The following is a 57671-nucleotide window of genomic DNA, read 5'->3' as shown; positions in this document are numbered from 1 at the left end:
TGGTGTGAATGTCGGAGTGGCAGATACCGGCTGCCTCAATCTTGATGACGACATCGTCCTCGCGGGGGTCACGACGCTCGATTTCGGTGATCTTGAAGGGCTGGTCAGGGCCAAATTTTTGCAGGGCTTTGACGGTGATAGGCATAGAGTCTCCTGAATGAGGTGGTGCTGTCACCTTTCACTCTACGCCTGCCCGCTTCTTGCGCTACCTACTGCGCGGCCGGTTCGCTCTCAGAGTGAGCGCTGGCGGACTCAGCCAGTTCGCGCCGGTCAGCGCGCATGCGCAGCCAGTAGGCTAGGGGGCCAACGATAGGGATAAAAAGAGTGAAGAGCAGCCACTTGAGCTTCTGGATTTCACTGAGGTGGGGCTGGCGGTGCACGGTGAGCACGCAGAAAATGGCCAGGCCCATGGCAAGAAAGAGTAGGGGGTAGAAGAACCAGCCGAAGAGGCTGAGCTGGGTTCCGGTTTCTTCAGCGGCGCGGACGCCCGCCGCAAGTAGGCCTGTAAGGGATAGGACGGGGGCGGAAAAGACATCGAGGGGCATAGTGTCCATGGTAGCGGTCAGAGCAGAGAGAAAGGGACCAGATTACTCCCATAGTCCTTGTACACAACGCATACAATTCAGAGTAATCTGGTCCCTTTATGAGGGCAGACTAGGTGTTCACCGTTCTAGGGCGTGGAGCCTGCGGTGTAAACCTCTAGGCCTTGCGGCGGCGGTTAGCTACCAGGGCAGCGCCACCGGCAAACAGGGTCAGGGCGCCCGCGCCAGCAATCATAGAGGCGGTGAAACCGGTGTTAGCGAGTGAGCTGCCGGTCGAAGAGGAAGAGCTACTTGACTCCTGGCGTGAAGAGCCGGCATTGCTGATGTCGCTGCTGTCGGAGCTGGGAGCCACGGTGGGCTCAGCGGTCGGCTCAGCAGAGGGAGCGGCGGTGGGCTGCTCGGAGGGAGCTACAGTCGGTTCCTCAGAAGGTGCCGCAGTGGGCTCCTCGGAGGGTGCGGGGGTGGGTTCAGCAATCTCACCGGTGAAGTTCGCAGAGAGGCGGACGGTGGTGCCAGCAACGCCGGTCGCATCGGTCAGCACAATCTCGTGAGTGCCGTTGGTGACGCCCTTACCTGCCAGGTCCAGGGAAACTGCCGCGGTGCCGTCCTCAGCAACAGCGACGGTACCAACCTCAACGCCGCCCACGGTAACCTTCAGCTCGGTCAGAGCGGGCACACCGTAGCTGCGGACGTTCAGGTCAGACAGGGAGAATGTCAGGGTGCCGTTGACGTCGTAGCTCTCAGCCAGATCTGCCACGCGCACAGCCTGCTTGGCGAAGTTGGGGTCAACGGTGCCAGCGTTCTTGAAGTAAGAAACGAAAGCGTCTGAATCTACTAGGGCGGTGTCCTTGGCGTTGGCGCCCTGGGAGAGGGTGCCGAAGTTATCGCCGCCGCCCAGCAGGAAGCTGGGGATAGCGACGGTGTAGGTGTCGGCGTCCTCAACCTTTGTGCCGTTGACGTACACATCGAGCACGTTGGAGCCGCGGGTTGCGTAGCCCTCAGCGTCGGGGGAGCCGGTGTAGGTGTAGGTGATGTTCGATGAGAAGCCCAGCTGCAGGTAGGGGCGGGTTGCCATCTCGCCTGCTGAGTTCTGCTGCCACTGCTCTTCGAGCACGGTCTTGAGCTGGGCGCCGGTGAGTTCGGTGGTCCAGAGGTTGTTGGCGAAGGGGGTCACGTTGACGATGTCCATGACGCGCACGTTCTTGTTGACAGCCAGACCCAGTGAGGTGCGCAGGCCGCCGGGCAGCTCATCGCGCAGGCCGCCGGGGTTGACGATACCGATGTCGGCGGGGGTGCGGCCGGTGGAGTTAGCGGCAGCCAGGTACATGTCGGCAACCAGGTGGCCCATGGTGGACTCGTAGTTGCGCATGTCAAAGCCGCCCTGGGTCTCCTTGGTGGAGTCAAAACCGGTGGTGATGGGGGCGCTGACCTGGCCCGCCACAACAGAACCCTGCTCGGTGGCGTAGGCGTTAGCGTCGGTGATGATGGTGTTGACGTTTGCCAGCACGGGGTCGGCTGCAATTTCTTCAGCGGTGGGGGCGCTCATGCGCTTGACCAGCTCGGAGGAGTAGGCGGTGACGTTCTTGTCGGCGTCCAGGGTCAGCACAACCTTGCCCAGGTTATCGCCGTAGTTGCCGGTCTGAATAACGGGGCGGGTCTTGCCAGCCTGGCCGGGAACCGCGCCGTCAATAACGTATTCGGCGTGGGTGTGGCCGGTGAAAATAGCGTCTACAGCGGCGCTGGTCTGGTTGATGATAGCGTCTGACTCGGGGGCTGAGGTGTCTACGCCCTCGTGGTACTCAGCGATGATGACGTCGGCCTCGCCGTTGCTCGCATCGCCGTCGGAGAGCTGCGCGGCGTACTTGTTCACGGCCTCAATGGGGTCGCTGAACTGCACGGACGCCAGCGCTGACGGGTCGGTCAGCTGCGGGGTCTCGGTGGTGACAGCACCAATGACGGCCACGGTAGTGCCGTTAACCTCGGTGGTGTAGTAGGGTTCCAGGGCGGGGGTGCCGTCAGCCTTCAGGACGTTGGCGCCCAGGTAGGTGAAAGAGGACGCGGGGATGATGCGGTTAACCAGGTCATCCATGCCGGCATCGAACTCATGGTTACCCACAGCGCTGGCAGAAAGGCCCAGGGCGTTCAGGTAGTCCAGGGTGGGCTGGTCCTTCTGAACGCTGGAAACGTAGAGTGAGGCGCCCACGTTATCGCCAGCAGACAGCAGCAGGGAGCCATCGGTGGCAGCCGCGCGCTCGGTCTGGATGGTGTTGGCCAGGCCCATAGCGATGCTGGTGGAAATACGACCGTGGAAGTCGTTAATGTTCAGCAGGGTCAGGGTGGTGGTATCGGCTGCACCTGCACCCGGAACGGGGGCAACAACCAGGGCAACAACGGTTGCGCCACTTGCAGCCAGGCCAGCAAGACGGCGGGAGAGAGAAGAAGACATGCTAATCTTTCGCTCGGTGAATGATGATGTGTGTCATTCAACAGAATAGCCCGCTCCGTGCCGTCTTACCGGTGTTTACAGTGACATTTCGGTAAACAAAGAGCTCTACCGGGTGAGCTCGTGAGCCAGAGCCCGCTCCAATTCCGGCTCAAAGAAAACGTAGCCACTAGCCAAGAGCTTATCGGCACTGGCCCGCTGGCTCGCCAGCGCTAATTCCTTCACTCCCTCCTGCCCCAGCACCAGAGCAGGCACAGCAGGCGGAATAGGGAGCAGGACGGGGCGGCGCAGCACCCTACCCACCGTCTTTGCCAGGGCCTTCGCCGTTACCGGCGTGGGAGCCACCGCGTTCACCGGCCCTTCTAACTTTTCAGTGAGAACAGCGTGCATGTAGATACCGGCAATATCGTCCAGGCTGATCCAGCTCTGCATCTGCTTACCTGAACCAATCCAACCACCGGTCCCGCTCAAGAAGGCCGGAAGCTGCAGGCGCAACATGCCACCCAGGGCAGACTGCACCAGGCCGGTACGCACGTTCACTACTCGAAGTCCAGCCTCGCGGGCAGGCTCACAGGCAGCCTCCCATGCCTGGCACACCTCCGCCAAGAAGCCACGCCCGGCGCTATCTTCTTCAGTGAGCACCTCATTACCCCGGTCAGCACCGTAGAACCCCACCGCCGAAGCGCAGACGAAAACCCGCGGGGCAGCGTCCGCACCCCTCTGTTGCACAAGCTCAGCTAGAGTTGTTGCCAGCAGGGTTGTGGACTCAACACGGGAATCAAGAATCTTCTGCTTATTCTCTTCGGTAAACCGCTGGTTGATGCTGGCCCCGCCCAGGTGGATGACGGCGTCCGCACCCTCAAAAGCGGCAGCATCGATCTTGCCGGCAGAAGGGTCCCAGCGGAACTCGTGCTCCGCCTCGGGAGCGCGACGCACCAGCGTGCGCACCGTATGCCCACCACCGGTCAGCAGGGCAACCACCTGACGGCCAACCATGCCCGATGCGCCCGCAACCACTACCGTCAGAGGGTCACTTTCATAGCGCTGCTGGAAATCAAGATCAGCGCGGATACGGCGCTTGCGGGCAGCAAAAACCTTCTCAAGCTGTTTCTGAGCAGCCACCTGAGCCAGTCGCTCGGCGCTAGCCGCCACCTTTTCTACGGGTGTAGGGGTTGTGGGGAGCACCCTAAAAGTAATATTGTCACGCACCACCGTATCGCCCGGGGTGGGCAGGAAATCGTGGGTGTGCTCCCAGGCCGAAAGGGGGCCGCGGGCCAGCTCATCGGTAAAGGAATCGGCGGACGCCCGAGTGTGGCGAGCTGCCCACGGCAGGGTCAGCAGGCCCGAGGTCAGCGGCAGGGCCACCCGGGTATGAGTGGTACTTCCCGGTTCCTGAGGACTGCCCTCCTCAACCACCGACCCAGCCCAGTGAGGGGTCGCCCGGGTCAGGGCACCCGGGCGCATAAACCAGGTGCGCACAGTTTCTTCGGCGTAGGGGTAGGCGGCGGTGTAGGTAAAGTCAGCCATGGGAGCCCTCCTGGGATCAAAGGAATTTTAAGCAACCTTACCTTTTGGGAGGGGTAATGCGCAGCAGGCACGCGCGATTGATAGAAAAGAAAGCCGACCTAGAGACCTATTCATTAAGGTGGGTGGAGCAGGCTCACAGCGAAGCTGCTGGCTCGGCGGCTGGCGTGAATCGCCTTGTGAGCGAAGCGAACCAGGCGAGAGGGTCGGCAGCGAGCGTGAGCCTGCGGAACCCCTTAGATAGCCAGAGCGGTTAGTTTCGCCTCCACAGCCTCAATCAGCTCAGCCAGCGTGGTGATGTAATACTTCTCAGCCAGGGTCACCGCATTCTCACCCGGCAGGCCATCCGTAGCGAAAGACCCTAGGCCAAAACTAGCCCCGGCACCAAAGCTGCTGGGTGCAGGGGTCTGGCTGCCGGCGTCCTGGCCAAACACACCCGCCCCAAAAGCGGACGACGGCGTGCTCGCCGCCTCGCGAGTCAGCGTGTAGCCGTAGGCCGTGGAATCGGCATAGCTGATGTTGAGCACGTACTCCACCTGCACGCCGTCCTCGGTGCGCTCCACCGACAGGTCGGCATCGTCAAGGAACTCGCCGTCTAGCTCCAGGCCGCCGTTATATTCCAGAGCCCAACCAAACTTGCGGGCCAACGCAAAAGCGGTCTCTTTAATCTGGGTGTGCTGCGGGTCAATAGCCACTGGCTCTCCTTGCCGAGGCGGGTGTTTCGTATCTACTGTACTTCGGAGTCAAAGAATTCGTATCTACTGTACTTCGGAGTCAAAGAAAGGGATAAAGAGAAGTGGAGACGAGCCCTTCCCAGGGGGCCCGCCTCCACTTCGGTTTACTGCCCACACCCCTGCGGGCAGCTATCAGAGACGATAAATTTGAAACACACTCATACTCTGAATCGCAGGTCTGTCAGCCCAAACTCTTCCAGACCTACTACACCAAGTATGACATTCCAACCTCTGCAAAACCTGAGATTCTGTAGGTATAAAAGGGGATAAAAACCGGGCAGGTGTAGAACCTTGCCCCTGTTTGGGGTCTGGCAAGGTGAAACAAAACCACCCCTCAATAGTGCAAATTTTATCTATCTGTAAAAAATTACTAGACCTTCATGGCGTGTTGACCTCCATGTCACACGTTTGACCGCTGATAGAGAGGGCATGGTGGCACGGGTGGCTTACTTTACCTCGTCGAGGTCAGCAGATTCAGGTACCTTCACCCGGGTATCCATGTTCAGGGTATCGCCCCGGAAGAAGGGTTTGAACTCGTCACGGCCCATCAGCAGTGCCATCAGGCCAAAGCCAATCACAAACGAGGCAACCGCCGTAACGAACACACCGCTGGTGCCCAGCATCTGGGTGTAGCCATACTCAGGGTCAGCCATGTTGTAGAGCGAAATAACGAGAATACCCGTCATCATCAGACCACCGGTTGCCGGAATAACCAGCCGGAACACCACGTTGCGGGCGCTAGTGAAAATATCACCTCGGTAGTACTTGATACAGGCAAACGACGTCACCGCGTAGTACAGGGCCACAGCCACACTGGCGGCCTCAATTGTATCGGCCAGCATGTTCTCGCTGATGTAGGTCATGCCCGCGTAGAAAAGAGCCGAACATACACCCATATAAATAGTGGAAGTCTTAGGGGTCTTGAACTTGGGGTGCACATCGCCGAACTTAGCCGGGATTGACCGGTAGATAGCCATCGCAAAAATGCCGCGGGACGAAGGCAGAATCGTGGTCTGGCAGGTCGCCAGGGCAGATACAGCCACCGCCAGAATGATGACCCACCCCCAGGAGCCCAGGGCGGCGTCCTTAAAGGGGGCGAAAACGTCGTCCGAATTATCGGGGTTAGCCAGGCCGATCCCACCCGACCCAGCGCCCGCGTACATCAGGGCCACCACGGTCACAAACACATAGGTGACCACCAAAATAGAGCTGGAAAGGACGGCCGCGCGCCCCGGGGTGCGGTGCGGATCCTTGGTTTCCTCAGCGATCGCCAGGCAGGTGTCCCAGCCCCAGTAGATGAAAATAGCAATCAGCACGGCCTGAATCATGCCGTCAAAACTAGCCTCAAAGGGGTTAAACCAGTTAGCTTCAAACGCAAAGCCCGCCACCGCGCCTGACGCCAGGGAGTTAAAAACACCTAGCGCCAACAGCACAATCGCCACATACTGAATACCAACCAGCAGCCACTGGGTTAGTGAACCAGCCTCAATATTGCGGTAGGAAATCCAGGTGGTTAGGGCAATTACCAGAACGCCGGTTGCCACAATGACGTGCTTGTTGTGGGCCAGATCGTCCTGCCCCAGCAGCAGCCAAAAATAGATCGCCGCAATCTGGGTCTGATTAGCCATAGCAATCACGCCCGCCACGATAACGCCCCAGCCAGAAATCCAGCCGGTCTTCGGCCCAAAAGCCTTAGCACCCCAGGTGAAGACCGTACCCGAATCCGGCACCGCCTCGTTTAGCTCCTTATAGGAGAGCGCCGTCAGGAGCATCGGGATAAAGCCCAAAATTAGGGCTATCGGGGCTTGATAGCCCACAGCTATCACGATGAAGCCGATAGAGGCAGCCAGTGAGTACATGGGGGCGGTTGACGCAACCCCGATGACGGTTGAAGAAGCTAGCCCCAGGCGCCCTGCGGCGAGGCCTTTATGGCGGAAGTCGTTGGTCATTGTCGCTAAAGATCATCCTCTGCGGTGGGGCGGGCGTAAGTAGCCTGCCCCGGTGGCGGTTAAGAACAGCTTTCAGTATAGGGGTTTAAAACCAGGACGCCGCCGCTCACCATCCCTGCCAAGGGGCAGGGTGGCGGGCGGCAGCGTCCTAACGGAATAGCTACCCGAAGGGTGAACTACTTGCCGCGGGCGGCGCGCTTTTCAGCCTGCTCGCGGTCGAAGTTCTCCCAGTATTCGCGCTGGGTGAGCTCATCGGTGCCGTCCCAGGCGTCCAGGTTCTTAATCTCAGGTAGATCAGAGGCCTGGAAAATCGGTTCGAGACCGGCCTTACGCTGGGCCTCGTAGTTGCGGAGCACCTTCATGACCTTAGGCATCAGCAGGCAGACCGCGGTCAGGTTGACGATGACCATGCCGCCGTTGAGTAAGTCGGCGAGGTTCCACAGCAGATCCAGTGAAGCGATGGCACCGAAGAACACGAACAGAATCACGATGACGCGGAAGATGTTCATGGGCAGGTGCTTCTCGGTGACGAAGCGGACATTGGACTCGCCGTAGTAGTAGTTACCGATGATGGATGAGAAGGCGAAGAGGGCAATCGCCACGGTCAGGAAGTGAACCGCCCAGGGACCCAGGTGGGTTGAGAGTGCAGTCTGGGTGAGGGTGCTCGACATGTCTCTGTTGCCGTAGGGGATGTCGCCGGCTACCAGCACGATAAAGGCGGTGACGGAGCAGACCAGCATGGTGTCGAAGTAGACGCCCAGAGCCTGCACGAAGCCCTGCTTGGCGGGGTGGGAGACGGACGCGGTCGCACCGGCGTTAGGTGCGGTACCCATGCCGGCCTCATTGGAGAGCAGGCCGCGGCGCATGCCCTGGGTAATCACACCGATGAGGGTGCCGGTCACGAACTCTTCCAGACCGAAAGCACCGGCGAAGATAGCCCCCAGTACAGCGGGAACCTCACCCAGGTTCATTGCAACAATGATCAGACCCAGAATCAGGTAGAGAACTGCCATGAAGGGAACCAGGATCTCGGTGACCGAGGAAATGGTGCGGATGCCGCCGAAGATAATAAAGCCCGCAATGACCGCGATGATAATACCGAGGGTGACGCGGAAGCCCATGCCGTTGGTACCGCTGATGTCAACGCCGAAGGAGCCAGCTGCCGCACCCACGATGGAGTTGGTCTGCACAGCCACGAACACGAAGGCGTAGGTGATCACGATGAAGGCAACGAAGATGAGACCCAACCAGCGAGCGTTGAGGCCGCGGGCCATGTAGTAGGCAGGACCGCCGATGTAGGAGTCCTCACCTTTGCGCTTGTAGAGCTGACCCAGCAGGGACTCTGCAAAGGCGGATGCTGCACCGATGGAGGCGATGACCCACATCCAGAAGACAGCGCCGGGACCACCCAGGATGATAGCCATAGCAACGCCGACGATATTACCCACACCCACGCGGGAGGCGGCCGAAACTGTAAAGGCGCGGAAGGCTGAGATGCTCTTCTTGCCGTTGTACTCGGTACCTGCCGGATCCTTGAGGGTGCGGAACATTTCGCCAATCAGGCGGAACTGAACGCCTCGTGTTGCGATGGTGATGCCCAGACCTACGGCTACCAGAGCGTACATGAGGAAGTAGGCCCAGAGCGTGTCTGAGATGCCGGTGATAACCTCGGTTGCTCCAGCGGTGGATTCGTTAATCCAGTTCACTGCGTTGAGCAGAGTATCCATGTGTACTCCAAATCGTTAAAAGGGCGGACCTGCCCGGGGTATGGGTGGGCGCGGTTGCACCTTGGTGGGGCGCCTTAGCTGCGGCACGGTGGGCAGTAAGGGCGGAGAATCACCGGCGCTAGGGCGGTGAACACTAGGGGTAATTCTCACAGCTCGGTTGCGTTTGTGCAAAACATGTCTACTGTGATGTTGCCGTTTCGTGCACCGCTTTAAACGGATAGGTACCATCTGGCTCGGAAAAACCCAGCTGGTTGGTGGGTTTTTCTGAGTTAGATGGCACCTACCCTGCGAGATGGGGCGGACGGACGCTAGGCGCCGGGGCGGGGTGCGTCCGTGTTGTCGGTGAAGACGTCGGGGATGCCGTCCTCGTTCTCGTCCACGCTTTCCTTCAGCGCAATCTGCTTGTAGTGCTTGTTGCGGATCGACAGGATTATTGCGCCTAAGACCGCTGCGATAACCGAGCCGATCATAATACCGATTTTGGCGTCCTCGGTGTGCAGGGAGCCTGACTCGAAGGAGAGCTCGGCGACCAGCATGGAAACGGTGAAGCCGATACCGCCGGTGACGGCTAGGCCGATCACGTCAATCCACTTGATATCGGAGTCTAGGTTCACGCCGCGGAAGCGGGTAATGAGCCAGGTGGTGCCGGTAATGCCAACGGTTTTACCCAGCACCAGGCCGACCATAATACCGATAGCAACGGAATCTGCCAGGGCGGTTTTGAGGCCGTCCCAGCCGCCAACGGCTACACCGGCGGAGAAGAAGGCGAAGACGGGGACGCAGAAGCCGGTGGAGAGCGGACGAAGGCGGTGCTCCAGGGTCTCAGCCAGGGAGGCGTGGGCGTCGGCCTGCTTAGCCTGGACGGTCATGCGCACGGGCACGCAGAAGCCCAGGATGACGCCCGCGATGGTGGCGTGAATACCAGATTCCAGGAAGAGGGCCCAGGTGATAAGGCCCAGGGGCAGCAGGATTACCCAGGCCGCCCACTTGTGGTCGTGGAACAGTTTTTCGTGTTTGTGGGTCAGCCAGAAATATAGCCCGATGGGAATAATAGAAACAATCAGGTACCAGGCGTGGAAATTGCTGGTGTAAAAGAGGGCGATAATGACGATGGCAATCAGGTCATCGACCACAGCCAGGGTCAGCAGGAAGGTGCGCAGGGCCGCGGGCAGGAAGGTGCCCACACCGGCCAGGACGGCCACCGCGAAAGCGATATCGGTAGCGGCGGGAATAGCCCAGCCGTGCACAGCGGTCTCATTGCCGTGGTTGATGGCGAAATAGATAATAGCCGGGGTCATGGCACCGCCGAAGGCCGCCGCGATGGGGACGACGGCTTTACCCGGGTCACGCAGGTCGCCCACCACGAACTCTTTTTTGAGTTCTAGGCCGGTGAGGAAGAAGAAGACCGTGAGCAGGCCGTCAGCGGCCCACAGGTGCACGTTCATCATCAGATGGCTGAAGCCGGGAATGTTCAAGCCCAGCTCGGTATCGCGCACACTCTCGTAGAAATGTGCGGCTTGGGAGTTAGCCAGAATAACGGCGAGCACGGTGGCGGCGAGCAGAATAAAACCACCCACCGATTCCTTGCGCATAATCTCTGAGACGCGGCTGGTCTCGGCGTACGATCCGCGGGAAAAGAGCGGGTCCTTGTGAGGCGTCTGGGTCATGCCTCTCCTTAGGTCGGGTGTGTCTTCGCTTGCTTCAGGTTCCATTATGCTCCTTTAGCCCAGCTAATGCCGGAATCTGAGATGCAGAACTGCACACTGGCGTCCGCCCCGTTTGAAAAGCCTCCGCGCACCTGTCCCGCACACAAGGGGACCGCACAACCCAAAAGGGACCGCAAATTATGCGGTCCCTTTGAGGAAATAAGGTCCCCTTGAGGTAGCGGGGGCGGATGCTAGGCGCCGGGGCGGATGCTAGGCGCCGGGGCGGGGTGCGTCCGTATTGTCGGTGAAGACGTCGGGGATGCCGTCCTGGTTTTCGTCCACAGTCTCCTTGAGCGCAACCTGCTTGTAGTGCTTGTTGCGGATCGACAGGATGATGGCACCGAGCAGGGCGGCGGTGACCGAGGCGGTCAGAATCGCGACCTTAGCGGCGTCGTTGTAGTCGGAGCCCAGGCCGAAGGACAGCTCGGCAATCAGCAGGGAGACAGTGAAGCCGATGCCGGCCAGGGTGGCCACGCCGATGACGTCAATCCAGGCGATATCGGGGTCGAGGTTGGCACGACGCAGGCGGGTAATGAGCCAGGTGGAGACAGTAATACCAATCATCTTGCCGAAAATCAGGGCCAGAATGATGCCGTAAGCAATCGGCTCGGTGACCGCGTCAACGAAGCCCTGGAAGCCGCCGATAGCGACGCCCGCTGAGAAGAAGGCGAAGACGGGCACACAGAAACCTGCGGAGAAGGGGCGCACGCGGTGCTCCATGACCTCGGCCAGGCCGTGGTGGGCGTCCGCTGCTTCGGTGCGCTTGTTCTTGCGCACGGGAATCATGAAGGCCAGGATAACGCCAGCAATTGTGGCGTGAATACCCGAGTTCAGGAAGAGCACCCAGACCACAAACCCGATGGGCAGCAGGATAAACCAGGACGCAGCCGGGGAGAGGTGGAAGAGCTTCTCACCCTTGCGGGCAACCAGGGCGTAGAGGGCAATGGGAATGATGGAGAGGGCCAGGAAGCCGATCTTCAGGTCTGAGGTGTAGAAGAGGGCGATGATGGTGATGGCGATCAGGTCATCGACCACAGCCAGGGTCAGCAGGAAGGTACGCAGGGCTGAAGGTAGGTGGGAGCCGATAACAGCGAGGACGGCCACCGCGAAGGCGATATCGGTTGCTGCAGGAATAGCCCAGCCCCCCAGCGCCTCAGAACTGCTGTTGAGGTTGACCAGCACGTAGATAATGGCGGGCAGGGCAACACCGCCGGCTGCAGCCACGATAGGAACGAGGGCCTTGCCGGGATTGCGCAGGTCGCCCTCGACAAATTCCTTTTTGAGTTCCAGACCGACCAGGAAGAAGAAGACCGCTAGCAGGCCGTCGGCTGCCCAGTGACCGATGGAGAGTTTAAGGTGCAGGCCCCAGAAGTCTGCGCCCAGGTAGGTGTCGCGCAGGCCGAAGTAGTGCTCGGCGGCGGCTGAGTTAGCAAAAACGAGGGCGAGGACGGTGGCAACCAGCAGGATGATGCCGCCGGTGGATTCCTTGGAGAGAATCTCTGAAATGCGCTGGGATTCCTTGTAGGATCCGCGCGATAGGACGGTGTTTTCTGATGACATAAACGCTCTTTGAGGTCGATGAGTAACGATAAACCGCCTACTCACCACACGCTTCTGAAGGGGGGATTGGTGCGGACGCCTGTAGCGCCGCGGGAGCCTACCTTCAGGTGGGGCTGCGGTGAGTTGGGCGGGCCGACCAGTCTTCCCGGCACACCTTAGTAATCCAGCTTATCAAATGGATGGAGTGGAGAGGAACTAAATGACGTGAATAGGTTTTGGGAGCGAGCCATGCTAACAAACAGGGCCGGTGGAGGGTGCTCCATCAACTCTCAGGGGTAAAATTAGCGCTAAATAATCTATATTTTTCGTAAATCGCCTCAACACGGCTGCACCAGAAGCAGAAACCCTTTCGAAAGAAACTTAGACTAGGTATAGACAACCCCCACTTTTGCCTACAGTACCGACCAGAGGAACCATGAGCGAAGAAACCCCTGTAGCTGCTAACCAGAGCACCCGATGGCTGAACGAAGAAGAGCGCGAAGGCTGGCTCTTTATCTCCTCTATCATGTTTAACCTGCCCGGTCAGCTTGAAAGCCAGCTGCAGAAGGACTCGGGCCTTAGCTTTGTTGAGTACATGGTGCTGGCTATGCTCTCAGAATCTCCCCAGCACAAGCTCACCATGACAGATCTGGCCCGGCAGACCAACACCCTGTTGCCCCGTCTTTCACGGGTGGTCACCCGACTTGAAAAAGACAACTTTGTTGAGCGTAGCATCTGGGAAAAAGACCGCCGCGTCTCTATCTGCCACCTGCTCCCTGGCGGTCTGGCTAAGGTGCAGGAGGCTGCCCCCGGTCATGTCGAAGCTGTGCGACGTATTATTTTTGATCAGCTCAACGCTCGCCAGGTGAAGTCCTTAGCTAAAATCGGTGAATCAGTACTGGGGGATAAGCCCAGTACGGTCATCAACGTCTCGAATGTAGCCTCTCTCGACTAGGTGTTTTCCCCGTGCTTTCCGCGACCTTTTCTACTCGTTTGATGACCTCAGTTGCTGCCTCTGCGCTGGTGTTGGCTACTTTCTCTGGCTGCGGTGACTCAGGCTCACAGACAGCGGCGGAGCATAACAGCTCTGCCAGCAGCGCATCACCCTCTATCAACCCCGAAGAAGCAGCGCTGAAGACCGCAACGACCCTAGCTGCTTCGTATGATTACGCTGAGGCGCTTGCTGCATTAGAGGGTTTCTCGGGTGAGAGCATTGACCGTGCCCGCTCTGAAATTAGCGCCGCTCGTGATGCCGCTGTCCTATGGGAAGATAACTCAAAAATTGCGCATGTTTTTGTGCATTCGCTGATTGTCGATACGTCTTTGGCGTATGACGGAGACTATGAGTCGACAGGCTATGACGACTATATGGTGAGCATCGAAGAGTTCGAGGCTATTCTGGAGCAGCTGTATGCCAACGACTACGTGCTGATTAACCCCGAATACATCTCTCAGTCTGTCAACGGCGAGATGACCTACCAGGATATCTACCTACCTGCCGGTAAAAAGCCCCTGGTTCTCTCCCAGGACGACCCCAACTACTACGAATATATGGAGGGCGACGGTTTTGCTACTAACCTCACCCTGAATGAGGATGGGCAGGTAAAGGCTACCTACGTTCACCCGGACGGGCGTGAGGAGGTTGGCGACTTTGATATGGTTCCTATCGTTGACCGGTTTGTAGAGGAACACCCCGATTTCTCATACCGGGGTTCTAAGGGAGTTCTGGCAGTAACCGGGTATAACGGAGTCTTTGGTTACCGCACTTCAGAGATCGCCTACCCAGATTCCACCACCAGGGAAGCCGATATTCAGAAGGCTACCGATGTTTCGGAAGCTCTCAAGGCAGATGGGTGGCGTATCGCCTCCCACTCATGGGGGCACCCGGGCTACGGCGATATTAACCCTGCGGCTCTAGCTGAGGACGCCCGCAAGTGGGATACAGAGGTTCGCCCGATTGTAGGGGACACGAACCTGCTGATTTACCCCTTCGGGTCAGATATCGCGGGGGTAGAACAGTACGCAGGGCCCAAGTGGGAGACTCTTTCAGGTTACGGATTCGATACCTACTTTAACGTTGATGCCTCGACCGTAGGGTGGGGTCAGCTTTACCCCGAATATCACCGCCAGGCCCGTATCAACCTTGACGGTATCCGCTTCAAGTATGCTTTGGACGGCAAGGAAGATATTTTGAATGAGATTCTGTCTGTTGAGGAAGTGGTGGACTACAACCGTCCTAGCCTGCAGGGTTAGTGTGAGAGGTTCTATGCACAGTACTTATCCACAGCTATAAGTCTGGATTATCTAGTAAGAGATGCCCCGGTCAGCCTGTTTAGGCGACCGGGGCATCTTTTATCCCCACCTGTGGATAACTCTGTGAACAATATCCACTTAAAACGTGGAAAACTCTGTACCCTGTGGGTAAAAGTCCAGTATCCACCGAGTTAAAGTGCCCCAAAACCCTGTTTTCCACAGCACTTATCCACACCCGTGGATAAGTGACACCGATGTTATTTTCGAACAACACCGGTGTATTTTCGAACTTTTCACCCGCCAATCACCCCGTTTTACCCCCAGGTCTCTCGAACATTTTCGAAACTCCCACCCGTGTAATTCGAATATCCCCAGTTTTATCCCCACCTGTGGATAACTTTCCCCACTCTTAAGTGGAAAACTGTGGAGAACCTGCCCCGGGCGTCCGCCTGCCCCGTTTCAGGCCATTTTGCCCACGGCTAAACAAGGGGACTTATCAAGTAACCTCTCGTGACCTCGCGCGCCCCAGTGTGTAGAGTTAAACCCAGAAAGACCCAGAGAAGGGCCTTCGACGAAAGGAATGACCATGTCAGAAAAGTACGTTCTCCCCGAACTCGACTACGACTACGCAGCCCTCGAGCCCCACATCTCAGCCCGCATCATGGAGCTGCACCACTCCAAGCACCACGCCACCTACGTTGGCGGCGCTAACACCGCCCTGGAGAAGATGGAAGAAGCCCGCGAAAAGGGCGACTTCGCCAACATCGGCAAGCTCTCCAAGGACCTAGCCTTCAACCTGGGCGGCCACACCAACCACTCCATCTTCTGGAAGAACCTCTCCCCCGAGGGCGGCGACAAGCCCGTCGGTGAACTGGCAGCAGCTATCGACAACGACTTCGGCTCCTTCGACGACTTCCGCGCCCACTTCGAAAACGTAGCCCTCACCATCCAGGGCTCCGGCTGGGCCATCCTGGCCTGGGACACCGTCGGTAAGCGCCTCGTCATCGAGCAGCTCTACGACCAGCAGGGCAACATCTCCGTCGCCCTGATCCCCGTCCTGCAGCTCGACATGTGGGAGCACGCCTTCTACCTCGACTACCAGAACGTCAAGGGCGACTACGTCAAGGCCTTCTGGAACATCGTTAACTGGGAAGACGTCGCAGCCCGCTTCGACCGCGCAGTCTCCCAGACCAAGGGCCTCGTCATTCCCGAAGCCTAAACCCCTCACGCCCCGCGTGTAGAGATAAAGCCGGGTGCCGGCGTCCTTCTCAGCAGAGCGGACGCCGGCACCCGGCTTTTAAGGGCACAACCTGGGGCTGTAATACTGGCAGGTCAACCACTGGGGCACCTAGTATGGTGAGCAACACAAAGGAGTAAATCTATGCGCCCTGCCCGCATTTTTGCACCCGCCACTCTCACGGTCGGTGTGTTCACCCTCACCGCTTGCGGCCTCTTTGGCAATGCTGCTGAGCCTGCCAGCACCGCCACCCCCCAGCGCGACAGATGAAACTTCGGTAGCCCGCGTCCTTCGCGTGATCGACGCCGACACCCTCAGTATGGAGCGCGATGGAACCACCATCACCGTGGACCTACTTGGCCTCGTCACCCCGCAGGCTAAACACGAAAACGAAGACATGCGCTGCCTGGCCCCCGAAGCCGCTGACTACCTGGCCAAGCTTCTTCCCATCGGCTCGCCCGTCACCCTCACCTACGACGAGGCCCTCGGGGCGGGTGAAACCAGCCAGCCCGACCCGTCCGTAAGCCCCACCATCACCGTCAAAGCCGCAGTCACCCTCCCCGACGGGCGCATGCTCAACACCGAAATGGCCCGGGCAGGGTTCGGCGTGGCTATTCCCGAAGGCGGCTCCACCCTTTACGACACCATCAGTGCAGCCCAAGACCAGGCCGACCAGCAGCAGGCAGGTATCTACAGCCGAACCATTGACTGCACCCTCCCTGCCCGTCTCAATTCAACCCTCACCAGTATAAATAACGCTCAGGGAATAGATCTCAAGGAGCCCCTAGAAGCCGCCGACTCTCTCACCCGCCGCCTAGAAGAATACGAAACTGCCAGCGACCTGCCCCTGCTCTCAACCGTCGCCCAAACCCAGTCCGTCAAAACCCTGCGCGACGCCCTCGTCCGCGCCCGCGACAGCAAACGCATCGTCTACAACCTGGCAGAAGAAGCCGAACGAGAAAGACTAGAACGCGAAAAAGCAGAAAAGGACGCCAAGGGCGAGCCCCCGGCTGAAGCTAGCCAGCCGCCAGCTCCCGAACCCACCTCAGCCAACCCGGACAACACCCACCCGGGCGATACACCTCACCCCGAAGACCCGGAAAGCCCTACTTCAACCCCCTAAATTCACCCACCAGACCAAACACAAGGACGCCGCCCCTCGCCCTCCTGCCTACAGGCACGGAGGTGAGGGACGGCGTCCGCTACGTTCAACCGTTGTCTAGGAACCCGGGCGTACCGGAGTAGCCTCGGCCTCAGCCTTCTTCTGCTGGTTCACGCTGGTACCATTCGACGGGTAGAAATCGTCGCCTAGGAGTGATCGGAGCTCACTCAGCTGTGCCTTTACGGCATCTAAGGTCACAATCGACCCTACCCATTGGGCAGGTGCTTTAGTCTGCTCTTCTAAGTCCTTGTATACAGCAGAGGCATCACGGTAGATAGCTTGGCGTTCGTTTTCACGTTGCTTTTGCTCTAGCGGTGCTTCAGCTGATGTGTCTACTTCCCAGTTCTTAGCGTCCTCTACAACTGTCTTTTGTGCCTGGATTTGTGCGGGAATCGTGCACTCGATATCCCTGGAGTATAGGCCGATACCTTCGTTGGCGGCGTCCTGCTGGGCCTGAGAAATCTCGCCGTAGAACTTGTCTGCGTTAGTGGTAAACGTGGTAGTAACCATGCCGGCCCGCGCCATATCCCGGTTGATAAAAGCATCACCCGTATACACCGCAGCCTCAACATAGCCGGTTGCCCCGCGCTGGGACTCATCAAAATTCAGAGTCACCTGGCTACCCTCGGGCAGCTTCTCCGAAAGAAGAGCCTTGGACTCATCGATGAGACAAGTGCTTGATAAAGCAACGCCATTGCTCGAAGGAGCCGCGGTGTTGATTAACCGAACTTCTTTCTCAACTCCATCGATATTGGCGGTAAATGTGTTAGCGGACTCCACGGAAACTACAGTGGCGGTCATGCCATCGGTGTATGTAATGGTGGGGTTCGCTTCAGGGGTTGCTTCTGTGGATGAGCCGCATGCAGATAAAGCGAGCACAGTGACTGCTACTAAGGGCGCTAGGCGCTTCATAAATTTTATTTCCCCTGTTCGGCATGATAGGCGGCCTCGCGGTACATGCCCAGAGGGCCCTGGTCCGCAAAGGCGCGCGAGTGGTTGTAGCGGTAAAGGCGCGGCGGGCGGTGGCGGGTGCCCTCAACACGCTTACCTGTATCAATAATAGACTTGGACGCCGCAATCTGGCGGCGGAAGTTCGCCGGGTCAAGCGCCCGACCCAAAATCGCCTCGTAGACCTCACGCAGCTGGGCGAGCGTAAACTCCTCACCCAAGAAGGAGTGGGCGATACGGGAGTATTCCACCTTATTCTGCAGGCGGTAGAGGGCGTATTCAACGATCTCGTTGTGGTCAAAGGCCAGGATAGGGAGCTCGTCAATCGGGAACCAGCGGATGTTCTCGTGCACGCGGGTGCGGTTCACCTCGGTTTGGGGAATCGACGCCCAGTAAATCACCGACACCACCCGCTCATGCTTATCTTCCTCAGCAGGAACAGGCAGAGAGCCACCCTCACGCATAATCTTGTAATCCGGGGTGCGGTGCACATCGCCAAAAGCATAGAGCTGCTCAAGATACCCCGGCACCAGGCCGGTCGCCCGCTGAAGGGTATAACCAGCCGCCTCTTCAAGCGACATGTCGGGCTGAAGAGGGCCACCCGGCAGAGCCCACTGGCCCTTATAGGGCTCACGCAAGCGACGCACCAGAGGCAGCCACAGCGAATGGTGAGACTCGCCCTCCTTGCGGCGCAGAGCCAAAATCACGGTAGAAACAGCAAGCGAAACCGACGTATGGTCAGCATCAAGATGCTCATCGTGGTGGGCCTGGGCGGCATTCGGCAAAGTCATATGGCTCCCCGGTCGTAGGCAGTAAAACTCAGGACGCCCCACGGCGACCTCTACACCCATTCTAGTCAATCGGTCAAGAGATAACCCCAGCCCAACACCCCGGGCACAAGCCCGAGAACAAAAACAAGGACGCCGGTGGGCAACTACCTGCCCACCGGCGTCCGGGTGCGGAGCAAGCTACGAAATTTTCAGCTCTCCCATTTCATCCCAGTCATTGCCGTCGATCGTGCGAGAAATAATCTTGGGAGTTTCGGTCAGCCAGGGCTTCATGGCTTCTAGCCCCTTGGCGAAGTGGTCCGACTCTACGTGAGCTGCCGCGGCGTCGTCCTCAAAAGCCTCAACGAGAACAACCTCGTTGGGGTCTTCCACGCTCAGTGACCACTCAAACCACTTGTTGCCCGGCTCAGCGCGGGTGGCCTCGGTAAACTCGCGGGTAGCGGCCAAAAAGCCCTCGCGGTCGCCGTCCTTAACCTGGTACTTCACAACAATGAAAATCATGTTTTCTCCCAATGTGTACTTACTTCTCAACTTCATCCTAGGCAGAGCAGGCGTACCTTGTCAGCAATTAAGTTATGAGCGATGTCTACGAGCGGAAGAGAAATTTTCTTTGCTGAATGATAATTTTTCATTCCTTAATGTAAAAAATAGTTTACACTTAACGGAGGTTGACACGTTGGAGTTCACATATGACAACAGAAGCCACAACCAATATGGTTCGGAAATTTAGGCGATGGCAAGAAATCTCGCAGGCGGACCTTGCGACCCGCGTCGGTGTTTCAAGGCAAACAATCGCAAATATTGAGAAGGGTAACTACTCCCCATCGGTGCATCTTGCTTTAGCAATTTGCCGGGTTTTGGGGAGGACAGTAGAAGAGGTCTTTGACCCTGAAATGGAGGATTCATGAGTTTTAACGAAAAAATTTTGAACGACTACGACGAATCAGTGGATGACGAGTACGAACGTGAGGTGTTGTACAGGGCAACTGCGATTTCTTACGCCTGGACTATGAACCTGATGTTTGTGGCGTCTGCTGTTCTAGCTTGGGTATTGCCTGGGATGTATTCGATGTGGGCAGTAATGCCTATGGGGGTACTAATTTTCGCTATGGCGGTGAGGGATTCATGGTTGCGTAAACGTGTGCCATCCCCCCGTCCGACACAGCACTCCTTATGGAAGCTTCTGACGGTCATCGTATCGGCCATGGTCGTGGGTGGTATTTGCTGGAATACCTTAGACGTCGTGGACCATGATTTTTCTCGCGGGCTACTGGTTGGAGGCGTTATTGGAATAGTGGTGTTTTTGGTCCTAGCAAGTAAAATTTCTGCTCATCAACGCCATAGAGATCGCGAACGTCTCGACGCTCAGCTAGGTGAAGATTAAACAGGCTCCTGCTTGGGGCTAGTGCTTACCATTTATGCAGAGGGCAGACTCCCCGTCAAAAAATGCCCCCGGAAAAGTGCACGTGCCCGTCACCTTTTAACGGGAAGTTGCACTTTTCAGGGGGAAGCGGCCGTGAAGTACCCGACTGACCGCCCAGCAGAGCAGGAACCCGGCAATCATGGTCAGCACGATGACGCCGCCGGTGGGCAGGTTAAAGGCCCAGGACAGGTAGAGGCCCACGGTGGACGTCACCGCCCCGAAGGCCGGTGCAAAGACCATCATGCGCCCCAGGGTAGAGCAGAGCAGCCGGGCGCTCGCCGCCGGAACCACCAGCAGGGCCAACACCAGCACATTGCCCAGGGTCTGAAGGGAAATCACAACAGACACGGTGACCACCACGTAGAGCAAAATATCCAGGGCCAGCACCGGCAGGCCCGCAGCCTTGGCACTCTCCTTATCAAGCGATACGGCCACAATTTCCTTATGGAAGAGCCCCAGTACAAGGGCCAGCACCGCTGCAATTACTGCCGCCTGGGCCACGTCCGCGTTTGAAATGCCCACGATGGAACCGAACAAAAAGTCCTGCACTGACCCCGAATACCCCGGGGCCAGGGAGATGATGGTGATACCCAGGGCGAAGGACCCGGCAAAGAAAATACCGATAACCGAGTCCTCCTTGAGCTTCTGGTTCTGGCTGAAAATTGCCACCAAAATCGCGGTAATCACGCCTGCCACTAGGCCGCCCACAATAAGGGAGCCGCCTAACACGAAGGCGATGGCCAGGCCGGGGAAGACCGAGTGGGCCACGGCGTCACCGATAAAAACCATGCCGCGCATGACCACATGGCAGCCCACCAGCCCGGTAATTAGGGAGGCCAGGACGACCGCTGCCAGCGCTCGCGCCAGGAATGCCAGGTTGGGGTTGAAAAGGTCTTGAATAAATTCGTAGGGAGTAATCATGTGTTTGTATCGGTGGGGAATCTAGAGATGAATCGTACGAGGCGCTCAGGACGCCCCCGAAAGCCGACTGGCTGGGGCTGGCATGAATTGCGTGTGAGCGCTAGCGAACCCGCAAGAAGGTTAGTCGGCGCGGGGGCGTCCTGAGTGCCTAACTTATATGCTTGGCATCCCTCTCACACCCTTCGTGCTGGCCGTGCAGGAAGGCGTAGAGTTCTTCGATGCTGTGCTGCTGGGCGGGGGCGTCCACAGCGAGGGTGCCGCGCACGCCGATAATGCGAGAGCACCAGGTGCGGGCGGCGACCATGTCGTGGGTGGACATCAGGATGGTCATACCCTCGGCGGCTAGCGACCGGTAGAGGCGGTTGAGGGAGTCCTGGGTGGGGGCGTCTACGCCGGTGAAGGGTTCATCCAGCAGTAGGAGCCTGGGGGCGGACGCCAGCGCCCGAGCCAGCAGGACTCGCTGCTTTTGCCCGCCGGAGAGTTCGCCCACAGGGCGGTCTTTGAGGTCGGTGAGTTCGGCCTTCTCAAGGGCTGAGTAGACGGCCTGCCAGTCGGCGCGGCCGGGGCGACGGAACCAGCCGATGGCGCGGGTGCGCCCGCTCATGACGGCGTTTTCGACGGTGATAGGGAAGTCCCACTGGAAGAGGTGCTTTTGAGGCACGTAGCCAATGTGGGCGCGGGCTTTGAGGGGCGGCTCGCCGAGAATATCGATGCGCCCTTTACCGGTGGGTACAAGCCCGAGCAGGGAGCGCAGCAGGGTGGTTTTGCCTGCGCCGTTTGCCCCGATGAGCCCGACGAATTCGCCGGGGTGCAGGGTTAGGTTGAGGCCGGTGAGGACGGGCCGCCCCGGGTAGCCTGCGTGCAGGTCGGTGATGGTGACGGTGGGGGCGGACGCCGCTGCGCCGGTTTCTCGCACGGGGGCAGGAGAGGCGGTGGTCATGCGCGGCCCCCGGTGGACTGCTCGAAGGCTTCAGCCTTAGCGGCTGCGGAACGACGGGCTAGGAGAACACCACCGACGATGAGGGCCAGAAGTAGCGCGCCACCACCGGCCATGAGGCCAACCGGCAGGGTTGAGTCGCTGTTCTCTGCTTCACTGCTGGTGCTTGAATCGCCAACCGTCGCAGTGGAGGTCGCCTCGGTTGCCTGGGCGCTCGCGTCCTGGCCTGCTCCCTGACTCTCGCCCCCTGAGTTGCCCTCGTCAACTGCACCGAGGGCGTCCGCCCCGGCAAAGACCTGCTCGTTGGTCACTGCCGATCCGACGGCGAAGAGCAGGCGGGCGGTGTCGCTGACGACGGTGCCGTCGGCCAGTTCAGCGTGGGCTCGCACGGTCAGGTAGTAGGCGCCGGGGGCGGTGAAGACCCAGTTGGCGTGGGTGTGTACGTTGGGTTCAACGAAGATGTCCTGGGGGTCGGTGCTGTCGGAGGTCCACAGCACCTCCGGCGCTCCGAAGGTGCCGTTTTCCAGGTACATGGAGAACCCGCCGGGGCCCTCTACCGCCTCAAGGGTGAAGGTGACGCCGCGGCCCAGGCGTTCCACCACCTGGGGGTTCTGGGTGTTCCAGCCGGGCCAGACCACCCCGGCCAGCTCGGTCTGTGGAATCACGTAGACCTGCTCCCCGGCGGCAGCCTGCACAAAGGAGTAGCGGGGGTCGTCAGGCACGGCCATCATGGCGGTGTCATCGCCGCGCAGCACCACGTCGGCAGGGTCGCGCCAAACCGGCTCGGCAGTTGAATCGTCGCGGAACATAAGCTCCCAGGAGCCCTCAACAAATGCCGGGCCCATATCGACGTGCCCGGCAGCAATCTCGTGCTGGCCGCTGACGACCGGCTCGTCGGGTGAGAGGGTCTGTTCCAGGGCGCGCTCTTCGGCGCTCTTGTTCTCTTCGGCCGCGTAGGCTGCGGGGGTCAGTGCGGACGCCGGCACCAGCAGGGCTGCCAGGGCCAGGGCGGTAGTGAATCGGGGAGAGATTTTCATGGAGATCCTTGGGTTAGGTGGAACAGTCGGTAATGGCCTGCGCGTTGGCTAGCATCATCTGGGAGTAGCTGGGGGCATCTGCATCGAGGGAGTCGGAGTAGAGTTCGCAGACCCGTACCCCGGCCTCCTGGCCTACCTGCTGGAGCACCGGCGTCCTGTTCATCGACCCGCGCTCGGTGTAGAGGGCGGGTACGGCCAGGTCGTCGATGGTGCGGCGTAGGCGCTCGCGCTGCTGGATGCTGGGTTCTACGCCCGCGCCGGGGGAGACGTAGCCGGCGACGGTGAGCCCGTAGGTTGAGGCCAGGTAGCGGTAACCGTCGTGGGTGGTGACCAGGTTCTTAGCCGCATCGGGGAGCTGGCCGTAGATGCGGTGGAGTTCCCGGTCGGTGTCTGCCAGTTCGGTGAGCAGGGCTTCGGTGTTGGCCCGGTAGGTGGCGGCCCCGGCGGGGTCGGCGGCGGTGAGGGTGTCGCGTATGAGCTGGGCTGCGGCCATGGCGTTGGGTACCGAGTGCCAGATGTGGGGGTCGATTTCGCCGTGGACGTGCTTGCCCAGCACCGCCTGGGCCAGCAGGTAGACCTGGTCGCCGGGCTTGCCGAGGAAGCGGTACTGGGGCCCGGCGGGGAGCTCCTGCAGGGTGCGGGAGGGTACCGCAATGACGGTGCTGGCGGGGTCGTATTCGGTGACCTGACCGTCGGAGTCGGTGCGAATCACCAGGCGGCCGGTGTCGAGCTGGGCGGTGAGGTCGGCATGCCCGGCATCGAGGACGGTGACAGGCTGGCCGGTGGCCTCCTGTAGGGCGCGCACCTGGGCGTCGGGGGAGACACCGACAGCAAAGTGCACGGTGGTTGGGCGGACGTCGGTGAGGCCGTCCAAGGCCGCGCCGTCAGCGCCGCGGGCCTGAGCTTCAAGCTCCAGGGAGTATATACCCGGTTGAGTATATGCCCATGAAAGATGGGTATGGGCCTGAAGGGGGAGGGCGGTTTCCCCCAGGTTTCCCGCCTGTGTGCCGCCGTCCGCACCGGAGTCCGCTACCTTCTCAACTGACCCGAAGGTGCCGGTAATAAAGGCGGCGAGCTGGCCCGGCCCGCTGGCAGCAGTGGCCCTGAATGTGACCGAGGCGTCACGACCCAGGTCGGCATCGCGCGGGGCGCCAGAGGTGCGCAGACCCAGCCAGATGGAGTCGAGGGAGGCATCCTCAACAATCGGAATCAGGCTGCCCCCGTAGCTCTCGATCTCTTCGGCAACCGCCACAGAAAGCGCCCCCTCGGGCAGGTTAGCGTCGACCGTGCGCACCAGCTTCTGCTGCTCCAACAGCAGGCCGTTGGTGAAGGCTACGTCGGCGTAGGCTACGTCGCGAACATCGCGCAGGGAGGGCTCGTAGGTGTGGGGGTCAGCCCCCGCAGGGACCAGCGAGCTCACCCGGGCCCTGTCCCCGGCAACCGCCGAGACCAGGTCGGCCACAATGGGGGTGGAGGCCACCACCTGCAGGCCTTCCCGGCCCTGGTCCCCTGCACCGCCACAGCCGATGAGGGCCAGCAGGGCGGTCAGCAGGAGTGGGGCGAAGCGGCGAAAACGGTTACGCTGCACGGCGGGCAGAGCGACGACGAACAAAGAGCAGGACGCCCGCCCCGGCCAGCAGGGCCAGGCCACCGGTTACGGTGAGGGTGCCGGCCGATGAGGTGCCGGTGTAGGCTAGCTCGCCCCGGGCCGAGGCCTGCTGGGCCTTGGCGAGTTCGTCCTCGCTCAGGGTGCAGTCGCGCCCATCGGCGGTCTTGCCCACAATGCGCACCTGGGAGCCGTCGGGGCGAGTGACCAGGCCGGTGGCGCTATCGACAGAGCCCTGCCCACCAGCTGCAGGGGCGTTGGAGCTAGAGCCGCTACCGGCGTCCTGTTGCTGGGGCTGCTGTTCGGCCCGGGCAATATCGCCCACCTCAAAATTCAGGGTGCCGCTGGCCGAAACCTGACCGCCACTCTTGAGCGGCACAGACCAGGTGAGGGTCGCGGAGTAGACGCCGGGGGCGGTGAAGACCCAGTTGGCGTGCTGGTGGGTGTTGAGCGGAACCGAGAAGGAGTCGCCCACCCCGTTAAAGACGGTGGTCCCGGCTGATCCAAAGTTGCCGGAGAGGAAGACCGAGAGCTTACCCGGGCCCTGCAGGTCGGTCAGGGTGAGGGTTGCTGGGCCGGAAGCTTGGGCAACGAGCTCGGGGTTCTGGGTGTTCCAGCCGACCCAGGGAACGGTGGCCTGCTGGGTTGCCCCAATCAGGTAGACCTCGGCACCGGCCGGGGCGATATGGCCCATGCCACCGGGCATGGTGGTCTTGGCACCGTCACCCAGCACAAAGGTCAGGGCACCGGACTGCTTCCAGGTGGCGGGGGAGGTGCGGTCGTCCTTGACCTGGGCCGAGAGATTGCCGCCGCTCAATACTGCCCCGAAATCGAAGTGGCCGCTGGTGGCTTTGTCGGTGCTTGTGTTGACGGCTTTTTGGATGGTGAAGGCGGGCTTATCCAGGGTGCGTGCGGACGCCCGGTTAGCCGTACCTGCCTCACCCTGCTGGGCCTGGTCGGCAGGCTTGACCACTTCCTCGGTGGCCAGGCACTGCTGGGGCGCGGTGCCCCCGCTACCGCCTGCCGCGGAGTGCTGCTGGGTGGGGTGCTGTTGAGCTGGGTTCTGCTGAGCTGGGTTCTGGGCAGCCGGTGCCCGGTGAACCTGGCCGTTGCTTCCTGCGGCCGGGGCTGAATGTTGCTGGCCGGGCTGGGGGTTAGCACTTTCCTGGGTGCTGGCAGGAGCTGGTGCCGGGGTGAAGGGAGCGTAGGTGGGGCCCTGCTCCGTTGGTTGGGCGGACGCCGGCGCTTCGGCCCCTTCTGTCGGTGCGGGGGTACTGGGGGAGCTGCTATCGACTACCGGTGTTTCGGGTGCAACCGTGGGGGAGGGGCTGGTGGGCTGGGCTACCTCGGTGGGCTCGCCCAGTTCTGTGGGGAGCTGCCCCACCACAAAGGTGTAGGTCTGTTCGGTGCTGACGGGGGTGCCGTCCGCCCGGGTTGCGCTGGCGCGGAAGGTGAGCTCGTAGGTGCCGGTGGCGGTAAAGGCCCAATTGGCGTGCACGTGGGAACCAACCGGCTGCTGCAGGGCGGGCAGCTTCTCGCGGGAGCTAAAGACCCGCTCGGTGCCAAAGGGGGAGGACTGGAAGACCTCGACCGCACCACCCTCGGGGGCCTTGGTTTTTACGAGTTCTAGAGTCAGTTTGTCGCCGGCTAGCTCACCGGGGCGGATCCCCTCGGTGTTCCAGCCGGGCCAGAGCACTCCGGCTACCTGGGTCTGGGGTGCCAGCCAGATGGTTGACCCCTCGGCACCCAAAAAATCGAACCCTGCGGGTACGCTGACCCTGGTGTCAGCGCGGTCTTGCAGGTTGAAGATTGTTTGGGTGGGGTCAAGGCGGGTGCGGGGGGCGCCTGGTAAGTCGGCATAGGTGAAGAGGTCTAGCTGCCCGTCGGCTAGAGCCATAGCCAGGGCGTCGGTGTGCTCGACGGTGAGGACGGTGCGCGCCGCGGCTTCTTCGCCTGCGGTGGGGTCTGCCTGGCTGATGGTAGGGGTAGGACGCTCCTGCTCGGCTACTGCGGGTGAGGCTGCTAGGGGGCCTGCAAGCAGGGCCACGGAAAGGGCTGCGACCGAGAGGGCGCGGGGGAACTGGTGCATGGGTGGGTGCCTTCTATGTGTGTTGTTTGGCTTTTCTCGACACATAGAATATCTTTAATGATAATCATTCTCAACTTATGGGTGGTCTCCTCACCACCCACCCCGCACACATTAGAAAGATCGCAATGCAGAACCAAGCACCCGCCTCCTCCCCCTCACTGCACCGCGCTGCCCGCAGGCGTCCTTACCGTGCCCTAACCCTCTCGGCCCTGGCCATCGCCACCCTAGTCGGCTCAGCCCTGCCCGCCTCCGCCGGGCCCGACGACGGCAAAATCGTGGGCACCCAGGCCCACATCGACGCCCCGCAAACCGTCTGGGAGAACAACGGCTTTAGCCTCTACGGCAAGATGCCCCACGGCGATAAAAATGATGCCCTCGTGCCCTTTGATCGGTCGGTTCTCTGGCTGGGCAAGGGCTATTCCGCCCGCGCCGAGGCCAAAAACCAGTACATCTTCACCGTGCCCGATTCGCCCAACGCCAGCTTCCTGGGCAAGCCCGGCGACAAGCTCTACATGGCCCCCTCCCTGCCCTACGGCAACCACAACCCGGCCTGGATCGGCTTCGGGGCGGACACCAACATCCCCGTTGAAAACTTCCGCGACGGCACCTTCACCCTTGACCTGCTGAACGTCAACGGTCCCGGCGTCATGGAGATGTTCACCTACCGCTCCAACTACTTCCCTAACGACGTGCGCCGCATGCTCAGCTCCACCGACCCCGATTTTCAGTCGGCCGTGCTCACCCCCGGTGCCCACACCCACAACTTCACCACCTTCTCCCGCCCCGGCCGCTACGAGGTCACCTACCGCACCGTTGCCCGTGGCCTCGACGGCCAAACCATCGAATCTAAGCCCACCACCGCCGTCTGGCAGGTGGGCGGCAACCGCCCGGCAGACGGCGCTGGTGTTGCAACTGAGGCACCCCTGATTGATACCTACAACACGGCCCTGACCACCTCTCTTGCCGCAGAAAACTACAGCCTGACTCTGGCTCCCAAAGCCAGCCCTGAAAAGGACGGCGACGACTCCCTCACCGACATCACCTTCGATGCCGGGCGCACCGACGTCTCGGGCACCCTGACCCTCTACAACCAGGGCTACTTCCTCACCGACGTGCGCGTTGAAAACGGTAAGGCCACCTGGTCAGAAATGCTGGGCTCCCTAGATTCCCAGATTCAGGGCGTCTTCATTCCGGACGGCGCCGCGGCAACTTCCGGTGCCAAGGCCGCCAAGTGGGTCACCCCCGCCCTGACCTACGCACCCGGGGGGAGTGCGTCCGTACGCTCAGATGCGGGTGAAGGACGCTGGCCCGCCCCCACCGCTGACCCCGGCAACACCGTGCTCCCCACCGGCCACCACGCCCTGACCAGTGGTGACTACACCGTCACCATCAAACCCTCAGACCATGAGGGCTACAACCTGGTGCAGATTAAATTTGCTGACCCCACCGTGCGCGGCTACGTTTCAGGCGGCATGTTCCGCCGGGCCGAAGACGCCTCAGGCGCCGCCAACTGCTACGCCCACATCGACAACGGGGTCGCCAGCTGCTACCTGAGCGCAGCCAGCTGGCTCAAGGGCTACCACGCCATCTTCAACATCACCCCCCACCCCGACATGGATGCCCACACCGACCGGCACACCGTCACCAGCGATTATGTGCCCGGCCAGGAATATAGCTCCAAGGGTTCGCTTGCGCTGACTGAGCCGGTGCTTGCTCCCAGCCAGCCTGCTCCGAGCCCCGAGCCCAGCTCCTCCGCATCTTCACCGAGCAGCCCGGCCCCGAGCCCGTCCGCCCCGGTGCAGCCGGAACCAACCGTTAGCCCCACGGCCCCCGCCCAGCCCCTGCCCGATGCCCGCCAGTGCAAGGCTCCTGAGCTCGAAGGCCGCTATCTGCTCACCGACGGGCACGTCGATATCAAGGCATCCCTGGCAGGCGGGGCATTGAAGTTGGCGCTGAAGGACGAGACCGGGTCTGTTACTCGCGAAGCTGCTGAGCGGTCCCTGAATGACGTGGTGCTGGGCCTGGGCGATAACACCCGCTTTGCCCGCCAGGAGCAGATGATGGCCCCCGAGCTGGACTTCCTGGGCGAGGCCGGTAGTGAGTTCTATGGCCTGCCGCAGACCCAGCAGGCCGGTATTCTCTGGCCGGGCTGGAACACCCAGGACGTTGACTACGCCCAGCTTGCCGGGCCGGTCACCCTGCACCTGGTGCCGGTTGAGGTTCCGGACGGTGCTGCCTACGGGGTCTACGAGCAGGACTTCGCCGGGGCCGTCACCCTGCACGCCGGGGGCGCTACCAAGGACACCACCATTGACATTGATTTCGCTACCCACGCCCACGCCAACTGGGTCTTTACCGACCCCGGGGTCTACGGGTTCGACGTCTACTACAGCGCCCCGCTGCCCAATGGAACCACGGCCCGCAGCGAGACCCAGCGTGCGGTCTTTGCTGTAGGCGGCGCGGCGATTGACGACTGCCTGGCTGTAGCTGAGAATGCCCCCAGCCCTGAGCCCAGCCAGCAGCCGACTGCCCAGCCCACGGTACAGCCATCAGGGGAGCCTTCCGTGCAGCCTGGCTCCGCTCCCGCTGCGGGTAGCTCCACCTCGCCGGGGGCAGGGGAGCCGGCGGACGGCGTCCGCGCAGCTGGCAATGACGGTGCATCTGCCGCCGCAGGGGTGGCAACCGGCCAGTCTGGCGCTGGTCAGAGCCAGCAGGCCTCGGGCAGTGGTGGCAGCCTGGCCTCAACCGGTGCCTCGGTGCTGGGTGTAGCTGCCGCCGGTGCCCTGGCGCTGGGGGTGGGCGTCCTGACGCTGCGCCGCCGTCAGTGCTAGCCCCCCCGCTGAACCCGCCCCCTTAAAAGTGCAACTGCCCTTCACTAAGTGACGGGCAGTTGCACTTTTACGATGGCGCGTGCGCGAGCTCTCCTCTTGCGATTGTTCAACAATTGTGTAATCTATGTCTATGACCTAGCACGCACTATGACGCCCCCGTCGCGTGCCCGCACCCCCAAGGAGAGACATGGCAGACGCAAACGCCCTGATCACCCCCAAAGAACAGGCCGACAAAGGCCGCCGCACCGCCCTCCTCGGTGCCCTCTTCCTCATGGCCACCAGCGCCATCGGCCCCGGCTTCATCACCCAGACCGGCCAATTCACCTACCAGATGGGCGCAGCCTTCGCCTTTGCAATTCTGGTATCCATCCTCATCGACATCGCCGTCCAGCTCAACGTCTGGCGCGTCATCGGCGTCTCCGGCATGAAAGCCCAAGAGCTCGCCAACTCCGTCCTACCCGGCCTCGGCATCTTCCTGGCCATCCTGGTGGCCCTGGGCGGCTTCGTCTTCAACGTCGGCAACGTCGCCGGCGGCGGCCTGGGCCTGAACTCCATGCTCGGCCTGGACGCCACCACCGGCGGTATCGTCACCGCCCTTCTGGCCATCGGCGTCTTCCTCTCCAAACGAGCCGGTGTAGCCCTGGATCGCATCGTCGTCGTCCTCGGCGCTGTCATGATCCTGGCAACCCTCTACGTCGCGATTGTCTCTAACCCGCCCGTCGGTGAAGCCCTCAAAAACACCGTCATTCCCAGTGAAGTGAACTTCACTGTTATTACCACCCTGGTTGGTGGCACCGTCGGCGGCTACATCACCTACGCCGGCGCCCACCGTATGCTGGACGCCGGTATCTCAGGCACCGAATACGTCAAGGACATCTCCCGCTCATCCGTCACCGGCATTATCATCACCGGTGTGATGCGCTTCCTGCTCTTCCTGGCGATCTTAGGCGTGGTAGCTACCGGCGTGGCCCTCGATACTGAAAAATCCATCGCTGGTCAGGCCTTCGGCATTGCAGCAGGTGAAATAGGAACCCGCCTCTTCGGTCTGATCCTCTGGGGTGCGGCTATCTCGTCGGTGATTGGCGCGGCCTTCACCTCGGTCTCCTTCCTGACCTCCTCCAAGACTTCCGTGACCGTCAAGAACGCCCTGACCATCGGCTTCATCGTCGTCTCAACCATCGTCTTCGTTATTGCAGGTAAGGCCCCCGCCACCCTGCTGATTGTTGCCGGTGCAGTCAACGGCCTGATCCTGCCGGTCGGTTTTGCAGTTCTGCTGTTTGTGGCAACCTTCCGCGCCAAGACCCTGCTCAAGGGCTACGCCTACCCTATCTGGCTGATTGCTATCGGCTGGGTCTCCTGGCTGCTGACCATCTACCTGGGCTACAAGTCCCTCAGCGGTATTGCCGCCCTTTGGGCAGGCTAAGCCCCGGGCCTGCCCCAGGCCGTGGGTAACAAGGACGCCCCGCCCCACCTTTCACCACGAAAGGCGGGGCGGGGGCGCCCTGACGTTAAAAACCCTGGGTGAAGTAGTTGCGGGACTCCGCCAGGTACTCCCACAGGTAGGCGCGGGCGACCTCTCGCTGACCTGATTCGACCAGGTTCAAGAGGTGGGCATTGCGCTCCACATAAGGGGCGTGGAAGCCCGGCACCGTCACCTGCGAAAAGAAGAGCAGACGCATTTCAGCCAGGATGCGCGACATTGCCTGGGTCAGGCGAGCGGAGCCTGCATGATCGACCAGGGCCCGGTGAAAATCCTGGTTAGCGCCCGCCATGCCCGTGACCGACCCGCGCTCCCGGGCCTCCTCAGCCCGGCCTAGGGCCCGGTGGGCCCGGGGGATAGGGCCAGTAGCTGCCACATCCAGGGCAGCTGCCTGAATCGCCCAGCGCTCAATAAAAAGATCAGCGACCTGCTCCGGGCCGGGCTTAGCCACAAACACCCCCCGATTAGGGACTCGCTCAACCAGGTTCTGGGCCTCCAAGAGGGTAAAAGCTGCCCGCAGGGTATTCCGGGAAACACCCAGGGTGCCCGCCAAGTGCTCCTCGGCGAGCTTAGACCCGGGGGTCAGGGCCCCGGCGTCCATAGCGGAACGCAGGGTATCAGCAGCCCAATCAGTGGTCTGGGCATGGCTCGGCCGGGTGCGGGCAATCTCTGCCAGGGAAGGGGCAATATCGATGCTGGTAGTCTCGGGGTTCACGGTTTCATTCTACCGAGCAAGAACCCACGGCAGTTAAGCGCCCAGCCTCGCCCCTGGGGATGCGGGTAGGTGCAGAAGTTCGCTGACCTGGCGCGGGCACTCATCGTGACAAGACCCGCTATCCATAGGGTTTTTGGGTGTAGACCTGCATAACGCGAGATGTGCCAGCTACCCAGCTTCCAAGTGCCGGATCGATAGCCTGAGTCAGGCGGACAGCGGAACGGAAGACTTTTTTAACATCGACGTTGAGCAGGCTTTCTTGATGAGCTATGCGGTTTCGAGCGGTACTTACTTGGTTGACTCGATGGGAGATGAGATAAGGGTAGGCATTCTGGTAAGGAAAGGCATATTTGATACTTTCATCCCAGAGTTTAATCTGTGCATCGCGTATTCTCTGCTTGTCGCGACTCAGATGCCTCGGATGAGAAGAGTCGCTTCTATATCTCGCGTCAGGTAAGAGGCGTCCCCAAAGTCCCAGGGTTGTATGAGCAAGGATGTCGTCGTAGTTAACCGTGTGGCCGTATCTGGGGTGGGTAGCAAGTCGGTTACTTTGGTCAGCGACAGCTCGCTGGTAGGCCGTATCGTAAGGGGAAGTTTTTCTGCCTCGGCCTGTAATGATAAGTGTGGCTAATTCTTTGGCGGGGTGCTTTAACCACTCCTCGCTAGCTCCACCGTACCGATGCCTGGGCTAACTCGATATTCCACAGATAAAGTGCTCTCTGCGCCTCTCTATCCGAACTCCACGAAGTGTAGGAAGCAAATCGGGCAGGAGCCATATGAGCTTCAAAAGGGTAGGTCATGTATAGATAGTAACCTGCATCTTAGAAAATATGTTCTATTGATTCTCCTCTGGCGCGCGCGTAGGCTTTAATCAGAAGCCGGGCCGCCAACTTGCTATGTTGGTTATAAAAGTGACCCAGGTATTTTTGAATGAAGTTTAAATCCCCGCATTCGCTCATGAATGCGGGGACTTCTTTTATTCGAAGACCACCAGCACCTCGCCTGCCGCTAGGCGCTTACCTACCTGGGCGGGAAGTTCTGCCACGGTCCCGGCGGCTTCAGCTAGCACCGGAACCTCGGTCTTCATAGCCTCCAAGAGGGCCACCTGGTCCCCGGCGGCAACCTCATCGCCCACAGTCACGGTGTACTTGAGCAAAGCCCCACCCATAGGGGCTAGTACCTGCCCGGCACCTGCCTGCTCCTGCCCGCTCGCGGGGGCGGGCGCGTCCGCCCCCGAACCCAGTGAAGCAAACACCGAATCAGGCAGGCCAACCCGGTGCGGGGTGCCGTCAATTTCCAGGGTGAAGCGGGTGATGCCGGTGCCCGGGAAGACGCTAGCGCCCACCGGCAGCAGGGGCTGACGGTAGGACGCCTGCGCCCCGCCCCCAGCCTCAGCACCGGAAGGCCCGGTGGCAGCGTCCTTGCCCTGGGCAAGGGAGGGGAGGAAGGTATCCTCAATCCAGGTGGTGTAGACCCCGAAGTCTCCGCCCTCAGCGGTAAAAGCTGGTGCTTCAAGCACCTGCCGGTCAAAGGGCAGGACGGTTGCCACCCCGGCGATATCCATCTGGGCCAGGGCGAAGCGGGCCCGGCGCAGGGCCACATCGCGGGTGGGTCCGGTGACAATCAGCTTAGCCAGCATAGAATCAAACTCGCCGCTAACTACAGAGCCCGGACGCACCCCGGCGTCCCAGCGAATCCCGGGGCCAGAGGGCACGGTAATGGACTCAAGACGGCCAGCTGCGGGCAGGAAGCCCCGGGCCGGGTCCTCAGCATTGATGCGGAACTCAAAGGCATGGCCAAGCGGCTCAGGAGTCTCAGTAAAGGGCAGGGGCTTGCCCGCCGCGATATCAAGCTGCAGGGCCACCAGGTCAACGCCGGTGACCTCCTCAGTGATCGGGTGCTCCACCTGAATACGGGTATTGACCTCCAGGAAGGAAATGGTGCCATCAAGGGCCACCATAAACTCGGCGGTACCCACACCCACATACCCGGCAGCCCGGAAAATCTCAGCGGACGCCCGCTCAATCTGGGCCCGCTGCTCTTCGGTGAGGAAGGGGGCAGGGGCCTCCTCAATCAGCTTCTGATTACGGCGCTGCAAAGAGCAGTCGCGGGTGCCCACCACCACCACATTGCCGTGGGAATCGGCTGCCACCTGAGCCTCCACATGGCGGGGCTTCTCTAGGAAACGCTCAATGAAGCACTCCCCGTTGCCGAAAGCAGCCATAGCCTCGCGCGAAGCTGCAACGAAGGCGTCCTCTACCTCGCCCAGTTCCCGCACGATACGCATACCGCGTCCGCCGCCGCCGTGGGCAGCCTTGATGATGGAGGGCAGGCCGTGCTCCTGGGCAAAGGCACGGGCCTCTTCGGGGGAGGCGACGGGTCCGTCCGACCCGGGTGCCAGGGGAGCCCCCACCGCCTGGGCCAGCTCGCGGGCCTTGACCTTATCTCCCAGGGCCTCGATAGTCTCGGGGGCAGGGCCAATCCAGGTCAGCCCCGCAGCGATCACGGCGCGGGCAAAATCGGCGTTCTCCGCCAAAAAACCATAGCCGGGGTGAACATCGGTAGCCCCCGACTTTACCGCTACTGCCAGCACCTTCTCAATATCCAGGTAGGTTTCCGCCGGTCCGGCGCCTTCCAGGGCATAGGCCTCATCGGCCAGGGCGGTGTGCAGGGCCTCGGCGTCCGAATCGGCGTAAACCGCCACCGAGGCGATACCCTGGGCGGCGCAGGCGCCAATTATACGGACGGCAATCTCGCCACGGTTAGCAACTAAAACTTTACGCATGGGGCTCACTTTTCGATCTCGGAGGGGGTGGAATCGGCGAAGGTCAGAAGGTCAAACCGCAGCCGGGTGCCGGGCGGGGCCTGGGCCAGTAAGCGCAGGTCAGCCGGGTGGACCGTGGCAATGACGGGGTAGCCGCCAGTCACCGGGTGATCAGCCAGGAAGACCACCGGCTCCCCGCTCGGCGGCACCTGAATCGCCCCAGCCACCATGCCCTCGCTGGGCAGCTCCCGGGTTATAGCCCGGGTCAGGACGTCGGTGGGCTGGGGGGCTGAGGGCCCGCCGGCGGGGCTGTTCGGGACGTCCTGCCCCAGCGGGGCCCCCTGCACGCTGTCAGCCAAGATCAGTCTGATCCCGATACGGTCACTGGACTGGGAGACTTCCCAGGTCACATTGGTAAACCTGCCCAGGGACTCGGGGGTAAACCAGTCCTCACGCGGCCCAGCATAGGTACGGATTTTCAGCACCTTGCCCGGCTCCGGCAGGGGCAGAGCTGGCGCGGGATCAGCCACCACCGCTGAGCTGGTGTAGGCCCGGCCCAGGCGCTCGCCAACACCCAGGGGGGCAGGTCCCAGACTGGCCAGAGTGTCGCGGGAGGCGCTCGCCGCCTCGGTTCTAGCGGCAAACCCTCCGCGTACTGCCAGATAGGTGCGTAAGCCCCGGGCCGGTGCGCCCAGGGTCAGGGTCTGGCCGGGCTTCAGGGCAAAGGGGGTATAGGAGGGCACAGTCAGGGGTGTCTCTGCCGCTGGGGCTGAATCCTCTGCGGGGTCTGTAGGCTGCCCTGGGGTGTCCTGGCTAATCTGCGCCGGGGTATCTGCCCCTGTCAGGGCTACCTCTACGTCGGCTAGGGCGGTCAGCTTCAGTCCGCCAGCGAGGTTTTCGAGTACGGTGGCACCAGCCGAATTACCGACCAAACGGTTAGCTTCAGCTGCCGCAGCCCGGTCCGCAGGCCCAGAAGGGGAGACGCCCCAGTGGGTGAGACCGGCTCGCCCCCCGTCCTGGAAGAGGGTCAGTAGCCCCGGCGCCTTTACCTCAAGCACAGGTTGGGCAGGTACCTGCCCGGGCTCAGCGGGGTGGGCGGGGGTGCCCGTCTGCCCAGAGCTAATCGGGTGCGAACCTGCCTGGGGCTGGCTGGCCGGGGCGGGAGCGTCCTGAACCCCTGCCTGACCAGCCGTGATGAGTTCACGCACCGCCTCGAACTGCACCTGCATACCCGGCTCCAGTAGGGCGGGCGGGTTCTGGGTAAGGTCCCAGAGGGGGGTGTTGGTGTGACCGATTAGCTGCCAGCCGCCAGGGGAGGTGCGGGGGTAGATACCTGAGAAATCACCGGCCAGACCCACCGACCCGGCAGGCACCGAGGTGCGCGGGGTGGCTCGTCGCGGAACATTCAGCACATTATCGTGCCGGTGCAGGTAGAAGAAGCCGGGGGCAAAGCCCGCAAAGGCTACCGACCAGTGGCCGGTGGTATGGGCGTAGATGACCGCCTGCTCGCTGATGCCCAGGTGGTTGGCTACATCGGTGAGGTCCTGGCCATCGTAGATCACCGGGATGGTCACGGTGTGCCCGTGGGTACGCACATCGCCGGAGGCTTGCGGCAGGCGGGGGTCGCTCAGAAAGGACGCCGTGTGGGCAGGGGTTTCAAAACGCACCAGGACGGTCTGAGCTGCAGGAACCAGTTCAACCTGGCCCTGGGCCGGGTGCTGCTGCAGGTGACCGTGCAGGTGCAGGGCGTTTTCAAGGGTGTGGCAGTCGACCAGGGCGGCCAGGGCTCCGAAAGGTTTGACCGTGTAGATATCGGCTGTGCGCCCGCTGGTGGTGGACCTGCCGGGTGTTTGCGCGGTGGCCATGGCGCCCCTCTCTGCTAGCTTCTTGGGGGACGGAGTAGTGGCTGGCCCGGCGGTGGGGCCTGATTCATGTCCCTCTTCCTGAGATTGTTCAACAATTTTGGCAGATGTGGTGGGGCGCACGCAAGTCCTCCCCGCCGAACGTGCCACTTACTCCCGAGCGGGGCAGTAAGACCCCCACATCTCGGGAATAAGTGGCACACTCGCGCAAGGTCCTAGGCGAAGGCCGCCACCTGAACCCCGGCGTCCTCAAGAGCAGAACGCACCTGAGCCGCAATAGCCACAGCGCCGGGGGTATCCCCGTGCACACAGACGCTGGCAGCCTGCAGGGGAATCACAGACCCGTCAACGGCAACAACCTCCCCGTCAACCGCCATACGGACAACGCGCTCAGCCACAGCCTGCGGATCATGAATGACCGCCCCGGGCTCACGACGGGACACCAGAGTACCCTCGGGGGTATAGCCGCGGTCAGCAAAAGCCTCATAGAAAACAGGGACGCCCAGGGCATCGGCAGCCCGGGCCACCTGTGAACCGGGTAAGCAAAGAATCGGCAGGTCACCCAGCTCATGCAGGGCCTGGGCAACCGCCTGAGCCTGCACGGTATGGTGGACGATTGCGTTATAGAGCCCACCGTGGGGCTTACAGTAACGCACCTCAGTACCCTCAACACGGGCAATAGCCTGCAGGGCACCAGCCTGGTAAATCACCGAATCAGTTAACTCGGTAGCCGTCATATCCATAAAACGACGGCCAAACCCACCCAAATCAGGGTAGGACACATGGGCCCCGAGAGTAACCCCGTTCTCGCGGGCCGCCCGCACCGTTGCCCGCGCCACCGACGGGTCGCCAGCATGGAAGCCGCAGGCAATATTAGCGGAAGACACAATCTGCATCATCGCAGCATCGTCTCCCATAGTCCAAGAGCCGAAAGACTCACCAGAGTCTGAATTGAGGTCAAGTACGCGTGTAGTCATAGCACCAGGGTACCGCCCCCAACACAAAGCTGATATATAGGAAAGGATAGGTAGCTACAAGGGTGGGCAAACCATACTGGATATATCAGCTAGCGGGATAGCTACCCGGAACTGATCAATCTGCCCGAGAGGGCAACCAACAATGTATGTGATTGAGAAACGCGAGCCACCGGCTCGCTTTTCTCAGTTAATAGGGGGCAAGAATTGGGCGGCGCCCGGCCCAGAGGGAACATAAGGACGCTTTCACGACTCGATAGCGCCTCACAGCCCTGGCCGCTGGCGTCCTGATTCTGCGCAGGAGGCATAGCTAATGCACAGCTTCCGCTGGCCTAGGGCATAGGCTAGGTTGCCATACTGGTATCAAGAGCTCAAGGAGAGAGAACCGGAAAGCTTAAGAATGGTGAGAATCCCTTCAGAGACAAGTGTGTTTCACACTTGAAAAAGGTAGCCGCCCGTGAGGGCCGCATAGAATGTGTGTGTTTGAGAGAAGCGAGCCAACCGGCTCGCTTTTCTCTCGTTAACCTAGGGGTTCACGGTTTCCCAGCGGCCAATTAGTCTCAAAGGGCACCCAGAGTCTTGGTCTAGCTCCTGCTGCCCTCACAGCCCTGCTTGCTCTTGCCCAGATTCTGCTCAAGTTCAAGAACTAGCTACTCATCCTTCAGGCAGGGGTCGCTATAACTTTCTTTAGGCTGACTATTTTCTGCCCAAGGATTCTCAGACCCGGCCAGGGGGACTAGAATTGCTCTGGTCAGACTGACAGGAGCACACCACACATGGCACAAACCTTAGACCCCCGCCGGGTCACCCTCTATACCTGGATTATCTCGGTAGGGGGTTTCCTCTTTGGCTATGACACCGGAATCATCAACGGAGCCCTTCCTTTCCTGCAAGAGGATTTCACCCTCTCCCCGGCAGCTGAAGGGGTCGCTACCTCTGCCCTCACCCTGGGTGCAGCCTTCGGGGCCCTGCTGGCTGGGCGGCTTATTGACCGCTTTGGCCGCCGCCGGGTGCTCTTCGCCCTGGCCCTGGCCTTCTCGGTCAGCTCCCTGGGGCTCACTATGGCCCCAAACCTGGGGCTCTTTATTCTCTTCCGGGTACTGGTGGGCCTGGCGGTGGGTGCAGCCTCAGCCGTCGTGCCAATCTACCTGGCTGAAATATCCCCGGCCAACCGCCGTGGTGCCATTGTTACCCGAAACCAGTTCATGATCGTTACCGGCCAGCTAACCGCCTATGTTGTGAACGCAATGATTGGTAACATTTTTGCCCACCAGCTGATGATCTGGCGGGTTATGTTCGCTATCTCCATCATTCCTGCCCTGGTCCTCTTCATAGGCATGTTCCTGGTGCCAGAATCACCAGGCTACCGTTCTGGGGTAAAAACTGAAGGGGGCGCCTTCAGGGAGCTCTGGGGCAACCCCGCCCTGCGTACCAGCCTGCTGCTGGCTTCAGCTATTGGCATCACCCAGCAGGCTACAGGTGTCAATGCCCTGATGTACTACGGCACCCAGGTTCTGCGTGAGGCCGGTTTCTCAACGGATGCGGCCCTGACGGCCAATATCTCTAACGGGGTGCTTTCGGTTCTGGGTGCTGCGGTGGGCCTCTGGTTTGTTGGCCGCTTCCCCCGCCGGCTGGTGCTGACCCTTGGCCTGGTGGGTACCACCTGCTCACTGGCCCTGCTGGCCCTGACCTCCCAGCTGCTCGATGCCTCTGCCCGCCCCTGGGCTACCTTGGCTATTTCGATTCTCTTTCTCATCTTCCAGCAGGGGGCGGTTTCACCCGTTACCTGGCTGCTGATGAGCGAAATCTTCCCCTCTAGGGTGCGCGGGGTTGGGATGGGCCTGGCTACTTTTACCTCTTGGATGGCTAACTTTATAGTTTCCCTCTTCTTCCCCCAGCTGGTTGCCGCCCTTGGCCTTGGTCTGACCTTTGGGGTTTTTGCCCTGATCGGTCTTGGCCTGATTGCCTTCACCCGCGCGGCAGTACCTGAGACAGCAGGGCGGGTTATGGACTAGTCCGATCAGCTAGGAAGGTGACAGGCCCCGTCATACTTGGGCCTGTCCTTTTCTTTTAAGGGAAAAATAGTGCTGTTTGGGGATTAACCCCTTACACTAAAAAGAGAAGTAGACCACATTTATCTCTGCTAGTGAAGGGTTAGCCTGATGAGTACACCTCCAACACCCCCTGCTCCAGACCTTGCTCCCAAGCGTCCACCGGCCAAAAAGAAAATGAGCACCCTCAGTAAGGTCCTGATTGGGGTTGCCCTAGGCCTTATTGCCCTCATAGCTATCGCTGCCCTTCTCCTCTCAAGCCTCTTCGGGGGTAACAGGGCCGCCCAGGGCAGTATTCCCGCCACCGACTACCTGGTTCTTAGCGAGGAAGGAGTGAGCAACAAGGTGCGGGTAGACGGCAGTATCGCCCCTGGAGAAGTCCGCTCCATCACCACCTACCTCACCAGCCCTATCAGTTCCGTTGAGGTGGAGGTTGGTGACCGGGTTGAACTCGGCCAAACCCTAGCCACCATCGACACCTCCACCCTGCAGGGGGACCTCGATACCCAGCGCACCCAGCTTGAGGGGGCCGTCACCAGCGCCCAGAGCGCCCTCACTGCCGCCCAGGCCGCCTACGACCAGCACGCTGCTGGAATCGCTAACGGCACTAATTCCGAAATCTTAGCGGCCCTAGCAGCCCAGCGGGTAGCTAATGAGCAGCTCACCCAGGCTAACAGCGACCTGCAGGCCAAGTACCGGCTAAGGGACCAGGCTGCTGCTGCCGGTGAAGATCTGACCATGATTAACACCGAAGTTGCCGCCGCCGAATCTGCCCTGCGCCTGGCTAACGGGGCAAAGGCTGACGCAGACACAGGCCTAGCCACCGCCCGCAGCTCTGCCAACACCCAGCTTGCAGCCCTAGAAACTGAGCTCAACAGCGCCCGCACCGCCCTAGCCGCTGCAGAAACCACCCGCGATCAGACCCTCACCGCCCTGCAGGGCGACCTCGCCTCAGCTACCCTTACCTCACCCATTAACGGTGTTGTTATGAGCGTTGCCAAGCCTGGCGCACCAGCAACCGGTCCCCTGGTGACTATCGGTGATGATTCTAAACTGACCATCACCACGAGCGTCCGTGAAGTTGATATCGCCAAGATTCAGGAGGGCAACCGGGTTACCTTCACCGCAGGGGCCACCGGCAGTAAGGAATACACCGGCACCGTCACCTCGGTCGCTTCTATCGCTGACTCTGCCCAGCAGGCCAACCCTGAGGCCGCAGCGGCCGCAGCAGCCACAGCAGCCGGTAGCTCACCTACCTTCACCGTCACCATTGAAGTCACCGGCGACCGTGAAGGCCTCTACCTGGGCTCCTCCGTCAAGGCCAATATCATCACCTCAGAGGAAGAAAACGCCCTGTCCGTCCCCCTCGACGCTGTTTACACCAATGACCTGGGCAAGGACAGCATCGTTGTCGCTACCCCCACCGATGACGGCTCCTACATCCTTGAAGAACGCACCGTCGAAACCGGCCTGGCTAACGACATCGACATCGCCATCACCGGCGGCGACGTAGCAGCTGGCGACATGGTGCTCATGTACGGCGAAATGTACCGCTACCGGGTGGGCGAAACCGTCACCCTCGATGTTTCCACCGGCAGCTTCGGGTGGTAAGCCATGAACAGCTCCATCAGCACCCAGCCCCCACCTGGCCCGCGCCCCCTGATCGAGATGCAGGGCATCGCCAAAACCTTCAACCAGGGAACCGCCAGCGCAATTACAGTCCTTCCCGGCATTGACTTCCACGTCAACCAGGGGGAGTTCCTCTCGGTAGTCGGACAATCAGGTTCAGGGAAAACAACGCTCATGAACATCATTGGCCTCCTTGACCGCCCGACCGCAGGCTACTACGTTTTCGCTGGCGAAAACATCGCAGAGCTCGACGATAACGCGCTGGCCTACTACCGCAGCCAAAACATTGGCTTCATCTTCCAGAACTTCAACCTTGTAGGCCGAATCTCAGCCCTCAAAAACGTTGAAATGCCCATGATGTACGCCGGCATGGGGGCCAAAGAACGCCACGAACGGGCTGCCCACCTTCTTGAACAGATGGGCATGGCAGACCGCATGACCCACAGCCCCGCCGAGCTTTCTGGCGGTCAGAAGCAGCGCGTCGCCGTCGCTCGGGCCCTGGCCAACGACCCGCCCCTGCTCCTGGCCGACGAACCCACCGGCGCCCTGGACTCCCAGACCGGGCGCATGGTCATGGATCTCTTCCACCAGCTCAACCGTGAGCAGGGGAAAACCATCGTCTTCATCACCCACAACCCCGATCTGGCTGCCGAAACTGACCGCATCGTCACCATGATCGACGGTCGAATTACAGAGGAGGTCTCGCAATGAACGTGCGTGAATCAATCTCCCTGGCCCTGGGGAGCCTGCGCACCAACAAAATGCGGTCCTTCCTGACCCTTTTGGGCATTATCGTGGGTATTGCCTCCGTCATTACGATTCTCACCCTGGGGCACGCCCTCAAAACCCAGACCACCGAGTCGATTTTCAGCTCGGGGGCAAACGACATTATCGTGCAGGTCAAACAGCGCCCCACCGAAGAGCAGGAAGCTGCCGGCCTCACCAGCAGCCCGATGGGTATGCCTGGTGAGTACGTCGAAGTCAGCCGTGAGGCTAAATTCGATAGTGAAGACATCGCCCACCTCAAAACAGCCCTGGGCGACACCATTGCCGGTATCCCCCTGGGCGGCAACATGACGACGCCCATGAACCTCTACGCTGAGGACGGCTCCGAAGCCCCCTACGCGGAGACCAAGTTCGTCAACACCGACTACCTAGACCTCAACCCCGTTAACCTGCTTGCCGGCCGCACCATCAACCAGAACGATATTGACAGTGAGCGCATGGTGATTCTGATCTCGACCGACCAGGTCGGCCAGCTTTTTGCTGGGGATATTGCGGCTGCTGTGGGCAGTGAAGTAGAGATCGAATCCGGTATGGGGAGCCGCTATGCCCTTGTGATTGGGGTCTATGCACCTGACACATCAGGTAGCGGAATATTCTCCTTCCCCATGCCCGGCGCGGTTTACCTTCCGATTAGCCTTGAAGAGGAATTTAACACCTGGAGCCCCGGCGCTTACGAGCAGATTTCGATTCGTCCAGCTGAGGGGAAGGACCTTGCCCAGGTCCAGGCCCTGCTTCAGGCCCAGTTGACCTCAATGTACCGGGCTGACGAGCAATATATGGCTGAGATCCGGGACTTCTCAGCCATGACCGAGTCCTTCAACGCGGTGCTGGACGGCATTAGTTCAGCTATCTCGGCTATCGCCGGGATTTCGCTACTGGTCGGTGGCATTGGCGTTATGAACATTATGCTGGTGACCGTTACCGAACGCACCCGCGAAATCGGCATCCGCAAGGCCCTGGGGGCAACGCGAGGGGCTATCCGCCTACAGTTCGTGGTGGAGGCCATGATGGTCTGCCTGGTCGGCGGTATCCTTGGTGTTCTGCTGGGCGGTGGCCTGGGTATGCTGGGGGCCAAGCTGCTAGGCACCTTCGTCTTCCCGCCCCTGAGCGCCGTGCTCCTGGCCCTGGGCTTCTCCCTGGCTATTGGCCTCTTCTTTGGCTACTACCCGGCCAACAAGGCGGCCAAACTCGATCCCATCGACGCCCTGCGCTACGAGTAGCCGCCCGCCTTACCCCCGGGTGAGCAGACGAAAAATAAGGACGCCGCCCCGCACCTTTCTGCCAATTGGCAGGGAAGTGGGGGCGGCGTCCTTATCTCTGTGAGCTAGCTGGGCCCTAGCGCAGGGTCTCACCGATCTTCAGGTGCACGATTGAGGGGCCGCGGGTGGCTAGGGCCTGCTGGACGGTCTGAGCCAGGGTATCCATGGTGGCTGAGAAACCGCTAGCGCCAAAGCCCTCGGCCAGCTTGACCCAGTCGGGCTGGAGCAGGTCCACAGCCACGGGGGCAATGCCGCGGTCACGTTCGTTCTGGCGGATTTCCCCGTAGCCGCCGTTCTCTACACAGATGATGGGCAGATCAAGCTGCTGCTCAAGGGCGGTCATCAGCTCCTGGATAGCGAACATGAGGGCCCCGTCGCCCAGCAGGCAGACCACCGGGCGTTCGGGGGCAGCCAGCTTGGCCCCAATGGCGGCAGGCAGGCCGTAGCCTAGGGTGGCGTAGGTGGCCATGTAGAGCAGGGAGTTAGGGCGGGCGGCCCTGTAGAAGGTGGTTGTGCCCATGTAGGTGACCTGAGAGGAATCACCGGCAATGATGGTGTCCTCAGGGAGGACCTCCATGATTCTCTCGTTCAGTTCAGCCAGTTCAGGGGCGATAGCGCGGCCCTCACGGTCAAGGGCGTCGAAGATTGCTTGCAGGTTACGCGGTTCGCGGGAGCCGGGGGCTAGGCCCAGCTCAGCCAGGGCCTCTAGAAGCTGCGGAATAACAGCCTTGGAGTTGCCGGGCAGTTCAAGGTCTGGGGTGATGTTGGTGAGCATCTGATCACGGCTAATATCAATGCGAATGACCGGCCCCTTGGGGCGAATATCGCCCTCCCAGAGCTCAGCTTCACCGATTTTTGAACCCACAATGAGCATGGCATCTGCTTCTTGGCAGAAGGCGTGGGCGGCGCTCAGGCGCAGGTCAGCCCCCAGGGAGAGGCGGTGCTTTTCGGGAATGGCACCCTTGCCATTGATGGAGGTAATAACGGGAGCTTCAAGAGTTTCAGCCAGCTGGAGTAGGTCTGCCGCTGCCCTAATGGAGCCGCCGCCAGCTACGATCAGGGGCCTCTGGGACTCTGCCAGCATACGGGCGGCCTCGCGCACATCGTCTACGGGGGCGGGCTGGGGCTTGCCCAGGGGGCGGGCCTGCAAAATAGCTGGGTTGAGGTCGATCTCGCCTTCGAGCACGTCTAGGGGCACCTCAATATGGATGGGCCGCGGACGCTTGTGGGCGAAGGAGCGGAAGGCGTTGTGGATGATATCTACGGCTTCTTCGGCAGAGTTGACCCGGCGGGAGAATTCGACAATGGAGTTAACGGCCCCGGTGGGGTTCTTAGTTTCGTGCAGGGCACCGATGTCGCGGAATTCCTGGCCCACGGGCCGGCCGGGGGAGAGGATGATCATGGGGCGGGACTCGGCGTAAGCGGTTGCGGCCCCTGAAAGGGAGTTGAGCAGGCCGGGGCCTGAGGTGGTGATGACGACGCCGGGTAGGCCGCGAGTGAGGGACCAGCCGTCTGCCCCGTAGGCTGCTCCCTGCTCGTGGCGGGTGGTGATGGGGCGGATTTTGAGTTCCTTGAGGTGGCGGTAGAACTCAAGGTTATGGGTTCCGGGAATACCGAAAACGGTGTCGATGCCGTAGTTGCGGAGGGTGGCCAAGATGGCGTAGCCGGCGTTGCGGCGGGGCTCTGTGTGTTCACCGGAGCGGTTGGGAAGCGAAGGGTGAGTCATGCTGGTCTTTCCTGGGCGCGGGGTGCGGGCTTTCGCTTCAGCATACGGGGTTAGTGCATAGATGTGCGGGATTTTCGCACCTGAAATGTTATTCAGAGCACAGTATGTTTATGAGCGGACGTGTGGGTAGGAGCCGGTGCGCAGGGTTCTTGGGCTTTGGGAAGGTTTTTCTGTGCATAGAGCCTAAAAACCCTGCACAAGCTGACGTTGTGGTTCAATCGGTATCTCCACGAGCCGGTACCAGCGTCCGCTTGCCCCGGTTTTGGCCCAGGCAGGGAAGAGGTGGGGGTCTGAGATGTGCCCATCGACCTCGACCCTGCTGTGCCCCGCTTCTGCTAGTTGTGTGAGGGACCGCCGCAGGCAGGCCTCTAAGAGCAGCTCCCCCTGATCAGGGGCTGGGGTGGTTGTCTCTCCGCAGAGTTCAGACTGGTCACCGGGAAAAACCGCTATGACCGCACGCACCTGCCCGGCGGCGTCCACCGCGATTGATGAGTAATCGTTGTAGGCCTCGGCGGCATGACGGGCCAGTACCGGCCGGTGGTTGCCCGATACGGGGTGCCAGCTGGCGTGCGTCCACTCGTAAAAATCGACGTAGGCCTGCTCAAATTCTGGGTAGCTCACGCTGCGTGCAGAGCGGGCGGACGCGTGCTCCCGCAGGTTCTGCGCTGATTTGGTGGGCATGGTGGCGGGTGGAACCATCTGAAGAGTCTGGGCACCCAGCGAGTCGGCTAAGTGCAGGGTGGGTTCGCCCAGGTAGTCACGCATGAAGAAGGGTAGGGGAGCGGACGCCTGCGCCCGCGCCTGCCGGTACAGGGCAGTACCTATGCCCTGACGCCGCAGATGAGGCGCCACTGCAAGCTGGAGTTCATAGCGGGTGCGGTGGGCACGGGCCGTCCACCAGGCAACAAGCCCCACCAGCTGCCTATCGTTATGCGCCAGTAGGCAGCGGGTGTGATCATCGCGCGTGAAATCCTCAAAATACACGGCTTGCGCCCAGTCGGGTAGTTGCTCCCGGTGGCTGGGCGGGGCGCTGGAGAAGGTCAGCTGCATGCTAGCTATTCAGCCGTTCCTGCCAGGCCTTCATCACCTCGGGCGAGGTGGGCTTAGTGGCCATGGATGCCACCACGTACACCACCAGCGACGCTGCCAGGCCGTAGTAAATCGGCTCGTTCGCTAGCACGCCAAAGATTGGCATGCACCCTAGGGTCACCAGGGAGCCTGCTGCCATGGAAAGCGCCGCACCCATACCGGTGCCGCGCTTCCACACCAGCCCGCCCAGAATTGCAACCATCAGGCCGCCCACCAGGATGTCGTAGGCAATGGTCAAAGAGGTCACCGTGTCGGTCAAGAAGATAGCAATAAAAGTAACCAGCCCGCCCAGCACCAGCAGGTAAAGGCGGTCAGCCTTGAGAGTGGCATCGGTTTCCTCGCCTTCCTCAAACGTAGGGCGCCCGGTAATAAAGGGAATCACATCTACACGGGCTACGGTGGCAGAGGCAATCAGGGCGCCCGACGCCGTTGACATCATGGCAGCCACGCCGGCGGCCAAGACAACGCCACCCACACCCGCAGGTAGGTAGTTCTGCGCAATAGCCGCGAAGGCGTCGTCCTGGCTCTCAAGCTGAGGAGCTAGCACCGCAGCTGCCATACCGATCAGCGCACCGGCTACGCCGTAGAGGGCGATGTAGATGCCGGCGCTCGCACCGCCCCAGCGGGCGACCTCGGGGGAGCGGGCTGAGAAGACACGCTGCCAGATGTCCTGGCCAACCAAAATGCCCAGGGTGTAAATCACGAACATGGTGATGATGGAGTTCATGCCCATAGTACCTAGCTGGAAGAACTCGGCGTCCAAGCGTTCTGTGAGGCCCTGCCAGCCGCCAGCCTGGCTCAGCGAGAAGGGCAGCATCAGCAAGAACATGCCCACGGTCATAATCGCGAACTGCATCATGTCGGTCAGGGTAATGGACCACATGCCACCCAGTAGCGAGTAACCAATAACCACCAGGGAGCCAAGAAGAATAGCCCAGGTGCGATCCATATCGAACATCACGCGGAAGATTGAAGCGTAGGCGGCGGTTGAGGTCACCGCAATCATGACGGTGTATGCCAGCATGACAATAGAAGAAACCTGGGTCGCTCGTACCCCATAGCGTAGGGAAAGCATCTGCGAGACGGTATAGATCTTGAGCCGCGAGATAATGGGCGCAAAGACCAGGGAGAGTAGTAGAACGCCCGCCGCGATAGCCACGACCAGCCACATGCCTGATAGTCCATAGGTGTAGCCCAGACCCACGCCGCCCACGGTTGAGGCCCCGCCCAGCACTACGGCGCTCATGGTGCCGGTATAGAGGACGGGTCCTAGGCGGCGACCTGCAACACGGAAGTCTTCGGTACTGTTGGCGCGGCGCTTGCCGAGGTACCCGAAGAAAACGAGGGCACCGAGGTAAAGCAGGATAATGGCGAGGTTCATGGGTCGCCTTTCGTGGTGATACGGCTTTAAGGTCGTGATGTAGCATACGCGATGGTTGTCACATATAGAAATTGTTGGTGAGCCTAGGAAGGCGTTTGTAGATTCCCCGCTGACCTCGATACGAGGAATACCTAATAACCGCATAAAAGTGTTGCACGCCAGGGGAATGGCGTGCAACGCTTTTGGGGTTCAGCAGAATACTTTTACCTGTCGAGCACCGTGTAATTGATAGGTGCGTTTTCCCTTAGTTCCTTGTTGGCTTTCTCCACCTTAAGCTGGGTGAGCAGGAGAAGAATGATGAGGTTGACCGCTGCCGGGATCCATAGGTACATGATGTAGAGCATCTGTAGTGCAGATTCTGATTGCTCCGGTGCGTTAGCGACGTAGCCGCTGAAAGCGAGTAGCCAGCCAGCGAGCGCAGTGCCTACACCGCCACCGATCTTGACGCCCAGTGAGGTTGCGGAGAACATGGTTCCATCTACCCTCTTCTTTTTGGAGAGGAAGGTGTATTCCGAGGCTTCAGCGATGAGTGCGTTGATGGTGCCCTGGAGGGGGCTCATTCCGATGGAGGCAATACCGGAGAAGACCAGCATCAGGGGGATATTGCCCATGTAGGCTGCCACGATTACAAGAACGCGGGCAACGAACGCGATGATGTAGCCGATGACGTTGATTTTGTACATGCCTTGGAATTTTTTCACCACGATGGGGGTGAAGAGCAGGCCAATGATGAGGGGGACGTTGATAGCCCAGGCGAAGGGGCCGAGGAGCTTGGCATCACCCAGGATATAGGTCATGAAGTAGATGCCCATGCTCAGTGTAGTGTTGAAAATCTGGTTGAGCAGGAAGACTGCAAGAATCAGGAGATAGAACTTGTTGCTTCCGAGCAGGCCGAGGGATTCTTTGAAGCTGTACTTCTCGGGAACAGGGTTGTTCCTCTCGTGAATGATGGGGATAGCCTGGGTTTCTTCTTCAAGGACTGATTTGGGGAGCTCCTTGACGGAGAAGACGGAGAGGGTATTGACGGCGAGGCCGATGAGGGCGTAGATGATGGCGATGGTGCGCCAGCCTTCTGCGCCGCCGCCGAACATTTCGACGCCTTGAACGGTGATGCTTTGAATGAGGAGGCTGGTGCCGAACGCAAACACGAAGCGGGCTGAACCCATCTGTACGCGCTCGTTACCGTTCTTGGTGATGAGTGAGGTGAGTGCGGAGTAGGCAATGTTGTTGGCGGTGTAGAACACGCCGTTGAGGAGGGTGTAGGCGATGAAGAACCAGGCGTACTGGGCGAAATCACCGAGTGATGGCGGAATCGCGAAGATGGCGATAATCATTGCGGCGCAGCCGACGTAGCCCCAGAGCATCCAGGGGCGTGCTTTACCCATGCGGGTGTTGGTTTTGTCGATCATTGCCCCAAAGAAGAGGTCGGAAACGCCGTCAAAAATCTTGGAGGCAAGAATGAGGGTGCCGATAATTCCTGGGTTGAGTCCTACCGTGTCGGTAAGGTAAATCATCACGAATGATGCGAGGAAGGCGTAGACCACGTTGCCGGCAACATCGCCGGAACCGTAACCTACTACGTTGTACCATTTCAGGTATTTTGTTTCTTTCATTGTGTTACCTTTTGCCTGTTTCTCGCGCTATAGGGTGGGGGCGAGAGTGAAACCGAAGTTGATGTTTTGTGCGTTGAGTTTGTACTCGTCTAAGACTTCGGGGCCGCAGCTGTTGGACCCGATTCCGTTGTGGGCGTAGTCGAGGCAGAGGACTGTTGAGTCGGCTTCGACCAGCTCGAAATTATGGTTTTTGTTCGTCAGCTCTTCCTGCGTGTAGTGGGAGGCGCTGAACGAGAAGGGGTGTTCGGAGGCTACAGAGAGCTGATGGTGGGGGCTTGATAGGTGGACGTAGTCGCAGTCGAATCGGCTACCGTTTTCCTGCGGCATGATGTAGTCCTCGTGGAGATCTTCGACGGAAGATTGGAAGGTGCCGTGGTAGCTTGCTTCATGTTTGTCGCTGTAGCTTTCATGGGGACCCATGCCGAAGTACTCAACATCGGCAAAAGACTTGTCGAGGAAGAGGCGAACTCCGAAGCGGGGGAGATCGGGGAATTCTGGGGCGCGTTCGATGTTGAATCGAGCGGTGATTTTTCCGTCGTTTGTGACGTTCCAGAGGACGGTGCCGGTGAAGATGGGTTGCACTGTGGGGGCTACCATGCTCAGGGTGCAGGAGATGGTGACACCGTTTTCGGTGTGCGTGTATCCACTGGTGTAGACCCTTGAGTAGGCCTGGTGGTAGTGCGCTTCTGCCCATTTGAGTTTGATGTACATGTCATTATCTGTGGGTGCCCGCCAGATATTGATGTTCATGGGCTGGGTGAGGAGGTTGTGGTCTTTGGTGGAGAGCTGGTCGAATACACCGGTTCGTCGGTTGAAGGTGTAGGTGAATCCATCGCCTTGGACGGTGTAGTGCTTACCTGTTTCGGTTACAGCGAGGTTCTGTGCGTTGTTGGTGGTGCCCAGAATATCTAGTGCCTTGGCATGGGTGGGGTTGATGGTGTGGACGGGTACTTCGTCGCGGCCGAGGAAGAGGCCTGTGGGAAGTAGGGGGAGGTCCTTCTTGAGAATGTATTCGATGTGGAGGTAGCAGCGTCCGCTGGTGAGCGAAGGTGCCTCAAGGTTAATGGTGGTTTCTTGGTGGGGAAGGAATGCCTGCTCAAAGTGGTAGGTGCCTGATGCTACTTCTATGCCGTCCTGGCTGAAGGTGTATTTCAGTTCTATGGCTTCTTGTGCGTCGGTGAAGTCAAGGTAGTTCTTGAGGGTGAGGGAGCCGGATACGGTGTCGAAGGAGACGACTCTGAGGGGACGGTAGACGTTGCGGTATTCGAGGAGACCAACGTGGGGAGTGCGGTCGGGGTAGACAAGGCCGTCCATGCAGAAGTTTCCGTCGTGTACTTCTTCGCCGTGGTCGCCGCCGTAGAGGTATTTGGGTGTGCCATTTTCGGTGGTACCAGCGTAGATGGCGTGGTCGCACCATTCCCAAACGAAGCCGCCGCACATTGCCTGGTTCTGGTCGATGACCTGGAAGTAGTCTTCGAGGTTGCCGGGGCCGTTGCCCATAGCGTGGGCGTACTCGACGAGGAGGAAGGGCTTATTGGGGTTGCTGTTGAGGTACTGTTCGATGTCCTCGAAGGGCGGGTACATGCGGCTGTAGAGGTCGATGTTGGAGTAGTCGTAGCGGCGCTTTTTGTCGTCGTAGTAGGCGCTTTCGTACTGGGTGATTCGGGTGGTGTCGTAGGACTTGACCCAGGCGAGGGACTCTTCGAGGGTAACGCCGTAGCCGCATTCGTTACCTGCTGACCAGGAGACAATGCTGGGGCGGTTCTTTTCGCGGAGCACGCAGAGCTGGACACGGTCGAGTGTTGCTTCAGTCCATTCTGGGTTGTCTGAGATGCGTTCGTTCCAGTGATTTACCTGGTTGTCGAAGGAGCCATCTTCGAGGTACTGGACCTGGGTGCCGTGGCTTTCGTTGTCGGCCTCGCTCATGACGAGGAACCCGTACTCATCGCACATTTGGTAGAAGTAGGGGGAGTTGGGGTAGTGGCTGCTACGGATAGCGTTGAAGTTGTGCTGTTTGATGAGTCCGAGGTCGCGTTTGATGTGGTTGTAGTCCACGGTTGGGCCGGTGACGGGGTCGGAGTCGTGGCGGTTTACGCCACGGAAGGTGATGGGCTTGCCGTTGAGCAGAATGACATTGTGTTCAATGCGAATGGTGCGGACGCCCACGCGTTCGGTGATGACCTCGTCCTGGGTTTTTAGGTGGAGGGTGTAGAGGTAGGGGTTTTCTGGGTTCCAGGTGTGGGCGTTAGGGATATGAAGGGTTGCTGAGTGAGTGAAGTTGGGGTTGGCAGCACTGGGTGTGAGCGTGGAGCTTGCTACCTCTTCGCCTTCAGCGTTGGTGAGGGTGAGTGTGGTGTGTGTTTCTTGGCTGAGGAAGTGTGCCGCGATGTTGAGGGTCGCGTCGCTGGTTTTTTCGTTGAGGTTGGTGGTGATGAAGTAGTCGTAGAGGGCGTGGCGGGGGCGGCTGAGAATGTAGACGTCTCGGAAGATGCCACTCATGCGGAATTTGTCCTGGTCTTCGAGGTAGGAGCCATCGCACCACTTGTAGACAAGTACGGTGAGGCGGTTTGAGCCGTTGGTGAGGTATTCGGTGATGTCGAATTCGCTGCTTGCGTGGGATACCTGGCTGTAGCCGATGTAGCTTCCGTTGACCCAGAGGTAGAAGCATGAATCAACGCCTTCAAAGGTGAGGTGGGCGAGCGGGGCCTGCTGATCCTGGGTGTACTGGAAGTCTAGAGTGTAAAGACCGCAGGGGTTTTCGTGGGGTACGAAGGGTGGGTCAAGAGGGAAGGGGTATTTGAAGTTGGTGTACTGGTGGGTGTCGAAGCCCTGGGTTTGCCAGGCGCCCGGGACGATGGTGGGGGACGCGTCGGTGTGGGCGTATGTGGCAGTGTAGAAGTCCTGTGGTAGTTCGGAATCGTCGTTGAAGTAGGTGAACTGCCAGGTTCCATTGAGGTTGAGGAAGCGGTCGGAGGACTCACGGTTGTTCACCAGCGGGCCCATGTCATGGGAGGCAGGGACGTAGTAGGCCCGGGGGGCGAGGACGTTCTCGTGGAGAACGTTGAGGCTCTCGTGGTGCTTGGTGGGGTACATGCTCTCTTGTCCTTCCTGATGGAATTGGCTGAACCTCGGGTCCTGTTGCTATCGAGAGGGCTGAGGTTCAAGCCCTACGGTGTTCATATTAGTTCAAGATTGTTGCTTTTTGTAGATATCTGAACAAAAAATCGTTCCTTTTTGTTCAAAAGACTCATTTTGAGCATGTTTTAGCTCTGGAAATGCTTGTTTTTGTTTGATATTGTTCAGTTTAGAAGAAGTCGTTACAACCGGAATGAGGTTTAAGTGCTGGCTCAACAACGCCACAACGCAATCGTTGCAAAAGTACAGGAAAAAGGCACTGTTCAGGTCCAAGATCTGGCTGGCCTGCTGAATGTATCTGCGATGACGATTCGCCGTGACCTGGCAGAACTAGAAGAACAGGGGTTACTGAGCAGGGTTCACGGAGGTGCAACCATCTCTGAATCTACCCATGAGCCAATCTTTGCTGAGAAGACCACGCTCAACGCAGAGTCGAAAGCAAAAATTGCAAAGGCCGCAGCCCAGCTAGTCCGCAGCGGCCAATCAATTGCAATCGGCGGAGGGTCAACCAGCGCACGCCTTGCCCAAGAAATAGCTGCCCGCACAGAGCTTGAGAACCTCACCATCGTCACGAACTCCCTCCCCGTCTCTGACTTCTTCCACGGGTTAGCTGATACAAAGAACAAGCCCAAAGTGCTCCTTATCGGCGGTGAGCGCACACCCTCTGACGCCTTCGTTGGACCGCTTGCGGACGCAACCCTGGCAAACCTCAACATCGATGTTCTGTTTCTGGGTGCTCACGGGGTGACTCTGAAAGGCATGTACACCCCCAACATGAACGAGACCAGTACTAACAGAACTTTTATCGCAAACGCCCACGACACCGTGGCTGTTTTCGACTCCAGTAAATGGAATGTGGCTGGGCTATCCCGGTTTGCCTCCTGGGCAGACATCGACACCGTCGTCACCGACGAACTCACCCAGGAACGACACAACTTCCTATCCGACAACGTAGCTAAGGTGATTACCGCATGACCAACGTAAAAGTTACTAAAGGAACCCTCGCAGACGGGCGAGAAATCATCTTCTTCGATGACTCTGAACCCTACGTCTCAGGCCGGAAAACCCGAACCATCCGTGATACCCGCCCCCTGGAACCTCGCACTCTGCCTCCCCACGAAGCTGCCTGCGTGCGTACCGACCCTCTGACCGGCGAATCAATTGCTATCGCTGCTCACCGCAACAACCGAACCTTCCTGCCGCCTGCTGATGAGGACCCCCTGGCACCTGCTGGCGTAGGAACCGTACCCGGTGAAATCCCGGAAGAATCCTATGACGTTGTTGTCTTTGAAAACCGTTTCCCTTCACTGCAAGGGCCGCTAGAGACCCTCCGAGACGAGCCCCTTTTCAAGGAGACCACACCAGGTGGCCGTTGCGAGGTTATCAGCTTCACCTCAGACCAGTACGGTTCTTTTGGCTCCCTCAGCTATGAACGGGCACGCACCGTTGTAGAAGCTTGGACCCACCGCACCAAGGAGCTCTCAGCCCTCGACGGAGTCGTACAGGTCTTTCCTTTCGAAAACCGTGGAGAAGAAATTGGTGTAACCCTGCCCCACCCCCACGGTCAGATCTACGCCTACCCCTACATGCCGTCCTATACAGCTTCTGTTGCACGGCGAGCAGACGCATGGGCGTCAGAAACCGGTGGAGACCTCCTGGGAGATGTTCTCGCTGCGGAACTTGCAGCAGAAGAACGAATCATTAGGAAAACCGACTCCTTTGTGGCGTATGTACCGTATGCCGCCAAGTGGCCTGTAGAACTTATGGTCATGCCCAAACGCCCGGTTCGTGACTTCACAGAACTTACCGAAGCAGAAAAAGACGAACTCACCGAGCTGTACCTAGACCTGTTGCATCGACTCGACAAATTCTTCGAAGGGGTAGACAAACTCCCCTACATCTCAGCCTGGCACCAGGCCCCCATCATCGGCGGAAAAAACGTCTCACGCATGTACCTCCACGTTTTCTCCCTCTTGCGTGCCCCCGGAAAGATGAAATACCTGGCTGGCTCAGAATCCGCTATGGCCGCGTGGGTATCTGACACCACACCCGAGCGTATCGCCACCCGATTCAAAGAACTTGCTTCTGACGCATAAAGGAAACACACCATGCCTGCTATCTGGAAGAACACCGTACCTGCACAGACACTCCGCAAGAACGTCGAAGACCGCTTCTATACTTCCTTTGGGGAAGCCCCTTACGGAGTGTACTCAGCCCCTGGGCGCGTCAACCTTCTGGGCGAACACATCGACTACTGCGGTGGCACCGTCCTTCCCTTTGCCCTTCCCCAACGCACCTTCGTAGCAATGACCCCCCGCCAAGACGGAAAAATTACGGCAGTCACCGCTCAGGGTGATGCCGGTTCAACCGCCCCTGATAACAATACTGAAACCGTTCAGTTTGCTGAGGTGGGCACCCAGCCCCTCTCCGGCTGGCTCTCCTACGTTGCAGGTGTTCCCTGGGCTATGCAACAGCAAAAGCAGGGCGATTTTGCTGGTTTCTCGCCGGAAGGGTTCGGCGCCAACATCGCCATCGACTCTTCCGTCCCCCTGGGCGCAGGACTCTCATCATCAGCTGCCCTAGAGTGCGCTGTAGCTCTCGGCGTTGACGACCTGCTAACCGCCCAACAGCCCACTAGAGAACTTCTCGCCAGCACCGACCAGGGACGTGCCGCACTGGCCTCAGCCTGTATCCAAGCAGAAAACGACATCGCAGGGGCCTCAACAGGGGGCATGGACCAGTCAATTTCCCTCCGTGCAGAAGAAGGCTCCGTCCTCGCCATCGACTGCCGCGACTTCTCCACCCGCTCTCTTACCATCGATGTCGCCTCAGCCAACCTCTCCGTACTCGTGATAGACACCCGTGCCTACCACAACCTCTCCGACGGGCAATACGCCGCCCGACGGGCAGCAACCGAGGTTGCCCGCGAAGCCCTGGGCGTGAACCACCTCCGAGACGCTTTCCAAGGAATCCCCACCCTCAAAGAAGCCCAAGATCTCATCGAACAGTGGGATAACAACGTAGACTCCTACAACCTGCCCGACGGAACAGACCGGGCAGTAATCCGTGATGCCCTACGCCATGTCTGGACCGAAATTGCCCGCGTTGAAGAATGTATCGCCCTCTTCGACAACGTAAACTCACCAGCCGATGACGTATGGGAAAAGCTCGGTGAACTCCTCAACGCCTCCCACGACTCCCTCCGTGACCAGTACCGAGTCTCATGCCCCGAACTAGACACCGCAGTGAACGCCGCCCGCGAAGCAGGAGCACTAGGAGCCCGCATGACAGGAGGTGGCTTCGGTGGCTCTGCTATTGCACTGGTTCCTACTGAAAACCTGGCGAACCTCGCTGAAGCAGTTGCAGAAGCATTCGACCGTGAAGGCTTCAACCCCCCAGAGTTCTTGGTAGCCACCCCCTCCCGATCCGCGGAGAAGGAGTAAGACCCCATGTCCACCTCCACCCAGAACCAGCCACAGGGAGCCGCAGTCACCCTCAAACACTCCGGCTACCAAGCAATAATTACCGAAGTCGGTGCCAACCTCTCATCGCTCACTTCCCCCAAAGGGCGCCAGCTCGTACTCCCCGCCCCACCACACAAAATACGAGAAGCCGCCCGAGGCGCCCTCCTCGCCCCCTGGCCCAACCGCATAGCAGAAGGCCGGTACACCTGGAAGGGCGTTGAGTACCAGCTGCCCATCAATGAACCCACCCTTAGAAATGCAATCCATGGACTCGCTGACTGGACCCGCTGGGAACTCAACCAAGCAATTAACACCCCCGACTCATCATCAGTCACTGCCAATCTCCACCTAGTACCCCAACCCGGCTATCCCTTCCCCCTCAAACTCACCGCAACCTACACCCTCACCGCCCAAGGGCTCACCACAACCTTCACCGCACTCAATACTGGAGAAACAACAGCCCCCTACGCCCTCGGTGCACACCCCTACCTCATGGCAGGCACAGAACAGGAAACCCCCGGCGCAGTCGACTCATGGAACCTCACTGCTCCTGTCTCTACCTACCTCAAGGTCAACGAATCCATGATTCCCACCCAGGAACTCCCCCTCACCGAAGACCTCAATCTCCCAGATACACTCCCCCTCAAGGGCATAAATCTCGACCACGCCTTCGGAGGAATCCAAAAAACTGCTGGAGAAGCACACATCGTCCTCACCGCTCCCAGCGGTGAAGCCACCCGACTAACAATCGGAGACGGTATCGAATGGTTGCAGTTCTATACAGACGGAACTCAGCGGCGAGCCCTTGCTGCTGAACCCATGACAGCCCCCGCAAACGCCTTCAACAGCGGCACAGACCTCATTGAACTAGAACCACACCAAAGCCACACCAGCTGGTGGCGAATCCAAGAAGACCAGGGGCAAACCGGCTGCACATAAAAGTGTGGGACTTTGCGCCATAGTGCCCTCATATTTTTTATGCCCGCCCTGCTGCAAATTTATGCACCCCCATCCCCGCCCTGAGCGGTAAGGACGCTTGCCCCCCGCCCAGGTGCCACCGGCAGCTTGGCATAGCTTTACCGGCACCTGAATAAGTATCGGTAGCGCAGGCCTGCCAGCTGGAGAACCTACCCAGCTGCTGCCTCGCAGGCGGGTTATAGTGGTAGCAATTATAGTGCGCCCGGCCACATTGGGGCAGGGCTTACCCCCGCACCCAAGCTGCCCCGCGCACTAAGCCAGCTACCCGCGCCCTAACCCTCTTGGAGAACCCGTGACTCAAGCCTTCTTCTCAGCTGACCCCAACCGCGTCATCGCCACCGGAGCCGACGGCGTCGAACGCATCGGCCCCGTCAACGCCGCCCAAGTACCCCGCTGGGCCGGGCCTGCCACCTTCGCCCGCCTGCCCCGCCTGGACCAGGTCGAGAAAGCCGACATCGTCGTGGCCGGTATGCCCTGGGACTCCGGCGTCTCCTACCGCCCCGGCGCCCGCTTCGGCTCCAACCATGTACGCGAATCCTCCCGCCTGTTGCGCCCCTTCAACCCGGCTGCCAACATCTCCCCCTTCAAGGAAGCCCAGGTGGCCGACGCCGGTGACATCATCGGCAACCCCTTCAACATCGAAGAAGCCCTCGCCATGTTTGAGGCAGGAGCCCACGAACTGACCAAGGACGGCGCCCGCCTGATCACCATCGGCGGCGACCACACCGTAGCGCTCGCCAACCTGCGCAACCTGGCCAAGAAGCAGGGCAAAATCGCCCTGCTGCATTTCGACGCCCACCTGGACACCTGGGACACCTACTTCGGCGCCGAATACACCCACGGCACCCCCTTCCGCCGCGCCTTCGAAGAAGACCTGCTCGACACCGACGCCCTCTGCCACGTGGGCACCCGCGGCCCCCTCTACGGCAGCGAAGACCTTGAGGACGACGCCCGCTTCGGCTTTGGCATCGTCACCAGCGCGGACGTCTACTACCTGGGCGTGCAGAAGGTCGTTGAGCTCCTGCGGCAGCGCATTGGCGATAAGCCCCTCTATGTCTCTATCGACATCGACGTGCTCGACCCCGCCCACGCCCCCGGCACCGGCACCCCCGAAGCAGGTGGCATCACCTCCCGCGAACTGCTGGAAATCCTGCGCGGCCTGCGCGGGCTCAACCTGGTGGGCTCCGAGGTGGTGGAAGTGTCCCCGGCCTACGACCACGCCGAACTGACCGGCATCGCCGCTGCCCACACCGTCTACGAACTCATCTCCCTACACGCCGCCGGTGTGGGGGCTGAGCCGACCTCCCCGGCGTCCGGCGTCGCTGATATTACCTACGGCGGCAAGGAGTAACCATGAGCAAGATTGCAG

At 60.2% G+C, this 57671-nt stretch carries 44 protein-coding genes (2 of these 44 cut by a window edge); 18 read left to right on the top strand and 26 right to left on the bottom strand.

The annotated features are described in order from the left end of the window. From ACED88_RS06125 to nhaA (ACED88_RS06085), 9 genes are all read right to left on the bottom strand, one after another. A protein-coding gene (locus ACED88_RS06125; RefSeq protein WP_449109073.1) for an NAD(P)-dependent alcohol dehydrogenase crosses the window boundary here: on the bottom strand, positions 1–145 show its start. Its footprint begins 920 nt before the window's first position; the window shows 145 of its 1065 coding nt (coding positions 1–145); its start codon is at positions 143–145; the stop codon falls past the left edge of the window. 64 nt (positions 146–209) lie between these two features. After that, positions 210–554 carry a PLD nuclease N-terminal domain-containing protein gene (locus tag ACED88_RS06120; protein WP_449109072.1) on the bottom strand — a complete coding sequence of 115 codons (345 nt, stop codon included), beginning with the start codon at positions 552–554 and terminating at the stop codon, positions 210–212. A 145-nt stretch (positions 555–699) separates the two neighbouring features. Further along, entirely contained in the window at positions 700–2988 is a 2289-nt protein-coding gene (locus ACED88_RS06115) for a 5'-nucleotidase C-terminal domain-containing protein (protein WP_449109071.1), read from the bottom strand. 105 nt (positions 2989–3093) lie between these two features. Beyond that, the gene (locus ACED88_RS06110; protein ID WP_449109070.1) at positions 3094–4512 is read right to left on the bottom strand and encodes a TIGR01777 family oxidoreductase; all 1419 of its coding nucleotides are present in this window, start codon (positions 4510–4512) and stop codon (positions 3094–3096) included. Positions 4513–4745: 233 nt separating this feature from the next. After that, entirely contained in the window at positions 4746–5204 is a 459-nt protein-coding gene (locus ACED88_RS06105; RefSeq protein ID WP_449109069.1) for a hypothetical protein, read from the bottom strand. A gap of 485 nt (positions 5205–5689) precedes the next feature. Next, the gene (locus ACED88_RS06100; RefSeq protein ID WP_449109068.1) at positions 5690–7192 is read right to left on the bottom strand and encodes an APC family permease; all 1503 of its coding nucleotides are present in this window, start codon (positions 7190–7192) and stop codon (positions 5690–5692) included. Between the two features lie 176 nt (positions 7193–7368). Then, positions 7369–8919 (bottom strand): alanine/glycine:cation symporter family protein, encoded by a 1551-nt coding sequence (locus ACED88_RS06095; protein ID WP_449109067.1) that lies wholly within the window; start codon positions 8917–8919, stop codon positions 7369–7371. 308 nt (positions 8920–9227) lie between these two features. After that, entirely contained in the window at positions 9228–10586 is a 1359-nt protein-coding gene (nhaA, locus tag ACED88_RS06090; protein ID WP_449109066.1) for a Na+/H+ antiporter NhaA, read from the bottom strand. 249 nt (positions 10587–10835) lie between these two features. Further along, positions 10836–12185 (bottom strand): Na+/H+ antiporter NhaA, encoded by a 1350-nt coding sequence (gene nhaA / locus ACED88_RS06085; protein ID WP_449109065.1) that lies wholly within the window; start codon positions 12183–12185, stop codon positions 10836–10838. A gap of 415 nt (positions 12186–12600) precedes the next feature. On the opposite strand from nhaA (ACED88_RS06085), the gene ACED88_RS06080 reads away from it, so the two are divergent. The 4 genes from ACED88_RS06080 to ACED88_RS06065 all read left to right on the top strand — a co-directional run bounded on the left by ACED88_RS06080 (position 12601) and on the right by ACED88_RS06065 (position 16777). Continuing rightward, a complete protein-coding gene (locus ACED88_RS06080; protein ID WP_237242946.1) occupies positions 12601–13119 on the top strand; it encodes a MarR family winged helix-turn-helix transcriptional regulator in 519 nt (172 codons plus the stop codon). Positions 13120–13130: 11 nt separating this feature from the next. Next, the gene (locus tag ACED88_RS06075) at positions 13131–14417 is read left to right on the top strand and encodes a polysaccharide deacetylase (protein ID WP_449109064.1); all 1287 of its coding nucleotides are present in this window, start codon (positions 13131–13133) and stop codon (positions 14415–14417) included. 586 nt (positions 14418–15003) lie between these two features. Further along, positions 15004–15636: a superoxide dismutase gene (locus ACED88_RS06070; protein ID WP_449109063.1), complete on the top strand. Its 633-nt coding sequence runs from the start codon at positions 15004–15006 to the stop codon at positions 15634–15636. Between the two features lie 313 nt (positions 15637–15949). Continuing rightward, a complete protein-coding gene (locus ACED88_RS06065) occupies positions 15950–16777 on the top strand; it encodes a thermonuclease family protein (protein ID WP_449109062.1) in 828 nt (275 codons plus the stop codon). A 96-nt stretch (positions 16778–16873) separates the two neighbouring features. Here the strand turns inward: ACED88_RS06065 and ACED88_RS06060 are convergent, their stop codons facing one another. From ACED88_RS06060 to ACED88_RS06050, 3 genes are all read right to left on the bottom strand, one after another. Further along, positions 16874–17695 carry a thermonuclease family protein gene (locus ACED88_RS06060; protein ID WP_449109061.1) on the bottom strand — a complete coding sequence of 274 codons (822 nt, stop codon included), beginning with the start codon at positions 17693–17695 and terminating at the stop codon, positions 16874–16876. Between the two features lie 38 nt (positions 17696–17733). Then, the gene (locus ACED88_RS06055) at positions 17734–18555 is read right to left on the bottom strand and encodes an NUDIX hydrolase (RefSeq protein WP_237199674.1); all 822 of its coding nucleotides are present in this window, start codon (positions 18553–18555) and stop codon (positions 17734–17736) included. 177 nt (positions 18556–18732) lie between these two features. Beyond that, entirely contained in the window at positions 18733–19053 is a 321-nt protein-coding gene (locus ACED88_RS06050; RefSeq protein WP_237206921.1) for a putative quinol monooxygenase, read from the bottom strand. Between the two features lie 188 nt (positions 19054–19241). On the opposite strand from ACED88_RS06050, the gene ACED88_RS06045 reads away from it, so the two are divergent. After that, positions 19242–19460 carry a helix-turn-helix transcriptional regulator gene (locus ACED88_RS06045; RefSeq protein ID WP_449109060.1) on the top strand — a complete coding sequence of 73 codons (219 nt, stop codon included), beginning with the start codon at positions 19242–19244 and terminating at the stop codon, positions 19458–19460. Next, on the top strand, positions 19457–19936 hold the full coding sequence (locus ACED88_RS06040; protein WP_449109059.1) for a hypothetical protein: 480 nt from the start codon (positions 19457–19459) through the stop codon (positions 19934–19936). Before ACED88_RS06045 ends, ACED88_RS06040 begins: the two co-directional genes overlap by 4 nt. A gap of 96 nt (positions 19937–20032) precedes the next feature. On the opposite strand, the gene ACED88_RS06035 is transcribed toward ACED88_RS06040, so the two are convergent. From ACED88_RS06035 to ACED88_RS06015, 5 genes are all read right to left on the bottom strand, one after another. Continuing rightward, positions 20033–20896 (bottom strand): anchored repeat-type ABC transporter permease subunit, encoded by an 864-nt coding sequence (locus ACED88_RS06035; protein ID WP_449109058.1) that lies wholly within the window; start codon positions 20894–20896, stop codon positions 20033–20035. Between the two features lie 148 nt (positions 20897–21044). Beyond that, the gene (locus ACED88_RS06030) at positions 21045–21836 is read right to left on the bottom strand and encodes an anchored repeat-type ABC transporter ATP-binding subunit (protein ID WP_449109057.1); all 792 of its coding nucleotides are present in this window, start codon (positions 21834–21836) and stop codon (positions 21045–21047) included. Further along, positions 21833–22870 carry a choice-of-anchor M domain-containing protein gene (locus ACED88_RS06025; RefSeq protein ID WP_449109056.1) on the bottom strand — a complete coding sequence of 346 codons (1038 nt, stop codon included), beginning with the start codon at positions 22868–22870 and terminating at the stop codon, positions 21833–21835. The genes ACED88_RS06030 and ACED88_RS06025 overlap by 4 nt, the downstream gene beginning before the upstream one ends. Positions 22871–22883: 13 nt before the next feature. Further along, on the bottom strand, positions 22884–24482 hold the full coding sequence (locus ACED88_RS06020; RefSeq protein ID WP_449109055.1) for an anchored repeat ABC transporter, substrate-binding protein: 1599 nt from the start codon (positions 24480–24482) through the stop codon (positions 22884–22886). Then, complete coding sequence (locus tag ACED88_RS06015; RefSeq protein WP_449109054.1) at positions 24448–26565, bottom strand: TIGR03773 family transporter-associated surface protein; 2118 nt, start codon at positions 26563–26565, stop codon at positions 24448–24450. Before ACED88_RS06015 ends, ACED88_RS06020 begins: the two co-directional genes overlap by 35 nt. A gap of 125 nt (positions 26566–26690) precedes the next feature. Between ACED88_RS06015 and ACED88_RS06010 the strand changes: the two genes are divergently transcribed. Next, on the top strand, positions 26691–29396 hold the full coding sequence (locus ACED88_RS06010) for a choice-of-anchor M domain-containing protein (protein ID WP_449109053.1): 2706 nt from the start codon (positions 26691–26693) through the stop codon (positions 29394–29396). A gap of 187 nt (positions 29397–29583) precedes the next feature. Next, complete coding sequence (locus ACED88_RS06005) at positions 29584–30819, top strand: NRAMP family divalent metal transporter (RefSeq protein ID WP_449109052.1); 1236 nt, start codon at positions 29584–29586, stop codon at positions 30817–30819. A gap of 85 nt (positions 30820–30904) precedes the next feature. Here ACED88_RS06005 and ACED88_RS06000 read toward each other — a convergent pair whose 3' ends face one another. From ACED88_RS06000 to ACED88_RS05985, 4 genes are all read right to left on the bottom strand, one after another. Continuing rightward, positions 30905–31591: a GntR family transcriptional regulator gene (locus tag ACED88_RS06000; protein WP_449109051.1), complete on the bottom strand. Its 687-nt coding sequence runs from the start codon at positions 31589–31591 to the stop codon at positions 30905–30907. A 976-nt stretch (positions 31592–32567) separates the two neighbouring features. Next, on the bottom strand, positions 32568–34376 hold the full coding sequence (locus ACED88_RS05995; protein WP_449109050.1) for an acetyl/propionyl/methylcrotonyl-CoA carboxylase subunit alpha: 1809 nt from the start codon (positions 34374–34376) through the stop codon (positions 32568–32570). 5 nt (positions 34377–34381) lie between these two features. Next, a complete protein-coding gene (locus ACED88_RS05990; RefSeq protein WP_449109049.1) occupies positions 34382–36220 on the bottom strand; it encodes a 5-oxoprolinase subunit B/C family protein in 1839 nt (612 codons plus the stop codon). Between the two features lie 212 nt (positions 36221–36432). Then, the gene (locus tag ACED88_RS05985; RefSeq protein WP_449109048.1) at positions 36433–37194 is read right to left on the bottom strand and encodes a LamB/YcsF family protein; all 762 of its coding nucleotides are present in this window, start codon (positions 37192–37194) and stop codon (positions 36433–36435) included. Between the two features lie 773 nt (positions 37195–37967). Between ACED88_RS05985 and ACED88_RS05980 the strand changes: the two genes are divergently transcribed. From ACED88_RS05980 to ACED88_RS05965, 4 genes are all read left to right on the top strand, one after another. Then, entirely contained in the window at positions 37968–39206 is a 1239-nt protein-coding gene (locus tag ACED88_RS05980; RefSeq protein WP_449109047.1) for an MFS transporter, read from the top strand. 213 nt (positions 39207–39419) lie between these two features. Beyond that, positions 39420–40853 (top strand): efflux RND transporter periplasmic adaptor subunit, encoded by a 1434-nt coding sequence (locus tag ACED88_RS05975; RefSeq protein ID WP_449109046.1) that lies wholly within the window; start codon positions 39420–39422, stop codon positions 40851–40853. A 3-nt stretch (positions 40854–40856) separates the two neighbouring features. Beyond that, complete coding sequence (locus ACED88_RS05970; protein WP_449109045.1) at positions 40857–41582, top strand: ABC transporter ATP-binding protein; 726 nt, start codon at positions 40857–40859, stop codon at positions 41580–41582. A gap of 2 nt (positions 41583–41584) precedes the next feature. Beyond that, on the top strand, positions 41585–42877 hold the full coding sequence (locus ACED88_RS05965; protein ID WP_449109044.1) for an ABC transporter permease: 1293 nt from the start codon (positions 41585–41587) through the stop codon (positions 42875–42877). A 115-nt stretch (positions 42878–42992) separates the two neighbouring features. On the opposite strand, the gene ACED88_RS05960 is transcribed toward ACED88_RS05965, so the two are convergent. The 5 genes from ACED88_RS05960 to ACED88_RS05940 all read right to left on the bottom strand — a co-directional run bounded on the left by ACED88_RS05960 (position 42993) and on the right by ACED88_RS05940 (position 51818). After that, the gene (locus ACED88_RS05960; RefSeq protein ID WP_449109043.1) at positions 42993–44642 is read right to left on the bottom strand and encodes a thiamine pyrophosphate-binding protein; all 1650 of its coding nucleotides are present in this window, start codon (positions 44640–44642) and stop codon (positions 42993–42995) included. Positions 44643–44825: 183 nt separating this feature from the next. After that, the gene (locus ACED88_RS05955) at positions 44826–45692 is read right to left on the bottom strand and encodes a GNAT family N-acetyltransferase (protein WP_449109042.1); all 867 of its coding nucleotides are present in this window, start codon (positions 45690–45692) and stop codon (positions 44826–44828) included. Position 45693: 1 nt separating this feature from the next. After that, positions 45694–47112, bottom strand: a complete 1419-nt coding sequence (locus ACED88_RS05950; protein WP_449109041.1) for a sodium:solute symporter — start codon at positions 47110–47112, stop codon at positions 45694–45696. Between the two features lie 203 nt (positions 47113–47315). Then, positions 47316–48725, bottom strand: a complete 1410-nt coding sequence (locus tag ACED88_RS05945) for an MFS transporter (RefSeq protein ID WP_449109040.1) — start codon at positions 48723–48725, stop codon at positions 47316–47318. 27 nt (positions 48726–48752) lie between these two features. Further along, a complete protein-coding gene (locus ACED88_RS05940; RefSeq protein WP_449109039.1) occupies positions 48753–51818 on the bottom strand; it encodes a glycoside hydrolase family 2 TIM barrel-domain containing protein in 3066 nt (1021 codons plus the stop codon). A 246-nt stretch (positions 51819–52064) separates the two neighbouring features. Here ACED88_RS05940 and ACED88_RS05935 point away from each other — a divergent pair, with 246 nt between their 5' ends. The 6 genes from ACED88_RS05935 to ACED88_RS05910 form a co-directional block, all read left to right on the top strand. Continuing rightward, positions 52065–52835 carry a DeoR/GlpR family DNA-binding transcription regulator gene (locus ACED88_RS05935; RefSeq protein ID WP_237205416.1) on the top strand — a complete coding sequence of 257 codons (771 nt, stop codon included), beginning with the start codon at positions 52065–52067 and terminating at the stop codon, positions 52833–52835. Next, entirely contained in the window at positions 52832–53956 is a 1125-nt protein-coding gene (galT, locus tag ACED88_RS05930) for a galactose-1-phosphate uridylyltransferase (protein WP_237186316.1), read from the top strand. Before ACED88_RS05935 ends, galT begins: the two co-directional genes overlap by 4 nt. A gap of 12 nt (positions 53957–53968) precedes the next feature. Next, positions 53969–55303 (top strand): galactokinase, encoded by a 1335-nt coding sequence (gene galK, locus ACED88_RS05925; protein ID WP_449109038.1) that lies wholly within the window; start codon positions 53969–53971, stop codon positions 55301–55303. Positions 55304–55309: 6 nt separating this feature from the next. Beyond that, on the top strand, positions 55310–56263 hold the full coding sequence (locus tag ACED88_RS05920; protein ID WP_449109037.1) for an aldose 1-epimerase family protein: 954 nt from the start codon (positions 55310–55312) through the stop codon (positions 56261–56263). A gap of 370 nt (positions 56264–56633) precedes the next feature. Then, entirely contained in the window at positions 56634–57653 is a 1020-nt protein-coding gene (gene speB / locus ACED88_RS05915; protein WP_449109077.1) for an agmatinase, read from the top strand. A 2-nt stretch (positions 57654–57655) separates the two neighbouring features. Beyond that, positions 57656–57671 carry the 5' end (the start) of an aminotransferase-like domain-containing protein gene (locus ACED88_RS05910; protein ID WP_449109036.1) on the top strand. Its footprint extends 1256 nt past the window's final position, so the window shows 16 of its 1272 coding nt (coding positions 1–16); it begins with the start codon at positions 57656–57658; the stop codon falls past the right edge of the window.

It is taken from the genome of Rothia sp. 11273D007AR, assembly GCF_053547255.1.
This window is presented reverse-complemented; position numbering and strand designations above follow the sequence as displayed.

What these genes read in the sequence shown, in the direction of transcription:
- ACED88_RS05990 (WP_449109049.1), bottom strand. Translation starts at nt 36,220, where the DNA reads ATGGCCACCGCGCAAACACCCGGCAGGTCCACCACCAGCGGGCGCACA.
- ACED88_RS06005 (WP_449109052.1), top strand. Translation starts at nt 29,584, where the DNA reads ATGGCAGACGCAAACGCCCTGATCACCCCCAAAGAACAGGCCGACAAA.
- ACED88_RS06100 (WP_449109068.1), bottom strand. Translation starts at nt 7,192, where the DNA reads ATGACCAACGACTTCCGCCATAAAGGCCTCGCCGCAGGGCGCCTGGGG.
- nhaA (WP_449109066.1), bottom strand. Translation starts at nt 10,586, where the DNA reads ATGACCCAGACGCCTCACAAGGACCCGCTCTTTTCCCGCGGATCGTAC.
- ACED88_RS06115 (WP_449109071.1), bottom strand. Translation starts at nt 2,988, where the DNA reads ATGTCTTCTTCTCTCTCCCGCCGTCTTGCTGGCCTGGCTGCAAGTGGC.
- ACED88_RS05980 (WP_449109047.1), top strand. Translation starts at nt 37,968, where the DNA reads ATGGCACAAACCTTAGACCCCCGCCGGGTCACCCTCTATACCTGGATT.
- ACED88_RS06035 (WP_449109058.1), bottom strand. Translation starts at nt 20,896, where the DNA reads ATGATTACTCCCTACGAATTTATTCAAGACCTTTTCAACCCCAACCTG.
- ACED88_RS05995 (WP_449109050.1), bottom strand. Translation starts at nt 34,376, where the DNA reads ATGCGTAAAGTTTTAGTTGCTAACCGTGGCGAGATTGCCGTCCGTATA.
- ACED88_RS06120 (WP_449109072.1), bottom strand. Translation starts at nt 554, where the DNA reads ATGGACACTATGCCCCTCGATGTCTTTTCCGCCCCCGTCCTATCCCTT.
- ACED88_RS05970 (WP_449109045.1), top strand. Translation starts at nt 40,857, where the DNA reads ATGAACAGCTCCATCAGCACCCAGCCCCCACCTGGCCCGCGCCCCCTG.
- ACED88_RS05945 (WP_449109040.1), bottom strand. Translation starts at nt 48,725, where the DNA reads ATGAAAGAAACAAAATACCTGAAATGGTACAACGTAGTAGGTTACGGT.
- galT (WP_237186316.1), top strand. Translation starts at nt 52,832, where the DNA reads ATGACCAACGTAAAAGTTACTAAAGGAACCCTCGCAGACGGGCGAGAA.
- ACED88_RS06070 (WP_449109063.1), top strand. Translation starts at nt 15,004, where the DNA reads ATGTCAGAAAAGTACGTTCTCCCCGAACTCGACTACGACTACGCAGCC.
- nhaA (WP_449109065.1), bottom strand. Translation starts at nt 12,185, where the DNA reads ATGTCATCAGAAAACACCGTCCTATCGCGCGGATCCTACAAGGAATCC.
- ACED88_RS06030 (WP_449109057.1), bottom strand. Translation starts at nt 21,836, where the DNA reads ATGACCACCGCCTCTCCTGCCCCCGTGCGAGAAACCGGCGCAGCGGCG.
- ACED88_RS06015 (WP_449109054.1), bottom strand. Translation starts at nt 26,565, where the DNA reads ATGCACCAGTTCCCCCGCGCCCTCTCGGTCGCAGCCCTTTCCGTGGCC.
- ACED88_RS06050 (WP_237206921.1), bottom strand. Translation starts at nt 19,053, where the DNA reads ATGATTTTCATTGTTGTGAAGTACCAGGTTAAGGACGGCGACCGCGAG.
- galK (WP_449109038.1), top strand. Translation starts at nt 53,969, where the DNA reads ATGCCTGCTATCTGGAAGAACACCGTACCTGCACAGACACTCCGCAAG.
- ACED88_RS05950 (WP_449109041.1), bottom strand. Translation starts at nt 47,112, where the DNA reads ATGAACCTCGCCATTATCCTGCTTTACCTCGGTGCCCTCGTTTTCTTC.
- ACED88_RS06040 (WP_449109059.1), top strand. Translation starts at nt 19,457, where the DNA reads ATGAGTTTTAACGAAAAAATTTTGAACGACTACGACGAATCAGTGGAT.
- ACED88_RS06025 (WP_449109056.1), bottom strand. Translation starts at nt 22,870, where the DNA reads ATGAAAATCTCTCCCCGATTCACTACCGCCCTGGCCCTGGCAGCCCTG.
- ACED88_RS06095 (WP_449109067.1), bottom strand. Translation starts at nt 8,919, where the DNA reads ATGGATACTCTGCTCAACGCAGTGAACTGGATTAACGAATCCACCGCT.
- ACED88_RS05985 (WP_449109048.1), bottom strand. Translation starts at nt 37,194, where the DNA reads ATGACTACACGCGTACTTGACCTCAATTCAGACTCTGGTGAGTCTTTC.
- ACED88_RS05975 (WP_449109046.1), top strand. Translation starts at nt 39,420, where the DNA reads ATGAGCACCCTCAGTAAGGTCCTGATTGGGGTTGCCCTAGGCCTTATT.
- ACED88_RS05920 (WP_449109037.1), top strand. Translation starts at nt 55,310, where the DNA reads ATGTCCACCTCCACCCAGAACCAGCCACAGGGAGCCGCAGTCACCCTC.
- ACED88_RS05940 (WP_449109039.1), bottom strand. Translation starts at nt 51,818, where the DNA reads ATGTACCCCACCAAGCACCACGAGAGCCTCAACGTTCTCCACGAGAAC.
- ACED88_RS06080 (WP_237242946.1), top strand. Translation starts at nt 12,601, where the DNA reads ATGAGCGAAGAAACCCCTGTAGCTGCTAACCAGAGCACCCGATGGCTG.
- ACED88_RS05960 (WP_449109043.1), bottom strand. Translation starts at nt 44,642, where the DNA reads ATGACTCACCCTTCGCTTCCCAACCGCTCCGGTGAACACACAGAGCCC.
- ACED88_RS06045 (WP_449109060.1), top strand. Translation starts at nt 19,242, where the DNA reads ATGACAACAGAAGCCACAACCAATATGGTTCGGAAATTTAGGCGATGG.
- ACED88_RS05955 (WP_449109042.1), bottom strand. Translation starts at nt 45,692, where the DNA reads ATGCAGCTGACCTTCTCCAGCGCCCCGCCCAGCCACCGGGAGCAACTA.
- ACED88_RS06055 (WP_237199674.1), bottom strand. Translation starts at nt 18,555, where the DNA reads ATGACTTTGCCGAATGCCGCCCAGGCCCACCACGATGAGCATCTTGAT.
- ACED88_RS06110 (WP_449109070.1), bottom strand. Translation starts at nt 4,512, where the DNA reads ATGGCTGACTTTACCTACACCGCCGCCTACCCCTACGCCGAAGAAACT.
- ACED88_RS06010 (WP_449109053.1), top strand. Translation starts at nt 26,691, where the DNA reads ATGCAGAACCAAGCACCCGCCTCCTCCCCCTCACTGCACCGCGCTGCC.